Origin of the sequence: Noviherbaspirillum cavernae (assembly GCF_003590875.1) — a bacterium.
Classification (GTDB): Bacteria; Pseudomonadota; Gammaproteobacteria; order Burkholderiales; family Burkholderiaceae_D; genus Noviherbaspirillum; species Noviherbaspirillum cavernae.
Map to the genome: position 1 here is coordinate 1,375,603 of NZ_QYUN01000002.1, position 57,671 is coordinate 1,433,273.

The following is a 57,671-nucleotide window of genomic DNA, read 5'->3' on the forward strand; positions in this document are numbered from 1 at the left end:
GCATCCTGAAGGCGGGCTTCGTCTTCGGCGGCTCTGGCGGTTCGGGCGTGTTGCTGGTGCGCGGCGAAGGCGGACGCAGCTGGGCAGGTCCGGCGTTCTACCGGCTGGCCACCGCCAGCGTGGGCTTCCAGGCAGGCGTCGATTCGTCCGAGATGGTGGCGCTGGTCATGTCGGAGAAGGCATTGAACTCGCTGCTGTCCACCTCGTTCAAGCTCGGCGGTGAAGTGAGCGTGTCGGCCGGTCCGGTCGGCATGGGCGCGGGCGCACCGGTGAATGCCGACATGATCGTGTTTACCCGCTCGAAGGGACTGTACGGCGGCCTCAATGTCGATGGCACGGTGATCTCGATCGATACCGCGGGCAACGAGTCCTTCTACGGAAAACCTGTGACGCCGGTCGATATCCTCGTGAGGAAGAATGTCAGCAGCCCGAATGCGGCGTCGATACAAAGGACGCTGGCCGGTTCGGCAGGAAAGTGATTCCGGACATTGTCCGGTCAACAAGCGGGCCGCAACGATGCCCGCATGAACACAATCAAACAGGCGACGCGTTATCTTGCGCCGTGCAGCCGTCTCGGACAGGCCGCGCGGCGCAAGCGCGCATGATCGACAGGAGAGGGCGGCCATGAAAAAAAGGATGTGCGCAATTGCGGCAATCGGTGCCGCACTGGGCGGAGGACATTTCGCCGCCCATGCGACCGAAGGCGGTGTGGGACGTCCGATTACCGGCCAGCAGGTGTTTTCGAATGCGGGCATCGTGCCGCCCGAGCCGGGCTGGGTCGCGCAGTTCAGCAGCATCTACTACAAGGGCGACATGGGCGGCAACCGTGCCGTGCCGATCGTCGGTAACGTGGGCGCCGGTATCGACATGAAGGTGTCGTACAACATCGCAAATCTGACGCGCGTGTGGGGTACGGGGCCGGGCGGCTGGAGCTACGCGTCCGCGATCGGACTGCCGCTGCAATACACCAAGGTGCAGACGAGCCTCACCACGGTGCGCCGTGATATCGGCAACAGCGACGACTCGACGCAGTTTGCCGACATGCTGTTCACGCCGATTGCGGCGGGCTATCACTTCAGCAAGACGGAGCATCTGTCGCTGTCCCTGCCGATCTATGCGCCGACAGGTTCCTACGATCCCAATCGCCTCGCCAATGCGGGCCAGAATGTGTGGACCTTCATGCCGACCGTCGCCTATACCAGGCTCGACGGCAAGGGCGGCGAGTTCAGCGTGCTGAGCGCGCTGGAGTTCTACACGCGCAACAACGACACCGATTACAAGAGTGGCACGCTGTTCCGGATCGATGCCTTGTGGACGGTCGGCCTGAAGAACGGCTGGAGCGTCGGTGCGGTGGGCGGATGGATCGAGCAGATCAGTGACGACAGCAGCCCGCTGGCCGATCGGGTGGGCGGCTTTCGCGGCAGCGCGTTCGGCATCGGGCCGGTGGTGAACTGGGGCGGCAAGCTCGGCAACTTGCCGGGCAGCTTCAGCGCGCGCTGGGTGCCCGACTGGACCACGGACAACCGGCCCAAGGGCAACGGATTCAGCCTCAGCTTCGTGCTGCAGTTCTGATGTCGAACGTGGGGCGGTATTGCCGACGAGAGGACGATTGGAGGGAGAGCATCGATGAGGTTCACACCGGTGACGACATTCATGGCGATGGCGAAGCTGTTGCTGCTGCTCGCGCTTGCCGGATGTCAATCGGCTCCGCTGCAGGCGCAGAAAGACCCGCTGCCGTCCTGGAACGATGGTCCGACCAAGCAGACGATCCTGGGCTTCGTGCGCCGCGTGACGACCGAAGGCAGTGCGGATTTCGTCCCGATTGCGGACCGGATCGCGACCTTCGACAACGACGGCACGCTGTGGGCGGAGAAGCCGCTGCCGAACGAAGTGTATTTCGTGTTCGCCCGTGTGCACGAAATGGCGGCGCGCGACCCCAGCCTGCGCGAGAAACAACCGTTCAAGGCCGTTCTGGAAAACGATGTTGCCTATTTTCAGCAGCACGGTGCCAAGGCCATCGTGGAACTGCTCGTCGCCACGCATGGCAACCTGACGCAGGAACAGTTTGCAGCGGAAGTGCGTCGCTTCCTGGATACGCAGCACCATCCGAAACTGAATCGGCCATTCACCGCGACGGCCTATGCGCCGATGCTGGAGCTGCTCGCTTACCTGCGCGCCAACGGATTCCAGACATGGCTCTGCTCGGGCGGCACCATCGACTTCATGCGCGTGTTCTCCTATCAGACCTACGGCATTCGCCCCGATCAGGTGATCGGCACCGAACTCAAGCGTGAATCGAAGGTGATTGACGGCCGGCGCGTGATCTGGCGCCTGCCGGCGGTCGAGTCGATCAACGACAAGGAAACGAAGCCGGTCGGCATCGACCTCCATATCGGCAAGCGGCCCGTGATCGCAGGAGGCAACGTGTTGAGCGAAGGCGACATTGCGATGATGGAATATTCGAAGGGGCGTCAGGGACCTTCGCTGCAATTGCTGATCGATCATGACGATGCCGAGCGGGAATTCGCCTATCAGGAAAAGGACAATGTCTCGCTCAATGCGGCGCGGCAGCAGGGGTTCACTGTGGTCAGCGTGAAGCGCGACTGGCGGAATGTGTTCGGCGCGCAGCCTGGCGCGAAGCAGACTTCATCCGTGGAACCGGCACCAATGGACCGGCGCAGCATGGCAGTGCCGCAGTTTCTGCAGGTCGCCAGATGAAGATCGCAGAGTTAAATCTGATTACGGAGCACAGCATGGCAGTAGAGCAGATCACATCGAAGTCGAGCGCCGACGAGATATCCGTCGAGATGTCGGAGCGGCGCACGGGCATGTCGTTCCAGCGCACGCGCATGAGCGCGGACCGCACGCTGATGTCGGTGATCCGAACCTCCCTGTCGCTGATCAGCTTTGGCTTCACCATTGCGCAGTTCTTCTCGCATCTGCAGCAAACGAACATCCTGAAAGCCGGCGAGCATGCGCCGCGCAACTTCGGCCTTGCGCTGGTGATACTGGGAATCGGAATACTGCTGGTGGGCATCGTGTATCACGTGAATTTCATGCGTGAATTGCGTGCCGAACGAACAAGACTGATGGCGGCAGGACTCGTGCATGGTGAGAGCAGCTATCCGCTCTCTTTTACGCTGATGATCGCCATGGCGCTGCTGATACTCGGTTTTCTGGCGTTTGCCAGCATGGTGTGGAAGATCGGGCCGTTCTATTGAGGATAGAACAAGAGGGGAGTGCTGGACATGGAGGCCGTTCTGCATGTCGCTGTGGGATATGTCGCGTTCGGCCTCGATGCCGCCGCAGTGCTGATGGTTGCCATCGGCGGCATCGATGCGTTTGTGCGCATATTTCTGGTGATTGTGCACAGGCATGCGAGAGGCGTTCAGTATCGCGCGATCTTCATCGAATTTGCGCGCTGGCTGGTGGCGGCGCTCACCTTCCAGCTCGGCTCGGATATCGTGAATACGACGATTTCCCCCGGCTGGGATGATCTCGGTCGGTTGGCCGCAACAGCCGGCATTCGCACCTTCCTGACCTATTTCCTCGACCGCGACCTCGAGAAGGCGCGAGAAGCACAACACGAGCGACAGCGTGAAGGAGCGGAAGGAGAGCGCCATGTCGAGCCTACCTGACTCCGCTGAATCCGCCGGGATCAAGCCGCATGTTTCCGAGCAGCTTGCCAACGAAAGGACCTTTCTCGCGTGGCTGCGCACCTCGGTTTCCTTGATCAGCTTCGGCATCACGATCAACCGGTTCAGTCTCTACCTGATCCAGTCGCAAGAGATCGGCAGGCAGCGCGCGCCGCTGCATGACATCGAGTTGACCGGCATCGGCATGGTGATCGCCGGCATCCTGATGATCGGTTTTGCGGCGCTGCATTACTCGGCGGTCAGCAAGTCGATCGACCGGGGCGAATACCGTGTGTATCGCGGACCGGTCTACGTGACGAGCATTCTGGTGATGATCCTTGGGGCAGTGAGCCTGTACTGGCTGTTCAGGCGATGAGGAGGGCGACGATGGACGCACAGCGAGTATCCGGGAGCGCAAGCTGGTGGCTGGTGATGCTGCTTGCCTGCCTCCTCTCCGCATGCGCCGGTTTGCCGAAGGTCGAGCGGCAGGAATCGTACGTGGTCCGCGATACCGTGCAGACCCGGCTCGGACAGGCGGCTGCGCCGCAGCTGGAGGCGCATCCCGGGCAATCCGGTTTCTTTCCGCTGGTGCAGGGCATCGATGCATTCGCCGCACGCATGTCGCTTGCAAGAGCGGCGCAGCGAACGCTCGATCTGCAGTACTACATCTTCCATGACGATCAGACCGGACTGGCGCTGATCGGCGAACTGCTCGCGGCTGCCGAGCGCGGCGTGCGCGTGCGCGTGCTGGTGGATGACATTCATACCGAGGGGAAGGATCGTTCGCTTGCGATCGCCGATTCGCATCCGAATATCGAAGTGCGACTGTTCAATCCCTTCGCCCACCGCAATGCGCGCTGGCTCGATTTCGTCGGCGATTTCAGGCGCGTCAACCGGCGCATGCACAACAAGTCGATGACCGCCGACAACCAGGCCACCATCGTGGGCGGACGCAATATCGGCGACGAGTATTTCTCCGCCAAGACCGACGTGGACTTCAGCGACTTCGACATCCTTGCCCTGGGACCGGTGGTGACGGAAGTGTCGGCGCAGTTCGACGCCTACTGGAACAGTGCGCATGCCTATCCGGCCAGCGCCTTCAACACCGGCGCGCCGATCGGGCCTGACGACTACCGCGAGCTGCGCGCGCGCGTCGAGGAACGCGCCGCATCGTTGCGTAACACGGCGTACGCCAATGCCGTACAGGAAAACGAACTGACGCAGGACATCAAGCGCGGCGAGATGGAGGCTTACTGGGGTACTGCAACGGTCATCGCCGATCCGCCCGACAAGCTGCTGCTGTCGGCGGAAAGCAGTCCGGCATTGGCAATCACCAAGCTGGCAAAGGTGCTGGCGCAGGCGCAGCGCGAGCTGGTGTTGATGTCGCCTTATTTCGTGCCCGGGCCGCGCGGCGTGCAATGGCTGCAGGACATGATCCGGCGTGGCGTGCATGTCAAGATCATCACCAACTCGTTCGCCGCGACCGATGTGCAAGCCGTGCATGCGGGCTACACGACCTATCGCACGACCTTGCTGAAAGCCGGCGTCGAACTGTACGAGATGAAACCGACCGCCTACTCGGAAAGAGCGCGCCAGGGCAGGCAGCGCGGTTTGACGGGTTCTTCCAGAGCAAGCCTGCATGCGAAGACCTACATGACGGATCGGCGCACGCTGTTCGTCGGCTCGCTCAATCTCGACGGCCGATCCGCCATGCTGAACACCGAAATGGGGGTGGTCCTCGAAAACGAGGCCTTGTGCAAGATGCTGCACGACAATCTGACAGGCGACATCCTCGATGTCGCCTACCGCGTGCAATTGGTCACCGATGCGCAAACCGGCAACCAGCATCTGACATGGATCACGCGCGAGGACGGCAAGGAGGTGATCTACGACAGCGAGCCGGAAATGAGCGCGTTCCAGAAAGTGATTCAGGGCGTGCTGAAAATACTGCCGATCGAGGAACAGTTGTGAAGGCAGCGCGGCCCGCTGCGTCTCGAAACATGCCGCCGCGTTGACCGGCGCGACAGTTGTTCCTGCGCATGTTGTAAGACTAAAGTCCAATAGTTGGCTGCACGCCGGACGGCTATGATTTTCATTACCGCGCTCCGGCAAGGGACATGGGGGCGTTGCCCTGCTGCATCGTCGATTCAACAATCAATCATCGTTGCTTCCTGTTCTCCCACGCAGCGCAAGAAGCCTTCGCTTCGGTCGTTCCCGATGTTTTTCTTTGCAAGTTGCTCGCTATGAAGACATGGAAAAGTGTGGTGCTCTTGATTCTCTTCAGTTTCTCGCTGGGCATCGGAGCGGGCGCACATGCGCAGAGTGCAACAGGCCCCGAGACGCCGTGGCCGTATACCGTGAAGGCGGGCGATGCGACGCTGACCGTTTATCAGCCGCAACTGGATTCCTGGGATGGTTACCGTCTGATGGCGCGCGTGGCCGTGGCCGCTGCGCGGGGGCAGCCGCCGCGCAGCCAGTACGGCATCGTCACAGTGGAAGCGAGCACGCATACCGACAAGGGCACGCGCATGGTCACCATCGACCAGGCGAAAATCGTGCAGTCCGAATTTCCGTCCGCAACGTCGTCACAGGCGAGTGCGTGGAGCAGCGCGATCGCGCGCGAACTGACCGGCAAGTCACGCACGATCGCGCTCGACCGGCTCGAAGCCTCGCTTGGCGCGCTGGAGAAACAGCGGTCGTTCGAGCACAAGCCGCTGCGCAACGCCGCGCCGCAATTCATCTTTTCCACCGTCCCGGCGATCCTGATCTCCATCGATGGCGAGCCGATCTACAAGCCGGTAAGCGGCACGGCGCTTGAGCGTGTGATCAATACCCGGCCGCTGCTGCTGCGCGATAGGGACGGGGCGCACTACCTGAAGGTCTTCGACGGCTGGATGATGGCACCGTCGATCGACGCAAGCTGGTCCGTGCTGAGCATTCCCTCGGCCGATCTGCGGACGGCATTCAAGCAGGCGTCGGACGCGCATCTGATCGATCCGCTGACCGGCCAGACCACAGCCGACAGTCCTGCGCCGTCGCTCAAAAATGGCGCGCCGGCCATCCACGTCACATCGGTTCCGGCAGAGCTGATCGTGACCGACGGCGAGCCGCGCTACGTGCCGATCGCGGGAACGACGCTGCTCTATGTGGAAAACACGACCGGCAACGTCTTCAAGGACGCGACAGACAACAAAACCTATGTGCTGGCGAGCGGCCGCTGGTTCCGCGCAGCCGAAGGCGGCGGTCCGTGGGAATATGTCGCGGCCAATGCCTTGCCGGCCGACTTCGCCAGGATTCCCGACGACAGCGCGAAGGAAAACGTCAAGGCATCGGTAGCCGGCACGGCGCAGGCGCGCGAGGCCGCGATCGCCGCTTCGGTGCCACAGACAGCGGCGGTCAAGATCGCGGATGCCAGGCTCGCGCAGCCGCGCTTCGACGGTGATCCGGTGTTCAAGCCGATCGCAGGCACGCCGTTGCAGTATGTGGTGAACACGGCGACACCCATCATCCGTGTCGATGGCGGCAGCTTCTATGCGGTGCAGAACGGCGTCTGGTTCACGGCACGGTCGGTGAACGGTCCGTGGGCAGTGGCCACCTCCGTGCCTGCGGTGATCTACTCGATCCCGCCGGAATCGCCGCTGCACTACGTCACCTTCGTGCAAATCAATTCGGTGTCGAACGGCGTCGTCTACGTCGGCTACACGCCCGGCTATCAAGGCACGGTTGTCGATCCTGTCACCGGCGTCGTCGTGTACGGCACCGGCTACGTCTACGACCCGTGGATCGGCACGGTGTGGTATGGCGCACCCGTCACCTATGGATATGGCGCCACGGTCGCCTACACGCCGTGGAACGGTTGGGCCGTCGGTTTCGGCTTCGGATGGGCGTGGGGCGCGACAACTGCGGCGGCCGGCTGGGGCTGGGGCCCTTATCCGTATTGGGGCCCGTGGGCCTATCCGGCATGGGGCGGCGCGTATGCCTATGGTCCGGCCGGCGGGGCGGCTGCATGGGGACCGGGCGGCTGGGCCGGATACACCGGCAACATCTATACGCAATGGGGCAACCGCGCCACCGTGTCGCGTTCCGCCGGCGGCTATAACGCATGGACCGGCAATGCGTGGTCGACGCAAGTCGGTTCATCGTACAACTCGCGCACCGGCGTTTCCTCGGCAGGCCAGCGCGGCGCGGTGCAAAACGTCTATACCGGCAACTTCGCCGCAGGCGGACGCGGCGTTGCCACAGGACCCGGCGGCAATGTCGCCGCTGGCGAACGCGGCGTCGTCGGCAGTCCGAGCACGGGACAATATGCCGCCGGCGAACGCGGTGCTGTCACCAATCCAAACACCGGGCAGACCATCAGCGGCGGCAGGGGCGTCGCCGGCAACGTGAATACGGGACAGGCGACGACTTACGGTCGGGCCACCGGTCAAGAGGGCGGCACCGTTGCGCATGTGGGCGACGACGTCTATGCGGGCAAGGATGGCAACGTCTATCGTAATACCGGCAGCGGCTGGGAACAGCACACGACGAATGGCTGGCAGCCGACGGAAGGCGGCGCAGGCGCCACCTCCGCTGCAGGCGGTGCGACCGCGCGCAGCGAGCACATGCAGCAACTGGATGGCGAGCGCAATGCGCGCCAGTTCGGCGGGGAGCGCGCGCAGAATCTGAACCGCTCGTCGATGGGCATGCAGCGCTCGTTCGGCGGCGGACACATGGGAGGCGGCCGTCGCCGCTGAAATGAGTTCTATCTGATGAATAGCTTGCGAACAATGGTGATGGCTGCGTTGGTCTTGGTCGTGACGGCATGCGCTACACCGTCCGGCAATCTCGGCGGTACTTCCTGGCAGCTCGTGAAATTTCAGGGCGGTGATGATACGACGCTGATACCTGATGACAAGGCGAAATACACCGTCACCTTCGGCAGCGACGGTCGCGTGAGCGCGCGCATCGATTGCAACCGAGGGGTTGGAACGTGGGAGTCGGCGGGACCGAATCAACTCCAGTTCGGACCGCTCGCGCTTACGCGCGCGATGTGTGCGCCAGGTTCGCTGCATGATCGCATCGCGAAGGACTGGCCTTACGTTCGCTCGTACGTGATCAAGGATGGCCATCTTTTCTTGTCGCTGATGGCGGATGCAGGAATCTACGAATTCGAGCGCACGCAGAAATAATCATTGTTTTTCGATAGGTGCTTTGATCGTGCTCAGTCTTCAGAAGGGCGGTTCCGCAACCTTGTGTTCTCCTCTGCGTCAATGACATACGTTGGGAGTGTCAATGTCCACTGAGTTGGCAGGAGAGAGCCATGGAATCCTTATCGTGCAACATGTGTCGTGTCGAGAAGTCCTCAACGCTAACGCAGAGCGCCGTAGAAATAACGGGAAGCGGCCTATTGCGATTTTCTTCATGGAGAAAGTGGCTTGCGGGAAGATTCGTTGTTCCCGTCGCGGCCAGTCTTCTTTTCGCTGCTCCGGTCATGGCGCAAACATCGACTACGGTCGACGGCAACCTGTGGCTGAGTTCCTCAGCGGAAGTGCGCAGGGCGTTTCTTGTCGGTGCGACAAACATGATGTCCCTCGAAGCTGCCTACGCGAAGAAAAAAGGCACGCCGGCCCCGGTCGCCGGCGCCATGGCCGCCAAGGCGGTGGACCAAATGACGCTGGATGAGGTGTCGAACCGTATCACGCGTTGGTATGAGGCCAATCCCGGCCGCCGCAACATGCCGGTGATGGGCGTGATCTGGACCGATATCGTCGAGCCGAAGAAGTGAAGAACGGTCAGGCACTCTAAAGGTGAATTCCATGAAGCGCAAACTCTCCACCTTCATCGTTCTGGTCAGCATGTTCATACTGACTGCGTGCGCCACGGCTACCGGCACTGCCGTCGGTGCGGGGATCGGCAGCATTTCCGGTAATACCAAGGCAGGCGCAGCCATCGGGGGCGGCATAGGTTTGATGTACGACCTCTTCTGACCGGATGCCGTGCCGTTTCGATGGCATGGCGATGGGCTGCCAGCACATGCTTTGACTGCTGCATACCAGGGAGGCATGAACATGCGTTGGCTCCACACCATTGTGATGACCGCCTTCGTCGCGGTAGTGCTGATTTTCGCCTTGCAGAATCTTCAGACCGTCACGGTTTCCTTTCTGAATTTCAGGATCAGCGTACCGCTCGCGATTCTGGTCGCGATCATTTATCTGCTCGGCATGGCCACCGGCAGCAGCGCATGGGCGTTGGTGCGCTGGGCATGGCACGAGTCGAAGCAACGCAAGCAGCAGACGATGTGAGAACTTCGCCCACCATGAAGAACGGCAAGCTCTACAAGAACATGCTGTCGCCGTAAGCACGTTGCCGCTGCGTCCAAGTTGTGGCGGACCAGTCAATCGTGTCAAAAGGAGATATTCCATGAACTTTGGCCGTCGGATCACCTATCGCCTTGCCATGGCATGTGCGCTTGCCGCCAGCGCCGCCGCGACTGCCCAGACCAGCAACGTCTCTCCCGAACTGATGGCCAAGGTGAAGAGTGAAGTCAAAGCAGATTCAAACCGGCTGGTGACGATGTTCAAGGACATCCACCAGCACCCGGAGCTGGGTTTCATGGAGACGCGCACGGCGGCGATCGTCGCCAGGGAACTCAAGGCGCTGGGCTTCGACGTGCAGACCGGCATCGGCAAGACCGGCGTGGTCGGCGTGCTGCGTAATGGCGCAGGACCCACTGTGCTCTATCGCGCCGACATGGATGCCAACTCGGTGGAAGAGGCCACCGGTTTGCAGTATGCGAGCAAGGTGCGGGTCAAGCGCGACGACGGCACCGAGGTGCCGGTTGCGCACATGTGCGGCCATGACGCGCATGTGACGTGGATGCTCGGCATGGCCAAGGCCATGGTGGCGCTGAAGAACCAATGGAGTGGCACGCTGATCCTGCTGGGCCAGCCGGCGGAGGAGCCGATCCTGGGTGCCAGGGCCATGGTCGACGATGGCTTATGGACCAGGCACAAGCTGCCCACGCCCGATTACTTCATCGGCATGCACACCGCGCCGGGCCCGGTGGGCATGGTGGTGAGTTCGGGCGGGCCCAAAATGGCGGGCACCGACCAGATCGACATCCTGTTCAAGGGGGTGGGCGGTCATGGCTCGATGCCGCAGATGACCAAGGACCCGGTGCTGATGGCCGCGATGGCGGTCGTGCAGTACCAGGCCATCGTCAGCCGCACGATCGAGCCGCAGCAGACCGCGGTGCTGACGGTCGGCTCGATCCAGGCGGGCGTCGACAACAACGTGATCCCGGCCACGGCGCTGGTCAAGGCCAACTTGCGCTGGTACGACCCGAAAGTGCGCGACCAGCTGATCGCCGGCATCAAGAGCATCAGCAACGGCATTGCCCGCACCTACGGCATGCCCGAGGACCAGTTGCCCGAGGTCACGATGAAGGGCGGCTCCACGCCGCTGGTCAACGACGACGCCTTGGCCCGCCGCATGGCGGTGCCGCTGCGCGCGCTGCTGGGCGACAAGAACGTGGTGGACAACCTGCCGCCCGCGACCGGCTCCGAGGATGTGCACCTGCTCAAGGGTCCGCATGCCGACGTTCCGTTCAACTTCCTGATCGTCGGTGTCGCCGATCCTGCGGTGTTCGCCAAGGCGCAGAAGGAAGGCAAGCCCTTCCCGTACTCGGCCCACAACCCGAACTTCGTTGTCGACCTCAAGGCCATTCCGGTGGGTACCGAGGTCGCCACGGTCTCGATGCTCGAGTTGCTGGGCAAGCGCGCACCGTGATCCTGCTTCACGCATCCACTCACACCGTACTTGGCCGATGGTCGAGTGCAACGGAGATACCCATGAACAACTCCCTTCGGCGCACCATCTACCGCCTCGCCCTGACATGCGCGCTTGCCGCCAGCGGCGCCGCGACCACGGCGGCTGCACAGTCGACGCAACCGTCCGCGCCGGCCAAGCCGGTCACGCTGATCACCAACGCGCGGATCTTCGACGGCCGCTCGGACGCGCTGACCGCGCCGATGAGCGTGCTGGTCGACGGCAACGTCATCGCCCGGATCGCGCCACGCATCGACGCGCCGGCCGGCGCAACGGTCATCGATGCCGGCGGCCGCACGATGACGCCCGGCTTCATCGACGCGCATTACCACATGACGCTGCAGCTGAGCCCGCTGCTCGCCATCGGCAGCGACGAGTACTACCACGCCTTCAACGCGGTGCCGATGGCGCGCTCGACGCTGGCGCGCGGCTTCACCACGGTCCGCGACGTCTCCGGCAACACCTTCTCGCTGAAGCGCGCGATCGACCGCGGCCTGATCGTGGGCCCGCGCATCTATCCGTCCGGGCCGATGATCAGCCAGACCTCGGGGCACGCCGACGCACGCATGGCGAGCGAGCGCTCGCCGGCGCAGGGCGGACGCTACAGCCCGCTGATGGAGCTGGGCTACAACGCCGTGGCCGACGGCGTGCCGGAGGTGCTGAAGGCCACGCGCGAGAACCTGCGCCGCGGCGCCTCGCAGATCAAGATCGCGGTCGGCGGCGGCACCGGCAGCGAGTCCGACCCGCTCGACGTCTCCGAGTTCACGTCGGAGGAAATCCGGGCGGCCGTGCAGGCGGCCGGCGACTGGAACACCTATGTCACCGCCCACGTCTACACCATCAACGGCATCCGCCGGGCGATCGATAACGGGGTCAAGTGCATCGAACACGGCCAACTGATGGACGAGGCGACGATGCGGCTGATGAAGGACAAGGGCATCTGGTGGAGCCCGCAGGTCAGCATCTTCACTTTCATCCCCAAGGGCTACACCGCCGACCAGAAGCGCAAGCACGAGCAGGCCTTCAGCGGACTCGACGCGGCGTTCCGGACCGCGAAGAAGATCGGTTTTGACCGTATCGCCTTCGGCACCGACATCGTCACCGACCCGGACGCGTTCAATGCCGCGAACGAGGAGTTCGTGCACCGCCTGAAATGGTTCACACCGGCCGAGATCCTCAGGCAGGCCACGTACACCAACGCGCAGCTGTTGGCGATGTCGGGCCCGCGCAACCCCTTCCCCGGCAAGCTCGGCGTGATCGCGGAAGGCGCGATAGCCGACCTGCTGCTGATCAACGGCAACCCGCTGCAGGACATCTCGATCCTGATCGACTACCGCAAGAACATCGCGCTGATCATGAAGGACGGCGTGATCTACAAGGACCTGATCGGCGACAACGAGGTCAACCTGGGGTTGTGACCGCCGTCAACGGCCTGGTGGTACGCGATGCAAAGGGGCTGCCGGTGAAGCCGGAGCCTGATCCGCTCCTGGGTCGAAGCCACGGACCGTCTGGTCGCGACGGTCAACACTGATCCGAATTCAGGAGGATGCCGTGAAACTCCGCACGCTGTTGAACCTGCAGAGGTAGGGTGGGCACGGAGTGCCCACGCGGTTTGGACGCTTGGTTCAGCGTGGGCACAGGTGCCCACCCTGCGCGCTGCACACGTGTTTGGGGTCGTCCATCCCCTGTGGGGCTTCACGGAGGTTCCCGACCTGACGAAAAGGAACAACGACGGAGCACGTGCAGGATTGGACCAAAGGCCAATTGTGGACAGGAGAATGAGAGCGGTCGCGACGGTCAACACTGATCCGAATTCAGGAGGATGCCGTGAAACTCCGCACGCTGTTGAACCTGCAGAGGTAGGGTGGGCACGGAGTGCCCACGCGGTTATGGACGCTTGGTTCAGCGTGGGCACAGGTGCCCACCCTACGCGCTGCACACGTGTTTGGGGTCGTCCATCCCCTGTGGGGCTTCACGGAGGTTCCCGACCTGACGAAAAGGAACAACGACGGAGCACGTGCAGGATTGGACCAAAGGCCAATTGTGGACAGGCGAATGAGAGCGGAGACTGTAATGCATCAGGTGCGTGGCACGACGTTGCTGCCGTCTTGCGTTGCATTTCTTCAATCCTCATTACAGGAAACCACAATGGTGCTGACGGAGTACAAACCAGGCACTGCGTTTCCCGGTGAAACGGGACGCACCATGGAAGAATCGCAACCGGCATGGCCCGCTCCCGTGCGAGCGAAGAAAGGCGTGCCGAACGTGCTGTTCATCGTGCTGGACGATACCGGGTTCGGACAACTCGGATGCTACGGCTCGCCGATCAAAACACCCAACTTCCGGGTCGACCGTGTCCAGCAGATACGAAGCGCCGTTCGAATTCACCGGCACGATCTTCAAGGTGACGGTCGACGTGTCGGGCAAGATGACGCAGGACACCGAGGAAGAAAAGAAGGCGCAGGCGAAGGTGCAGATGGCGCGGCACCGGATATGGTATTCACGGCACAGGACGCGCCAACTCCTGAAAAATTCAGGTGATGTGAGATTTGTCATCCGACAGAAAAGCATGTGTCAAATGAGCCTTGCAAAAATGACGCATGCGATTCGTCATCGGATTGGGAGCACTCCATGCGACTCATTCTTCGGTACTTGCTGGCCTTCCTCGCCTTGTTATGCATCAGCACGGCAGGGATAGCGCAGGCCAAGCTCGACAACGCACAGCTCGACCAGATTCTCGCGCCGGTCGCGCTGTATCCGGACGCGCTGCTGTCGCAGCTGTTGATGGCATCCACCTATCCCGAGGATGTCGCCGAAGCGGCCAAGTGGTCGGCTGCCAACCCGAACCTGAGTGGTGACGCTGCCACCAAGGCGGTGCAGGGTGAGGAATGGGATCCGAGTGTGCAATCGCTGGCGGCGTTTCCCTCCGTGCTCGACCTGATGGGGCGGCAGCCCGATTGGGTGAAATCCGTCGGCGATGCGTTTCTCGACCAGCCTGAGGACGTGATGGCTTCTGTGCAACGCCTGCGCGCCAAAGCGCAGGCAGCAGGTACGCTCAAGACCACCGAGCAGCAGAAAGTCGTCACCTCGACGCAGGGGACGACCACGGTCGTGCAGATCGAGCCCGCCAATCCCCAGGTAGTCTACGTGCCGACGTACAACCCGACCGTGGTGTACGGCACCTGGGCCTATCCCGCGTACCCGCCGGTTTATTATCCGCCGCCGCCGGGCTCCGCTTTTGCTTCCGCCATGGTTGCCGGAATCGGCTTCGGACTCGGCGTGGCGGCCGTCAATTCCATGTGGGGCGGTTTCGATTGGGGCAGCAACGACGTGAACATCAACGTCAACCGCTACAACAATGTCAACGTCAACCGGCAGCTCAATGCCAGCCGGAACAACGTGAGCTGGCAGCATGATCCCGCGCGCCGCGGCAACACGCCTTATCGCGGCGCAGCCAGCCAGCAGCGTTTCGACTCCAACCGGCAGGCCGCTCTGGCCAATCGGCCTGCGAGGCCGACACCAACACGGACAGCGGATGCGGAGCGAGACGCGGCGCGGGCGCGTTCCGCACAATCCGTTCAGAGCCGGACCGGACAGACGATTCCCGGACATGCCGGCGCCGAGAAGCAAAAGGCAGATCGCGCTGCCGCAATCGACAAGTCACGCCAGGACAATCGCGACACCGCGTTGCGCGACGCAGGAAATGGCGAGCGCACGCGGCAGGAGATCAAGCAGGCCGAACAGCCGCGGGCTGCCGCGCCTGCACGGACAAGCACCCACCAGCAGCGCGCAACAAAACCGGCCGAAAAACCGGCAGCCGGTGCGGCCCCTGCACGCAGCGGCGGTGGCGCCCGTGCCGGAGGAGGCGGTGCCGGCGGCGCTCGCGGCGGTGGGCATGGTGGTGGCGGTGGACATGGTGGTGGCGGTGGACATGGCGGACGGAGATAAACATGAAACACACACCGATGTTGCTGATATGGCGTGGCGTGGCCGGATTGGCGATGGTTGTCGCGCTGAACATGGGAAGCGCCCATGCCCAGGCCGTGTTCGCCACGCCGGAAGCGGCCGCCGACGCCATGGTGGATGCGATCGCGCGCAACGACGACGACGCTGTGAAGCGTGTACTGGGACCGGAATTCCGCCGCTTCGTGCCTGCCGGCAGCGTGGCGCGCGAGGATGTGTACAGCTTCCTCGGCGCGTGGGCAAAGCGGCATGCGATCGAAACAAGTTCGCCGTCATCGGCGAATCTCGTGGTCGGCGACAGCGGCTGGGTGTTTCCCGTTCCGCTCGTGAGAACCGGCAAGGGCTGGCAATTCGATACGCGCGCGGGAATTGCAGAAATGCAGCGCCGCCGCATCGGGCGTAATGAACTCGCGGCAATCGACACCTTGCGCATGCTCTGCGATGCGCAGGAGCGTTACCGGGCGACGGCAGGCAACGGCAAACCCGCCGCGCGTCTGGTCAGCCGGCCCGGTCGGCAGGATGGCCTGTACTGGCCCGTTGCGGACGAAGCCAATGCGAGCCCGCTCGGCGCCGATGCGCTCGTGATGCAAGCCGATGTGCCTGCCGACGCGGCATTTCACGGCTATCGCTTCGCCGTGGCGCCAGCCAAAGACGATGGCTGTGCCTTCGTGGCATGGCCGGCAGTTTATGGAACAAGCGGTGTGCGCAGTTTTGCCATCGGATCCGATCGCCAAGTCATGGAACGCGATTTCGGTCGACGCACCAACGCGACGGATTATGGCAAGCCGAGGACCCGGGACGACGCTGGCTGGACACTCGTCTCTCGGTAAGGCGGGCACCGTGTCGATCGGAACAGGAACGCAATGCGTTGGCCGCGGGCCCCGCGGAATGACGGCCTGGCAGACGCGTTGCCATGGCCTTGCGAAGTCAACGCGGATCGCGACGTGCCGACTCCAGTCGAGGGAGCGATGAACGGCGATAGCGGATCACACCGGATACAGGCCGGAACTGCGACATTGGAGCCGTTTTCCCTGGTGCGCGGCGACCTGTTCTTCCGCTTGCAACGACGCCTAGGGTTGATCCCGGCCGATGGCAGCGGCATCCTGCGCCGTGCGGTGCTCTACAGCATGCTGTGCTGGCTGCCCTTGGTCGTATGGGCATGGGTCGCCGGCAGAATGCTGCCTGGCGACACGGCCGATCCATTGCTCGCGCACTACGACATCCATGTGCGCTGCCTGGTATCGGTGCCGCTGATGATTCTCGCGGAAGGCACGGCGCAGGCCATTGTTCCGACCGGCTTCTCGCAGTTTCTTCGCAGGGGGATCGTGGACGGCAACATGGAACCCGCGTTTCGCGACATTATTGCCAGTGGCATCCGGCTGCGTGATCGCGTCTACCCTTGGATCATGATCGCCGGGCTGGTCCTCGCCTGGACCACGGTGACTTTCATCCAGCCCGATCCCGATGAAATCTCATGGGCGAAGGAGGGTGCCGACGGGCGCAGTTTCGGTGCATGGTGGTTCCTGCTGGTGGTGCGGCCGGTGTTTTCGATATTGCTGCTGGTATGGTTCTGGCGCCTGATCCTGCTGGGGATCGTGCTGTTCCGCATCGCCCGGCTGCCGTTGCTCCTGGTGCCCAGCCACCCCGATCGACTGGGCGGACTGGGCTTTCTGTGCTGGTTTTCCCTGGTGTTCAGTCCGCTGGTGCTCGCGCTGTCTGCGGCCGTTGCCGCACATTGGGCGCATGCCGTGCTCCATCATGGCGTCCAGGTGTCGTCGCTGTATGTCGAAATGGCGACGCTGGCCGTCGTGCTGGTGCTGCTCACCATCGTGCCGCTTTTCTCCTTCACCCCCTTGCTTTCGCGAACGCGCAGGCAGGCTTTGGCTGACTACGGTGTGTTGCTGGCGCTGCATGGCCGCAAGGTGCGGCAACGCTGGATTCTCGGCGAGCGTGTCGAAGACGACGGCCTGCTGGGTGCTCCGGAACTGGGTCCGGTCGCCGACACCCAGACGCTCTATCAATCCGTGACCGCCATGCAAATCGTGCCGGCAAGCAAAGCGTCGCTCATCGCGGTCGCCGGGGCCGCAATCCTGCCCATGGCGATCGTGATCGCGATCCAGTGGCCGCTTCAAGAAATTCTGATCGGGCTCGTGAAGACATTGCTCTGAAGGGCGAGGCAATCCTTCGTGCTGCCCGCGGGCGTTTTGATGACATGCCGGAAATCAATGCAGGAGTGCAAGCCGCCGATGCTGTTGGACCAAAGGCCAATTGAGACGGCACGCGGCATCACGGACACTGAAGTACCGAAATGGGCCTGGCACATTGCGCTCAAGCGGACGAGGGGATTCGCGCCGATGCGTACCGATGTGTACGCGGGTGGCAACGGTGCACCCTGCAACACTCCCAAACATCCAACCACCTCAGGACTTCGTCATGACCAAACCGACGGCATCCAAGCCAAATAATTCCAAATCCAATGCAGCCGGCAACACTGCACCACACGAGGATTTTTCACGCAGCATCCTGCCGATTCCCGATCCCAGGCATGTCGGCCTGACGACCTACGACGCCAAGGATCCCGACACGAGCTATCCGCCGATCAGGGCGCTGCGGCCGCCGAAGGATGCGCCGAACGTGCTGATCGTGATGCTCGACGATGTCGGTTTCGGTGCCTCGTCCGCGTTCGGCGGTCCATGCCACACGCCGACCGCAGAACGGCTCGCCGCCAGCGGACTGAAGTACAACCGCTTCCACACCACCGCGCTGTGCTCCCCGACGCGCCAGGCCTTGCTGACCGGCCGCAATCATCACTCCGTCGGCATGGGCGCGATCACCGAGATGGCAACCTCGGCACCCGGCAACAGCAGTGTCCGGCCGAAGGACAAGGCCACGCTCGCGGAAATGCTGAAGCTGAACGGCTATTCCACCGCGCAGCTCGGCAAATGCCATGAAGTGCCGATCTGGGAAGTGTCGCCCATGGGCCCCTTCAACCAATGGCCGACCGGCTCGGGGTTTGAATATTTCTACGGCTTCCTCGGCGGCGAAGCGAACCAGTATTACCCCGGCCTCTACGAAGGCACGACCGCCGTCGAGCCGCCGAAGACGCCGGAAGAGGGCTACACCCTGACCGAGGACCTCGCCAACCGCGCCATCACCTGGATTCGCCAGCAGAAGGCGCTGCTGCCGGACAAACCCTTCTTCATGTACTTCGCGCCCGGCGCGACGCATGCGCCGCATCATGTACCGAAGGAATGGTCGGACAAATACAAGGGCAAGTTCGACGGCGGCTGGGACAAGCTGCGCGAGGAAATACTGGCGCGGCAGAAAAAGCTCGGCGTCATCCCGGAAGATGCTGTGCTGACGGCGCGCCACAAGGAGATTCCTGCGTGGGACGAGATGCCGGAGAAGCTGAAGCCGGTGCTGGCGAAGCAGATGGAAATCTACGCCGGCTTTTTTGAGCAGGTCGATCACCACGTCGGACGGCTGGTCGATACGCTCGAAGACCTGGAGATACTCGACGACACGCTGATCTATTTCATCATCGGCGACAACGGCGCTTCGGCCGAGGGAACGATCAACGGCTGCTTCAACGAGATGGCGGTGTTGAATGCCATGCCGGGGATCGAGACGGTCGATTTCCTGTTTTCCAAGATCGATGATTTCGGCACGCCAGAAGCCTACAACCACTACGCGGTCGGCTGGGCGCATGCGCTGTGCACGCCGTATCAGTGGACCAAGCAGATCGCCTCGCATTGGGGCGGGACACGCAACGGCTTGATCGTGCACTGGCCGAAAGGCGTCAAGGGCAAGGGCGAAATCCGCAGCCAGTTCCACCACGTCATCGATGTCGCCAAGACGGTGCTCGAAGCGGCCGGCCTGCCCGAACCGACCATCGTCAACAGCATCGCGCAGGCACCGCTCGAAGGCACGAGCATGCTGCCCACCTTCACCGAGCCAAAGGCGCCGGAGACGCATCTGGTGCAGTACTTCGAAATCATGGGCAACCGCGGCATCTACCACAACGGCTGGACCGCATGCACCCGGCACCGCACGCCATGGAAGGCCGACGAGCCGCCGCCTTTTGATGCGGATGTCTGGGAACTGTATTCACCGGACGACTGGACGCAGGCGAACGACCTCTCGAAGAAAGATCCGAAGAAGCTCGCCGAGCTGCAGCGGCTGTGGCTGATCGAGGCGGTGAAGTACAACGTCGTGCCGCTCGACGATCGCGGCTTCGAACGCATCAATCCGGACATCGCCGGACGGCCGCAACTCATCAAGGGCAATAGCCAGATGCTGTTCCAGGGCATGCGCGTGGCCGAAGGCTGCGTGCTGACCCTGAAGAACAAGTCGCATTCCGTCACGGCGGAAATCGTTGTACCGGAAAAGGGCGCGACGGGCGTGCTCGTCACGCAGGGCGGCTCGATGGGCGGCTGGACCCTGTACGTCAAGGACGGCAAGCTGAAGTATTGCTACAACTTCTTCGGCATCGAGCATTACTTCACAGAAGCTGACAAGCCCATCCCGGCTGGCAAGCACCAGGTGCGCATGGAATTCAAGTACGACGGCGGCGGCCTCGCCAAGGGTGGCGACATCACGCTCTACTACGACGGCAAGGCGGTCGGCAAGGGGCGTGTCGAGAAGTCCCAGCCGATGGGTTATTCCGCCGACGAAGCCTGCGATGTCGGCGGCGATACCGGCTCGCCCGCATCGCCCGACTACGGCCCGTCCGGCAACCTGTTCACCGGCGAGATCGCGTGGGTGCAGATCGACATCGGCGAGGACGATCACGACCACCTGATCACGGCGGAGGACCGCTTGCGTATCGCGATGGCGCGGCAGTGACTGACGGTAACTTCTGCAGCCTGGTAGGGTGGGCACACAGTGCCCACGCGGATATAGCAGGCTGACTCAGAGTCATTGCGTTCGTCATGACCGCGTGGGCACGATGTGCCCACCCTACCGGGCTACCAGACTACGAATGCATTGAAGCAATCGCTATCCGAAACCTCAATTGGAACGGAGATTTGACATGAATATGCAAACGCACACCGGCGGCGCGCAAGCCGCGAGCCCTTACCTGTTCCACGGTGGTTTCCCGACGCAGGAAACCGTGGAAACGGCCTATGACGACGCCGATCTGGATCGCGCCATCCAGGCCTACCGTTTCTTCTATCCGACGGTGTCCGGCGCCGCCATCCTCAAGGGCAATGCGGATATCGGCGTGTTGCCAAACAAGGTGTTCGGCATCCTCGACACCAAACCACGTCACGTCGGTTTCACGCTCAACTCCGACACGCCTTATGCGCCGATATTGCTGGACCTGAGCGTCGGTCCGTTCGTCATCGAGCTGCCGCCGGGGCCGCTGATCGTCGTGGCGATGGACGTCAACCAGCGCTGGGTTGCCGACATGGGCGTGCCCGGCCCTGATGCCGGCAACGGCGGCAAGCACCTGCTGTTGCCGCCGGATTACGAAGGGGCTGTGCCGGAGGGCTATCACGTCTGGCACACGACGACCAATCGATTGATCGTGGGGGTGCGTTCGCTACCCGTCGGCGGCGACCTGCAGGCGGCTTTCGATCGCATCAAAACCATCAAGGTGCATCCGCTCAATCCGACGGCCGGCTGGACCGATCCGCAGTGGCCCGACCTGACGCCGATGCCGCAGGACACCACTCCCTTGAAGTGGGAAGGCAGATTCCAGTATTGGGAAGTGCTGCACGACGTGATCGAACACGAGCCGGCCTTCGAGGGCTACCGCAGCTATTACGGCGAACTGGCGGCGCTGGGCATCGCCAAGGGGAAGCCGTTCAATCCCGATGCCCGCATGCGCGGCATTCTGGAGCGGGCGGCGCAGATCGGCCATGCGCAGATGTGTGCGCAATCCTTCGCCAACCGCCGGCCCGACCGCGTCGTGTGGGCAGACCGCAAATGGGAATGGGTCGGGCTGCGACCGGAGAACGGCGACTTCGACGCCACGTCCTATGTCGATGTCGATGCGCGTGAAGTGTGGTTCTACCAGGCCATCGGCGCATCGCCAGCGATGTTCCGCCGCTCGGCGGGTGCCGGCTCGCTCTACTGGCTGGGCTTGCGTGACGCCAGCGGTGCCTATCTCGATGGCGGCAACACCTACAGGCTGAGTGTGCCGCTGCCGGTTCCCGCCCAACTGTTCTGGTCGGTGACGGTCTACGACGCCGAGACGCGCAGCCAGATCCAGACCGATCAGGACAAGGCCGCACTGCGCTCGATGTTCGAGCTGAAGGATGTATCCGGGTCCGCCGCCGAACTCTACTTCGGTCCCGCCGCGCCGGCCGGCAAGGAAGGGCAGTGGATCAAGACCGTACCCGGCAAGGGATGGTTCGTGTATTTCCGCATCTACGGGCCGCAGCAGCCGGCATTCGACGGTAGCTGGAAGCCGGGAGACTTCGAGAAGGTCAAGTAAGGGCGCGCTCGTCCGCGTTTGATTTTCCAATTCTGCGAGGAGATAGCAATGGCATCACAATCCGACAAATCCGAATCAACGAATCCGCAGTACGACAATGCTGGTACGCCAAACGTGCTGCCGCGTCCCGATTTCCGTTTTCCCGGAGAGATCGGACGCACTTATCTCGAATCGGACCCGGCGCAGTTTCCGCAACCGGTACAGGCTCCCAAAGGCGCGCCGAATATCCTGCTGATCCTGATCGATGACTGCGGCTTCGGCCAGTACGGCACCTTTGGCGGCGGCATTCCGTCACCGACGATGGACAAGCTGGCCGCCGAGGGCCTGCGCTACAACCACTTCCATACGACCGCGCTGTGCAGCCCGACGCGCGCGGCGCTGATCACGGGCCGCAATCATCATTCGACGGCATTCGCGGGCATCACGGAGGCGGCCACCGGCTATGACGGCTACACGTGCATTCTGCCCAGGAGCTGCGGCACGGCTGGCGAGGTACTGCGGCAGAACGGCTACATGACGGCGTGGATCGGCAAGAACCACAACACGCCGCCGTGGGAGACGAGCGCGGTGGGTCCGTTCGATCGCTGGGCCAACGGCCTCGGCTTCGACTATTTCTACGGCTTCAACGCCGGCGATATGAATCACTGGGATCCGATCCTCTACGAAAACCGGGATCTGGTGTCGAGGTCCACTGACCCCAACTACCATCTCACTACCGATCTCGCCGACAAGGCGATCGCGTGGGCGCGGCAGGCGAAGAGCATCGCGCCTGACCGGCCTTATTTCCTGTATGTCGCCACCGGCGCCACCCATGCCCCGCACCAGACCCCGCAGGAATGGATAGACAAGTTCAAGGGCCAATTCGACGAAGGTTGGGACAAGTACCGCGAACAAACGCTGGAGCGCCAGAAGAAACTGGGCGTCGTGCCACCGGACACCAGGTTGACGGAGCGTTCCAGGGGCCTGCCGGCGTGGGATTCCCTGAACGCAGATCAAAAGCGCCTCTATGCCCGCATGATGGAAGTGTTCGCCGGTTACGGGGCGCAATGCGATTACGAACTCGGCCGCGTGGTGGATGCCTGCAAGCAGCTGCCCGATGCCGACAATACCCTCATCATCTACATCGCGGGCGATAACGGCGCGAGCGCCGAAGGCGGGCTGGAGGGTTCGCTGTGCGAAAACATGTTCTTCAACGGTTTCCTGGAAAAATGGGAAGACAACATCAAGGCCATCGATGAACTGGGCGGGCCGAAGCACTTCAATCACTTCCCGTCCGCGTGGGCGCATGCGATGAACACGCCGTTCCAGTGGACCAAGCAGGTCGCCAGCCATTTCGGCGGCACGCGCAATCCGATGATCATCTCGTGGCCGGCGCGCATCAAGGACAAGGGCGGCGTGCGCACGCAGTTCCTGCACACCATCGACATCGTGCCGACGCTCTACGAGCTGTGCGGCATCACCGCACCGACCGAGTTGAACGGCGTGCAGCAGAAGCCGATCGAAGGCGTCAGTTTTTCCTCCACCTTCGACGAGGCGAAGGCCGACAGCAAGCGCAAGACGCAGTACTTCGAGCTGGGTTGCAACCGCGGCCTCTATCACGATGGCTGGATGGCCTCATCGCCTTCCTTCGTGCCGTGGGACACGAACCGCCAGGAGTGGGACCCGGACAAGGCAGTGTGGGAGCTGTACAAGATCGACGAGGATTTCTCGCAGGCGAACGACCTCGCTGCCAAGTACCCGGAGAAGCTGCGTCAGTTGCAGGATCTCTGGTGGGTCGAAGCCGCAAGGTACAGCGTGCTGCCGCTCGACTGGCGTGCCACGATCCGCTTGAACGCCGAAGCGATGGGACGACCCAGCCTGATTGGGCACCGCACCGAGATGACCTACTACCCGGGCACGGTCGGACTGCCGGACGCGGCCTCGCCGCCGATGTGCAACAAGTCGTGGACGATCACCGCCGAGATCGACGTTCCCGACAACAAGGCCGAAGGCATGATCGTCACGCATGGCGGCCTTGAGGGCGGCTACGGACTGTACCTGCGCGATGGCAAGCCGACTTTCGTCTACAACTTCCTCAGTGTCGAACGCTCCACCTTCGCCGCGAATGAACCTCTGCCCAAGGGCAAGACCACGCTGGTCGTCGATTTCAAGTACGACGGCGGCGGCATGGGCAAGGGCGGGCAGATCAGCGTGAGCGCCAACGGCAAGCAGATTGCCGAGGGCCGGCTGGCGCGCACGATCCCGATCCAGTTTTCTCTCGGAGAAGGGCTCGACGTCGGCATGGATGTCGGCTCGCCGGTGGACTTCAGCTATCAGTTGCCGTTCACGTTCACCGGGAAGATCGAGAAGGTGACGATCGCGCTAGGGAAGCTGGATGTTTCGCCGGCCAAGGCGGCGCAGCAAGGGTAGGGTGCGTCCCACGCACCATTTTTTCTTCGTAGGCCGCGATGGCAGTGAGCGACGTGTGCGGGAGTGGTACGCGGAGCGCACCAAACGCACTGGTAATAACCCGATTAGGAGAAATTCATGGCAAAGAAAAATGAAAAGACAACACAGGCATCCAATGGAAATGCGCAGGAGATCCAGCGCACCGTGCTGCCGATTCCTGATATCAGGCGCTCCGGGCCGACGATCTACGATGCGAAGGATCCCGAAGCGAAGTTCCCGCCAATCCGGGAAGTGCTCCCGCCGAAGGGCGCGCCCAACGTGTTGATCATCATGCTCGACGATGTCGGCTTTGGTGCGTCGAGTGCTTTTGGTGGCCCGTGCCAGACTCCGACGGCCGAGCGCCTGGCCGCCGGCGGCCTGAAATACAACCGCTTTCATACCACGGCGCTTTGTTCGCCGACCCGACAGGCTCTGCTGACCGGCCGCAACCACCACTCGGTCGGCATGGGCGGGATCACCGAGATCGCCACAGGCGCGCCAGGCTATTGCTCGAAACTTCCCAATAATGCCTCGCCGCTTGCCCGGACCCTGAAACTGAACGGCTACGCCACCGCTCAGTTTGGCAAGTGTCACGAAGTACCGGTGTGGGAGACCAGTCCGGCCGGCCCGTTCGACGCCTGGCCGACTGGCGGCGGCGGGTTCGAATACTTCTACGGCTTCATTGGCGGCGAGGCCCACCAGTGGTACCCCTCGCTCTACGAAGGAACCACGCCGGTCGAACCGGAGAAGTCCCCGGAAGAGGGCTACCATTTCATGGCCGACATGACCGATAAGGCCATTTCCTGGATCGGTCAACAGAAGGCGCTGATCCCCGACAAGCCGTTCTTCGTTTACTTCGCGCCGGGCGCCACGCACGCTCCGCATCACGTTCCGAAGGAATGGGCCGATAAATACAAGGGCAAGTTTGACCAGGGCTGGGACAAGGTGCGTGAAGAGACTTTCCAGCGCCAGAAGAAGCTCGGCGTCATCCCTGCCGACTGCAAGCTGACGCCGCGCCACAAGGAGATCCCCGCGTGGGACGACATGTCGGAGGATCTGAAGCCGGTGCTCCGGCGGCAGATGGAAGTCTATGCGGGCTTCCTCGAGTACGCCGACCACCACGTGGGTCGTCTGCTCGATAACCTTGAGGAGCTCAACTTGCTCGGAGACACGCTGGTGTACTACATCATCGGCGACAACGGCGCCTCGGCCGAAGGGACGCTGAACGGTACCTTCAACGAGATGATCAACTTCAACGGGGCGGCGGCACTGGAGACACCGGAGTTCCTGAGGGAGCGGATCGATGAGCTAGGCGGGCCGACCTCGTACAACCACTACGCCGTAGGCTGGGCGCACGCCATGGACACGCCCTACCAGTGGACCAAACAGGTGGCTTCGCATTGGGGCGGCACCCGTAATGGCACGGTCGTGCACTGGCCAAAGGGCATCAAGCCAAAGGGCGAACACCGCATGCAGTTCCACCACGTGATCGACGTCGCTCCGACCATTCTGGAGGCGGCCGGGATCCCGGAGCCGATGATGGTCAATGGCGTGCAACAGATGCCGATTGAAGGCGTCAGCATGCTGTACTCCTTCAACGATGCACGCGCTGCCGACCGGCACGAGACGCAGTACTTCGAGATGTTCTGCAACCGCGGCATCTATCACAAGGGCTGGACTGCGGTGACCCGGCACAAGACACCGTGGATTCTGGTCGGAGAGAAGACGCCGGCCTTTGACGATGACGTCTGGGAGCTCTACGACACCTCGAAGGATTGGACGCAGGCCGACGACCTGGCCGCAAAGATGCCGGAGAAGCTGCACGAACTGCAGCGGCTGTGGCTGACCGAGGCGACCAGGTACAACGTGCTCCCGCTCGACGACCGGGGTGCCGAGCGGATCAACCCGGACCTGGCGGGGCGGCCGGTGCTGATCCGCGGCAACAGCCAGATCCTGTTCAGCGGCATGGGCCGACTGTCCGAAAACTCGGTGCTTAACATCAAGAACAAGTCCCATTCGGTGACGGCCCAGATCCTTGTGCCAGAGACAGGGGCAGAGGGAGTGATCATTGCCCAGGGCGGCAACATTGGCGGTTGGAGCCTCTACGCCAAGGGCGGCAAGCTCAAGTACTGCTACAACCTGATGGGGCTTCAATACTTCTACGTCGAGGCGGACAAGCCCTTGACTAGCGGCGAGCACCAGGTCCGCATGGAGTTTAGCTACGACGGCGGAGGGATTGGCAAGAGCGGGACCGCATCCCTGTATATCGACGGCAAGAAGGTCGGCGAGGGCCGGGTCGATGCCACCGCGTCGATGATCTTCTCGGCCGACGACGGCTTGGACGTGGGTCGTGACACCGGCGCCCCTGTTTCGCAGGACTACGGCCCGCATGGAAACGCTTTCACAGGCGTCGTCAAGGGTGCACAGCTCGCGATCGGGGAGGACGCCATGACCGCCGATCATTTGGTCAAACCGGAAGCGGCTGTCGCCTTGGCGATGGCCAGGCAGTAGACGGCTGCGCATCGCCGGCGAGCGCGTCTCTTCGCCGGCTGTTCCGAAAACATGAGTTGAAGCCTGGTAGGGTGGGCACACAGTGTCCACGCGGATATCGCAGGCTGACTCACTGTCATTGCGTTCGTCATGACTGGGTGGGCACGATGTGCCCACCCTACCAGTCTTGTAACTTTTTCTCAGCTAGTCTTGAAGTTCGTTGGGAGGAAAGTGTGGATTCTGCGGGCATTGCTCTCATTGCATTTGCATGTATCTTCGGCGGCGCGCTGCTTGGCACTTTCTGCCACCGACTGGTTGCACAGACGTTGAGCGCCGATGTGAGCGATGCCCTGAAGCAGATGATCAGCCTGATCGGCATGATGGCATCGCTGGCGCTTGGACTACTGGTGGCTTCGGCAAATGGTTCGTTCACCGCAAGAAACGAGGCGCTTGACCGCATTGCCGCAGACATTGTCCAGCTCGACCGTGTGCTGACTGGTTATGGAGCCGAAGCGCAAGGCGCGCGCACATCGCTGCGCGACATGCTGGCATCGACCATCGAGCGCCTGTGGCCTGAAGAGGGCTCCGGGCGCGTGCAGGTGGAAACCGGCGCAGTTCCTGCGAGAATTGAAAATATCCAGCGCAAATTATATGCACTGTCGCCTGAGAATGAGATGCAGAAAAGGTTGCAGTCGCGTGCGCTGACTCTCTTCGACGATCTGTTGCAAACGCGCGCGCTCGCGCTGGAGAAGGCCAGTCGTTCGGTTCCGATGCCATTCCTTGTCGTGATGGTGTTCTGGCTCAGCATGGTCTTCTTCGGCATCCACCTGTTTGTCGCGCCGAACAGAATCGTCATTGCGAGCATGTTTATCGGTGCGCTGTGCCTGTCGGCCGCGATTTTTCTGATTCTTCAATTGGACAGTCCGTTCGAGGGGATGATGCGGCTTTCAAGTGCGCCTCTGCGTAGGGCGCTCGGCATACTCGGGCAATAGTCCAGTGTCAGCAAAGGTGTGGAAAACGAGGTGAAGGGCTTCATCTACGCTGCAAGGTTTGACCGTCAGATGCACCGCGTGGGCACAGGTACCATCCCTGCGAAGCTGTTTCAAGATATCCGGCGAATGGAGTTTGTTCGTGCAGGAACATCTCCGTCTGTTTCCTTCTCTTAGTTCATGGATGGATTTCAAAAACCCTTGCCTTGCGCGCACCGATATTTAGAAGAATTGATTTGTGGAACGTGCCACGAGCGTGCCGCGTACGCTGTTTCACTCCTTCTCAGCTTCTCAGCGACATTATGTTTCCTTTGTCCCTCGAGTCTATTTTTAAAAGCTCGCCTATCGGCAGTTATCTTTTATCGCCGACGCCGGAAGCAATCATTCTCGATGTGAATGATTTTTTCCCGCATAAGGTTTCTTTTACGCGGGAAGACATGATTGGACGGAGTCTCTTTGATGTGTTTCCCGATGATCCCAAGGACTCCAAAGAAACCGGGGTGGAAGCATTGCGGCAATCCATTGCGCAAGCTGTTGCGACTGGAAAAAGGCAAATTTTACTGGCGCAACATTTGCCAATAAAAAAAACCTTGCCCAGCGGGGAAGTCATCCATGAAGAGCGGTTTTGGAACACCTCCAGTACCCCTGTCTTCGATCAGGAAGGAGGATTGACATGCGTTTTCCACGCCATGATGGACGTCACCAAGGAAGTACAAGCGGAAGCTGCCCTGCGCCAAAGTGAAGAACGGTTTCGGTCGCTTGTCATAGCAACCACCCAGACGGTATGGATTGCCGAACCTGATGGCAACATTGTTGTGGACTCGCCATCCTGGAGAGCTTTCACCGGACAGAGCTACGATGAGGGGATGGGATTTGGGTGGTTAAACGCGGTTCATCCGGCTGACCGTGAACGGATTAACCATTTATGGAGCGTTGCTACCAGTGAAAGCAATATTTACCAGACTGAGTATCGGGTACGGCACAAAGACGGCGGATATCGTTGGACCGCCGTAAGAGCGGTTTCCATCAAGAATGCGGATGGAACGGTTCGGGAATGGATTGGAACCAATACGGATATCGAAGACCAGAAAAGAGCGGAAGAGGAGCTGCAGATTGCCAACCACCGCTTGAAGCTGGCAATTGAAGGTGTCGGCGAAGGCGTATGGGAATGGGATGTGCAAAGAAACAAGATAAGTTACTCCATCCTGTTTGAAGAAATCGTCGGATGCGAACACGGCGAATTAAGCGATGACCCTGACGATTTGCTTTCATTGATACATCCGGAAGATTTATCCCGCGTCCAAGCGGAGAGGGATGCCTATTTGCAAGGCAAGACATCGTCGTCTTCATGCGAGTATCGGATTCGTCGCAAGGACGGTAGCTGGAAGTGGGTTCATACCCGGGGAGTTCTGGTCGAGAAATCCGCTACGGGGGAACCGTTGCGCGTCGCAGGCATCACCAGTGACATCACCGAGCGCAAAGAATCTGAAGAGCGCATCTGGCACCTTGCCAATTTCGATACGCTGACAGGCTTGCCGAACCGCCGGCTGTTTCGTGACAGGCTGACCCAGGAAGTCATGAATGCACATCGGCAGCAAACCAGGCAGCAAACCGCCATCGCATTGTTATTCATCGATCTGGACGGTTTCAAACAGGTCAACGATCTGTTCGGCCATGATGCCGGAGACATGCTGCTGTTCCATGCCGCGCAACGCATCAGGCAATGCGTCCGGGACACCGATACCGTCGCGCGCCTGGGCGGGGATGAATTCACCATTATCCTCAGCGGCTTGCACTCCACCGATCATGTCGAGCTTGTCGCACAAAAGGTGATTGACGCGCTTGCCTTGCCATTTGCGATCGGGAGCGAAAAAGCATTCGTGTCCGGCAGCATCGGCATTGCCGTTTATCCCGATGATGCGGATACCCCTGAGGAATTGATCCGCAAGGCCGACCAGGCGATGTATGCGGCCAAAAGCGCGGGAAAGAATCGGTTCAGCTATTTCACAAGAGAAATGGACGAAGAGGCACATATGCGTCTGCGCCTGATCCAGGAGTTGCGGCATGCAATCCAGCTCGACCAGATCCACGTGCATTATCAGCCGGTCGTCGAATTGCAAAGCGGCGGCATCTTGAAGGCGGAAGCATTGGCAAGATGGACGCATCCATTGTTCGGCAATGTCGAGCCCTCTCTATTTATTCCGCTGGCAGAGGAATCGGGCGTGATCAACGACATTGGCGATTATATCTTCAGGGAGGCGGCAGCGACGATCAAGCACTGGGATGCATTGCCTGGTCTGCCCCTGGAAATCAGCATCAACAAGTCTCCCATCCAGTTCGGGACGAAAGACCAGGATAAATGGCTGGACTATCTGCAGCAGCTGGAACTGCCCCCAGACCGGGTGACGGTGGAGATCACGGAAGGCGTGCTGCTCGATGTGTCGGAAAACGTATCCAGCAAACTTTTCGAATACAGGGATGCCGGCATTCAGGTAGCCATCGATGATTTCGGGACCGGATATTCATCAATGGCATACCTGCAAAAATTCGATATCGATTTTCTGAAAATTGACCAGTCCTTTATCAAGGATCTTGTCACCAACCACGGTAACAGGGCGATTGCCGAGTCGATCATTGCCATGGCCCATAAACTGGGGCTGAGAGTCATTGCCGAAGGCGTGGAAAACGGAGAGCAAATGGCACTGCTGAGAGACGCGGGATGCGATTACGGGCAGGGATACTATTTTTCGCGGCCTCTTTCAGCCAATGACTTTGAGAATATGCTGGTGAAGAGAAACGGCACCCATAGCGCGAGTTCTCTTCACTGACTTTCCCTGCGGAGCGAAATGTCCGCCAGGCTGCCGCCGCATGTGGCCGCATGTGGCCGCAGCGTCCGCGCCACAAGCCAAATCCTCACTTCACCGCAAAGCAGTACAGCAGTCCATCGCCACCCGTGCCGCGCAAGCCTTCGGGAGCGCAGCCGCGGACGGATGCGAGGAGTCCCACGAGCTGGCCCGCGAGGATGCGATCGGCCCCGCGCGACCGTGGTGTCCCGGCATCCCGGAGCCATCGGTCCCGCTCCTGGTCCGGTTGCGACAGGTCATGTTGGGAAACGGCGGGGCCGGAAAGGCCGTCCCATCCGGCCTGCATCATTATGCTGTCCATCGAATCTCCTTTCGGCTTTGCGGGCGCAATGGCGGTCCGGCCTCGTGCCTCAGGCGTCGCGTGGCAGCACTGTCAGAACTCGGGCGATGAAACCCTGCAGCTCGACCAGGTAGTTGCTCAGGAAGTTTTTCGTTCCGTCGTCGGTGACCTCGCCATCGGGCGTGATCAGCCCGGGTTTGAACTGGATGTAAGCCTCGACGGTGTTCATCAGCGGTGAGTTGCAGAAGCACAGCACGCCGCGCAGCTGGCTCTGCGCCACTGCGGTGCCGATCGCGCCCGGCGAGGTTCCGATGACGCCGGAGGGCTTGCGCGCGAAGGAGTTCTGGCCCCAGGGGCGGCTGGCCCAGTCAATGGCGTTCTTCAGGCCGCCCGGGATCGAGCGGTTGTACTCGGGCGTGACGAAGAGCAGGGCGTCGCAGTCGGCGATGGTCTGCTTGAAGGTCCGCGCAACCGGAGGGTAGTCGACGTCGTAGTCGGCGCTGTAGAGCGGCAAGTCCTTGATCGGAATCTCCACGAAGTGCAGTCCCGGCGGCGCCAGGCGCACCAACGCCTTGGCGAGCAGGCGGTTGATCGATGTCGAGGAAAGGCTGCCGACGAAATATCCGACTTTGTGGCTGGTCATGTGAGCTCCTTCATCGGGTTGGTGATATGGCGGCCTCGTTGGCATGCCGCGACACGGCTTCGTCTCTGTGGATCATGGCTCGTGGAAGCGCAATCCTCACTTCACCGCAAAGCAGTACAACAGTCCATCGCCGCCAGTGCTTTGCAATGCCGCGGAATTGCAGCCTCGCGACGGATGGGAGGAATTCCAGGACGTGGCCCAGGAAGCCTGGACTGGTCCCGCGCGATCATGATGCCCCACCATCGCCGAGCCATCGGTCCCGCTCTTGGTCCAGTTGCCGCAGGTCATATCGGGAGATGGCGAGCCCGGAAAGGCCGTGCCATCCGGCCGGGAGCCGGTCAGGATGTCATGCTTGTTGGGTTTCTCCGTGCGGCCATTGACGGGTTGCCCCTTCTCGTCCAGTGCCGTCTGTTTCGTCACATTGCTGTTGGCGGAATGCAAGTCGTCGACGTTCCGGGCGATCATGACGCCCTTGGCGTTGTGCCACGGACCGGAACCGATGCGGTCGCGTGCATTGACGAAATTCGGGTCGTTCAGCGCAGCTCCTTGGGTGCTCAGGTAGGCGCGCCAGGTGCGTTGACCTGCACCCGCGGCACCTGATGCTGTTGCGAGCGCCGCGCAGTGCCGATCCGCGCCTTCCAGTCCGCCCAGATCGGCTCCCTTGCCGGGCCCGACACTGCTCACAAAAAATGTCATGCCAGCGGCACTTGGCTGTGAAGACGTCGTCGGCTGTGACGACCCCGTCGGGCCTGCACATCCAGCCAGCATCATCACGCAACCTGCAACCGCCCCTGTCCAGCGCACCATGTTGTCCATCGCAGTCTCCTTTCGGCTTGGTATTCGATCCACAATAGTGTCGCCTTTCCCACGACTTCAGGCTTGTTCAGGATCATTCTTGCGTACGACTTCATCAATCGATAACCAGGCTGCGATAACCAGGCTGACCGACGTTCATCAGGTGAACATTTCTCTTGGGGAGATAACCGAAAGCCTTTCGCACCGGCCATGAGCGCCCATTGGTCCGGCATGTCCGTATTGCCGCAGAGGAGCTATCCCCCGATACGGATCGGAATCCGGCGACGTCCGAACTGCCCGCTGAACTGTTCGAACCGCCCCGCAATCGATGCATGGCAATCAGGGCATGTTCCCTCTTGCGTCAGGCGACAGGATTCAATTTCATGCCAGTCGCGCACGATGAGCGGTGCGTGACATGTCGGGCAGTATGTCGTGGCGCCATCGATGTCATGAACGTTACCCGTGTAGACGTATTGCAATCCTTCCGCAAGTGCGATCTTGCGCGCGCGGGCCAGCGTGGATGGCGGTGTCGGCGGCACATCGGTCATCTTGTAGTCGGGATGGAAGGCCGTGAAATGCAGCGGCACGTCGTTGCCTAATTCCTTCGCGATCCATCGGGACTCGGCGCGAATTTCGTCCTTGCTGTCGTTTCGGCCGGGAATGAGCAGCGTCGTGATTTCGAGCCAGACGCCGGTTTCATGCTTCAGATACTTGAGCGTCTCCAGTACCGGCTGCAGGCGGGCACCGGTGAGATTGAAATAAAAATCATCGGTGAATGCCTTCAGGTCGACGTTTGCCGCATCCATTTTTGCGTAGAAGTCTCGTCGTGCTTCCTCGCCGATATAGCCGGCGGTCACCGCCACCGTCTTGATGCCGCGCGCGTGGCAGGCATCGGCCACATCCATCGCGTATTCGGCGAAGATCACCGGGTCGTTGTAGGTGAAGGCGACGCTCTTGCAGCCATAGGCCGTTGCCGCGTTAGCGATTGCGTCTGGTGTGGCTGCGGCGGCGAGCTTGTCCATCTCGCGGGACTTGCTGATGTCCCAGTTCTGGCAAAACTTGCACGCCAGATTGCAACCGGCGGTGCCGAACGATAGAACGCTGCTGCCGGGATAGAAATGATTGAGCGGCTTTTTCTCGATCGGATCGATGCAGAAGCCCGATGAGCGGCCATAGGCGGTAAGGATCATCTGGTCATCGATCCGCTGGCGCACAAAACAGGCACCACGCTGGCCGGCGTGCAGGCGGCAGTTGCGCGGACACAGGTCGCACTGCATGCGTCCATCATGCAAGAGATGCCAGTAACGGCCGGGGTAGAGAGCTTCCTTCATGCAAGCGACAGCGCGGGTGGCTGCTCCGGAACGACTTGGGCGACGGAGGGTGCGCCAATGCGTACCGATAGGCGACCGGTGCGCACCCATGGCAACAGATTCATGTTCAATCATTGTCCATCGGATTGCCCCAATTTGCAGTGGCCAATTGACTTTGATCGTCAAGCACTGCATGCATTGCTTGACGACATGACGATCATATGCGGCTGTCGAATGTCATTGATCTTTATCACCCGAATACATCGACAATCTGATTAAGCTCGGCTGACATGTAGGCAAAACAGTCTTTTCGAGTAGGGAGGAAGCGATGGAAAATGCCACGCGTCGCGCAGGCATGACAGGCAGACTTCTGCCGATCACCGCAACAAGCCGGTTCGTTGCTGCATCGCTCGCGGGCTGTGCGGCTCTCTGCGCAGCGCCGGCGGTCCATGCCGCCGCAGCCGACGACGAGGAGTTGCAGAAGAAACTCGCCAACCCGGTGGCAGACCTGATCACGGTGCCGATCCAGTACAGTGCCAATCTCAATACCGGGCCGTTGGACAAGACGCAGCACACGCTGAACATCCAGCCGGTCTATCCGCTGAAGCTCAACCAGGAATGGTCGCTCATCAACCGTGCCATCGTGCCGATCCTGTCCAACCCCGCGCTCGCGTCGGGACAGGACCGCGAAAACGGCTTGGGCGACATCCTTTACCAGGGTTTCTTCTCGCCAACGGCGAAGCCAGGAGGGTTGATCTGGGGTGTCGGTCCGGCTCTCCAGTTGAAAACCGCCACTGACGAGCGGCTCGGCAGCGGCAAGTGGGCCATCGGCCCGACCGCCGTCGCCTTGAAACAGGAGGGGCCCTGGTCGATCGGCCTGCTTGCCACGCAGCTTTGGTCGTTCGCGGGCGACGGTGACCGGCAGAGCGTGAATCAACTGCAACTGCAACCGATCCTGAGTTATCGCCTCTCACCGAAAAATACCATCGGCTACGCAGGCATCGTCACGGCGAACTGGAAGGAAGACCGATCCAGCCAGCGCTGGACGGTGCCGCTTGGCGTCACTTATTCCATCCTCACGCGCCCCAAGGGCATGCAGCCGGTCAACTTCGTCTTTGGCGGCGGCTACAACGTGATCCGCCCCGATGATGCGTCCAACTGGTTTGTGCGCTTCCAGGTGAATTTCATCTTCCCAAAGTGACATGACCATATCGACCGTGCAGGCCGGGGAAAGGCGGTGCGCCTGTCTGTCAGGCCCTGCAAACGTGCATTGATACCCGCCTTGGCGTGTGGCCCTGGTAGGACCAAAGTCCAATGGTTGACGGCATTGCCTGCCACTATGCTCATGGTGCGAAGTCTGCTGTCATTCGCACGCGTTTGAGGAGACCCCACGGCATGCGATACGGACGCATCCATCGACGACATGCTGCGTCCGTGCGCCTGCGAGGAGGTCAAGCCAAGATGCCGTGCCAAGCATTTCAACCAAGGAGAAATCAAGATGATCAAGCATGTATTCGCATGGATTGCCGCGCTGCTGCTGACCGCCTGCGCACAGACGCCGACAGTGGGGGAAACGGAAGTGCGCTACGGCCGCGTCACACGCATCGACAACGTGCAGATCGACTCGTCTGCGCACATGGGGCTGGGTTCCATCATCGGCAGCGTGGCGGGAGGCGTGCTGGGTTACCAGATCGGCGGTGGCACAGGGCACGATGTGGCCGCCGTGGCGGGCGCTCTGGGCGGCGCGGCGCTGGGCACGGCGGCGCAGTCGCGCATGGAGAAGCAGTCCGGTCAGCACATTACCGTGGCACTGAACAATGGCGTGGTGGTGGGTATCACGCAGCCGGCGTCGAACCTGCGGGTTGGTGATCAGGTACGCATCGACGGCAGCGGCAACAGCGCGCGCGTGACGCGCTACTGACGCGGAGTAATCCATGACGTGGTCGAGGCGCTTGATGGCTGTCGCCGAAGCGGTTCTGGCTGCGTCGAGCATGAGCGCGGCCCTCGCGCAGGGTGTGCCGGAGCCGGTTGGGCGGCACGATGCCGCCGGCTCCGCAACGTCGGCCGCAAGCTCTGCACCTGCAGCGCAGCCGGGGACGAAACACTCGGGCATCCTTGATCAGAAGGACGGTAACCCGGACTTGTCAGAATGGCTGTTGACGAGGAAGGGCTTTTTGCCGGTGCCTATCATCATCACCGAACCTGCGGTCGGTTACGGCGGCGGGCTGGCGGCCCTGTTCTTCGGCCAGTCGATGAGCGAAGCGGCGTCGCAGGCGAAGAAGAGCGGACATGTGACGCCACCGGACATCTACGGCATCGCGCTGGCGGCCACCCAGAACGGCACCAAGGCCATCGGCGGCGGTGCCTTCCTGTCCTTTCTCGACGACCGCTGGCGCTATCGCGGCGTGGTCGGACGCACGGACGTCAATCTCGACTTCTATGGCGGCGGCGATGCCTTGGGCGATGACTTCAAGATCGGCTACAGCCTGAAAGGCTGGATGTCGTCGCAGCAGGCGCTATACCGGCTGGGCAGCAGCGACAACTTCATCGGACTGCGCTGGATCTACCTCGATCTCGACAACAGCTTCGACAGCGGTCGCGAGCCGCCATTGCTGCCGCCGCAATCCTTCGCCAGCAAGAGCTCCGGCCTCGGACTCTCCTTCGAGCACGATTCGCGCGACAACATCTTCACGCCATCGCGCGGCGTGATGGCGGCGTTGGACACGATGTTCTACACACCGGGACTCGGCAGCGACAACAGTTTCCAGACCTATCGCGCCCACGTGTTTGCCTACACGCCGATCGCGAAGTCGGTGGTGCTGGGCGGACGGCTGGACGGCCGTGCGGCGCGCGGCGATGTGCCGTTCTATCAGTTGCCCTTCATCGACATGCGCGGCGTCCCGGCGGCCCGCTATCAGGACGACAACGTGGCGGTGGCGGAAGTCGAGGCGCGCTGGAATGTCACCGATCGCTGGGGCGTGATCGGCTTCGCCGGCGTGGGACGCGCCTGGGGAAAAACGCAAGGCTTCGACGACGTCGGCAACAAGGTGTCGAAAGGCGCGGGGGTGCGCTACCAGATCGCGCGTGCGCTCGGCATGTGGGTGGGCATGGATTACGCATGGGGACCGGACGGCGAGCGGGCGTTCTACATTCAGATCGGCAATGCATGGCGATGACGGATGGCCTCGCGTCATACGGAGGGCAACATGGATCAGGACACGATCGCGCTCCAGCAATGGATTCAAGCGCAGACCGGAATAAAACGCAACGCCCCCGGACTCGCCGGGATCGCGGGACGGCTTCTTCTTCAGGTGAATGGGATGCAGGTCGCGGTCATGCAGATCGACGATGGTTTTCTCGAACTGACTAATGACAGCAGCGATGCCGATGCAGTCAGCAATTTCCTGGACGTCGTTTCGATTGTCGATTTTCTCACCGGCACGCTGAACCCGGCGGTGGCGATGTTGCAGGGAAAAATGGATGCCAACGGGGATCTTTATTTCACCGTGAAAACCTTGTTCGGCCTCCAGGTCGGGCAGCCCTTCGATCCGGTCGAATTCATGCGGGAGAACGGCGATGCCTAGCGATGTGGTCAGCATCCTCGACGGCAACACCTTCGTCGTCAGCGACCGACGCGGCGACCTTGATGCCACGCCGGCGGTGAATCACGGGCTGTTCATGAACGACACGCGCTTCCTGTCGCAATGGATTCTGACCATCGACGGCAAGCAACCCGCAGTACTGTCGTATGACGATCTGCACTATTTCCGCGCGCAATGTTTCATGGCGCTCACGTCGGGCACCATATATGTGGATTCCAAACTCTCGGTGCAGCGCCGCCGCACGGTCAACATGGGCTTCCGCGAGGATCTGACGCTGGACAATCACGCGCATGAGGCCGTTGAAGTCGAAGTCAGGCTGCAGGCCGCGGCTGACTTTGCAGATCTGTTCGAAGTGAAGGACAAGCTCGAGAAGAAGGGCGAGTTTTACCGGCAGATCGACAAGGATCGGCTGGTGCTCGGCTATCGACGGCAAACCTTCCGGCGAGAGACATGGATTTCCGCCACGCAGCCGGCGCAGATCGCCGATGACGGGTTGATGTTTCGCGTCAGGATTCCTGCCAAATCGCGATGGACAACGAGCATCGACGTCGTTGCCGTGATCCATTCCGCGCTGCGCGATGCGCAGGCATATGTCGATTACATGCTGGACAAGGACGGCCTGGAAAGCCGGATGGAAATGAGCGTGAACGACTGGATGGCAAGCGCTCCGCAACTCACCTGTTCACACGACGCCCTGGAGGCAACTTACCGCAAGAGCCTGGTCGATCTTGCCGCGCTGCGTTTTCGCAATCGTCTGGTGCCGGATCCGTTGCCGGCGGCCGGCTTGCCGTGGTTCATGACCATCTTCGGCCGCGACAGCCTGATCACGAGTTTTCAGGCATTGCCATTCGTGCCGCAACTGGCCCGCGCCACCTTGAAAACCTTGAGCCTGCTGCAGGCCAGACTCGATGATCCTTTCCGCGACGCGGAGCCGGGAAAGATTTTGCATGAGCTGCGCTTCGGGGAGATGACGGCCTTCGAGGAGCGTCCGCATTCGCCGTATTACGGCTCGGCGGATGCCACGCCGCTGTTCCTGGTGCTGCTTGAGGAATATGTGCGTTGGACCGGCGACAGGGAATTCGCCAAGGAGCTGGAGCGTGAGGCACGCGCCGCTGTCGATTGGATCGACCGTTACGGCGACCGCGATGGCGACGGTTATGTCGAGTACGAACGGCGCAACGTGGTCACCGGGCTGGTGAACCAGTGCTGGAAGGATTCGTGGGATTCCATTGCATTCGCCGATGGCACCATTGCGCCGACGCCGTGTGCTACCTGTGAAATTCAGGGATATGTGTACGACGCCAAGCGCAGAACCGCCGTGCTGGCGCGCGAGGTGTGGGGCGATCATGCATGGGCCGAGCGGCTTGACCGGGAAGCGGACGAGTTGAAGACGCGATTCAATCGCGACTTCTGGATCGCCGATCGCGGCTTCTTCGCGCTGGCGCTGGACGGCAGCAAGCGTCAGGTCGATTCACTCACCTCCAATATCGGCCATCTGCTGTGGAGCGGCATTGCAGACATCGACAAGGCGGCGCATTGCGTGCAGCACCTGATGAGTGATGCGCTGTTCTCCGGCTGGGGCGTGCGCACGATGGCGGAAACGGAAGCTTCCTACAACCCGATCGGCTATCACGTCGGCACGGTCTGGCCGCACGACACTTCGCTGATCGCATGGGGCTTGCGCCGCTACGGCTATCGCGCCGAGGCCGCGCGCTGCGCCTTTGCAATGCTGGAAGCGGCAGAGCTGTTTCATCACCGGCTGCCGGAGGCGTTCGCCGGCTATCCGCGCGCCATGACGAAATATCCGGTCGAGTATCCGACCGCGTGCAGTCCGCAGGCATGGGCCACGGGTGCGCCGCTGCTGTTGCTGCGGGTTTTGCTGGGGCTGGAGTCCGATGGTCGCCATCTGATCATCGATCCGGCGATTCCCGCGCAGATAGAGCGGCTGGAATTGCTGGATATCCACGGCTGCTGGGGTGTGATGGATGCATTCGGACGCGGGCGGATTGGGGGTTGCTGAACAGGGCCGCCTGTCACGGGTATTGGACCAAGGGCCAATTGTGAGACGGCGCACCAGGGTGGAGACTGAGGCATCCGCATGCCGGCGAATGCGTGTCGACTTGTCGCGGGGAATGCTGATATAGACGACCATCACGAAAGGAATGCCATGAAACAGAAAATGATTGCAATGTTGCTGGGCGTGTCCGTTGCCGCATGGCTGCCATCCCATGCCTGGGCGGCTGGTGAACCGACGGCAAGTGCGGTGGGGGAAATCATCCAGGACACGGTAACGGTGCAGTCGGTCGATGTGCCGAACCGGATGGTGACGGTGCAGGGGGCCAACGGCGTGACGCATACGCTGCATGTGCCGCCGGAGGTCCAGAACCTGCCGCAGCTCAAGGCGGGCGACCGCATCCGGGCGCGTTACAGCGTCGCATTGGCGGCGGAAATCCTGAAGCCGGGCGAGGTGTCGAAGATCCGGGAAACGACCGAGAGTGCGACAACCGCGCCGCCGGGGGCGAAGCCGGGCGGCATGGCGCAGCGCACTGTCAAATCGGTGATTACGGTCAAGGCCGTCGATCCGGCCAAACACACGCTCACCTTCGAAGGCCCGCAGGCAGGCACGCGCACGGTGACGGTAAAGGATCCGGCCATGCAGGACAAGCTCAAGCAATTGAAGCCGGGGGACAACGTCGAGGTCGTGTACCGCGAAGCGCTGGCCATCGATGTTCAGCCGGTCAAGCAGTAGCCTGATCTGTCGGAGCGCGTCGGCCGCATTTGCCGGTATGGTCCTGTTGGCGGGGTGCGCGTCGCCGCAGGCATTCCAGATCAAGCGCATCGAGCCCGGTTTGGCATCGACCTGTTCTGTGCCGATCCCGGAACGTGATGTGCTGGTCGGCGTGGCGCTCTCGGGCGGCGGCAGCCGGGCCGCGCTTTTCGGTGCGGCCGGGCTGGAAGCGCTCGGCCGTTTGCGGACTGCGGACGGCCGTTCGGTGCTGGAGCGCACGGACTACCTGTCGAGCGTTTCCGGCGGCAGCCTGGCCGCCACCTATTACGCCCTCCAGAAGCCGCCGCGCGACATGCGCGTGCTGACGCCCGGCGGCGAGTTGACACCACCCTGGACGGCATTCTTCGAGCAGTACAAGGGAATGATGAGCCAGAACATCGGCGGCCCGGTCGCTTTGCGTCAGTTTTCTTCATTCCGCTGGCTCAATTCCTCGCTGGGCGCGATTTCGCTGGCCGAGATCCTGCGCGAGAGGGTGCTTGGCGACGCGACCATGCGGGACGTCAACCGGCGCGAAGCGCTCGGCGACGCTCCCGGATTGATCGTCAACACCACGCTCTATAACAATGGCCGCCGGCTTGCCGTCACGGGCTTGCCGTCCGATGCCTTCCGCTACGATTTCATAGGAAGCCTGCAGCGTGAGCAGAAAGAGGAAGGCAAGAGGGCGGAGATTCCTCCCATCCTGGCCAGGCGCTGGGAACAGTTGCTGCCCATGACACCCGCCGATCTTCGCATGGACCAGTGCCATATGTTGGTGGCAGGCGCGGTAGCCGCTTCCGCGTCGTTTCCTCCGGTAATCGGCCCAACCACGTTTCAGGTGGAGGGGGACGACACCTATTGGCATGTCGGCGACGGCGGCCTCTATGAAAATCAGGGTGTCGAGCCGCTCGTCTTTCTGTTCGTGAAGCAGTTACAGCAGAAGAAAAGCCGGCGGGCATACATCATTGCGTTCGACAGTTCCTTTCCGTTTTCCGTCGATGAGCGCCGCTTGAACCGGCGGGCAGAGCCGTTCTCGCTGTTCACCTTCGACTTCAACCGCATCCCGGGGATCATGGAAGAGCGGGCCACGACCTATCAGGGGCTGTTTTTCCGCAGCATGCAGATCGAGGGCGTATTCCCGGATGAGCACACGATGTTTGGATTATCCCTCCGGCACATCGATGCACAGTGGCGCGAAGACTTGAGCGACGTGCCGCAGGCTTGCCTCAACGAGGCGAAGCCGATTCTGAGCCCTGCGGATGTAAGGGAGCGCCTGGCAGAGATCCCGACGCGGTTTCGCCTGTTCTCCGAATGCGACAGGCAACTGCTGATCACGGCCGCATCCAAGCTGGTCGAACAGCATCGACAGGAGATTCTCGATTTCATCGACGGCCGTCCGGTGCCCAAGGCGCAACCTTGATCGATGACAGCGTCATGCTGGCAGTGTTGGACCAAGGTCCAATAGATCGGCGCATGGTGCCGCTCTATGATTGACCATCGTCAGCATTGGCAGCATCGCCGAAAAGCAGCAGTGCTGCGGCGCATGCTGACACGCAGAACAGATTTTTCCCCGTCAACATTTCACGATTTCAAAAGAGGCTGCAATGGCGGAAACCGCAGTGGCATCGTATTCGGATTTGATGGAGCAATATCTCGCGGTATCGCCCGCACCGGGCAAACCGCCGCGACCGGACATGGTATGGATTCCGGGCGGCGCATTCACGATGGGGTCTGATGCGCACTATCCGGAGGAAGCGCCTGCGCATCGGGTCTCCGTATCTGCTTGCTGGATGGATCGCACGGCGGTCACGAATGAGCAGTTCGCGCGATTCGTGAATGCGACGGGCTATGTCACGCTGGCGGAACGCCCGCTCGATCCCGCGATGTATCCCGGTGCCTTGCCCGAGCTGCTCGTGCCTGGCGGGTTGGTCTTCACCAAGCCGCCGGGACGCGTGGACTTGCGCCACATCGGCAATTGGTGGGCGTATGTGCCCGGCGCGAGCTGGAGCAAGCCGCTGGGGCTCGACAGCAGCATCGAAGGGCTGGAAGACCATCCGGTGGTGCAGATTGCATACGAGGATGCCGAAGCCTATGCGAAGTGGGCCGGGGCCGAACTGCCGACGGAGGCGGAATGGGAATTCGCGGCGCGCGGCGGTCTGGAAGGCGCGGAGTTCGCATGGGGCGCGGAACTGATGCCCGACAACAAGCCGATGGCGAATTTCTGGCAGGGGGAATTTCCGTGGCAGAACCTGCGCCTCGACGGATACGAGCGTACCGCGCCGGTTGCGTCCTTCCCGCCGAATGGGTACGGCCTGTTCGAGATGGCGGGCAACGTCTGGGAGTGGACGTCCGACTGGTATCGCGAGCACAAGCTCGCGCCCGTTGCGCAGAAAGCATGCTGCGCACCGAAAAATCCGCGCGGCGGCTCGATCGATCAGAGCTATGACAAACGCCAGCCGGAAATCAAAATTCCGCGCAGGGTATTGAAAGGCGGCTCGCACCTGTGTGCACCGAATTACTGCAGACGCTACCGGCCTGCCGCGCGCTACCCGCAGCAGATCGATACCGCGACTTCGCATGTCGGATTTCGCTGCATTGTCAGGGCGGGGATGACGCAAATTTGACTGCGCCTGAAAAGGCGCTTCAAGATCAGAGATGGCGAATCCATGGCCATCGAGCAGCACCGGATATCAAACGAAACAAGAATGGCTTCTCCATCCATCCATCAAACAATGCATCGTCTGTCAGGGGGTATCGATTCAGGACTTTGAAGGAGTTTGCAAATGCAGCAGAAAGCCACGCAAAAGAAACCCAACATCCTGGTCCTCTGGGGCGATGACATCGGCTATTGGAACCCGAGTTGCTACCACCGGGGCATGATGGGTTACCAGACCCCCAACATCGACCGCATCGCGAACGAAGGCGCGCTGTTCACCGACTGGTACGGCCAGCAGAGCTGCACCGCCGGCCGCTCGTGCTTCATTACCGGCCAGAGCGGTTTCCGCACGGGCCTGCTCAAGGTCGGTCTGCCGGGTGCGAAGGAAGGCTTGAAAGCACGCGACGTCACGATTGCCGAGTTGCTCAAGGCGCAAGGCTACATGACCGCGCAGTTCGGCAAGAACCACCTCGGCGACGCCGACGACACGCTGCCCACCGCGCACGGCTTCGACGAGTTCTTCGGATCGCTCTACCATCTCAACGCGGAGCAGGAGCCCGAGAACCCCGATTACTTCAAGGATCCGGCGCTGAAGGAAAAATACGGCACGCGCGGCGTGATCCACTGCTGGGCCAACCCGGACGGCACGCAGAAGATCGAAAGTACCGGTCCGCTCAACATCAAGCGCATGGAGACGATAGACGAGGAAGTCACCAAGCTTTCGCTCGACTACCTGGAAAAGGCGAAGAAGGCCGACAAGCCGTTCTTCCTCTGGTGGAACTCCACCCGCATGCATATCTGGACGCACTTGAAAAAGGAGAACCAAGGCAAGACCGGCCTCGGCGTCTATCCCGACGGCATGGTCGAGCACGACGCCATGGTCGGTCAGATCCTCGACAAGCTCAAGGAACTCGGCCTCGACGACAACACCATCGTCATGTATTCCACCGACAACGGCGCGGAGAAAATGTCATGGCCCGATGGCGGCGCCTCGCCCTTCCGCGGTGAGAAAAACGAGAACTGGGAAGGCGGCTACCGCGTGCCCTGCGCCATCCGCTGGCCCGGCGTCATCAAGCCCGGCACCGTCAACAACGACATCTTCTCCCACGAAGACATGCTGCCCACGCTCCTGGCCGCCGCGGGCGACCCGGAGGTGAAGGAGAAGCTGCTCAAAGGCATGAAGGTCGGCGACAAGACCTTCAAGGTCCACCTGGACGGCTACAACATCACCGATACACTCGCCGGCAAGGCGGCCAACCCGCGCCACGAGTTCTTCTACTTCAATGACGACGGTTCCCTCGTGGGGCTGCGTTACGACAACTGGAAGATCGTCTTCGCGGAACAGCGCGCTCATGGCTTCGATGTCTGGCAGGAACCGTTCGTGCCGTTGCGCCTGCCCAAGCTCTTCAACCTCCGCACCGATCCGTTCGAGGAGGCCGACCACCTCGCCATCGATTACGACCGCTGGCGGATTGACCGCGTGTTTCTGCTCGTGCCAGCGCAGGAATACATCGGGAAATTCCTCGCCACGTTCAAGGAATTCCCGCCCAGCCAGAAGCCAGGCAGCTTCAGCCTCGACCAGGTGTTGGAGACCTTGCAGTCCCAAAGCACTTAGCAATGTCTACGGGTGATGGTGGCCGGCGCCGAAGCAGCGGCGCTGGCTCGTCCGATCTTCGCGATAGTGCTGTTGCTGATCGGCTTGCTGGCGATCGCCAACATGGTGTTCAAGGTCAGTCCGTTCCCTGACGGCAGGGAGGAACGGGTGGCTTGATTTTCGATAAAGACGAGTCTCCGCGATTCGTCCATTTCCAACCATACTCAGGAGTGCACGATGGCAACAAAGAACGCTTCAACGCAGAAAAAACCCAACATCCTCGTCATCTGGGGCGACGATATCGGCATCAGCAACCTGAGTTGCTACAGCGATGGCTTGATGGGATATCGCACGCCCAACATCGACCGCATCGCCAAGGAAGGCATGCGCTTCACCGATTCCTACGGCGAGCAGTCGTGTACTGCGGGCCGTGCGTCCTTCATCACCGGGCAGAGCGGCTTTCGCACCGGTCTGACCAAGGTCGGGCTTCCTGGCGCACCCGTGGGCCTGCAGGCCGAGGACCCGACTATCGCGGAACTGCTCAAGCCGCTTGGCTATGCGACCGCCCAATTCGGCAAGAATCACCTGGGCGACCAGAACAAATTTTTGCCGACCGCCCACGGCTTCGACGAGTTTTTCGGCAACCTCTATCACCTCAACGCGGAAGAGGATCCGGAAGATCCGGACTACCCGAAGGACCCCAGGTTCAAGGAACAATTCGGACCGCGCGGCGTGATGCACTGCTGGGCGACCGACCAGGACGATGGGGCCGAGGAACCGCGCTGGGGACGGGTAGGCAAGCAGAAGATCGAGGATACCGGTCCGCTCAACAGGAAGCGGATGGAAACCTGCGACGACGAGTTCGTCGAAGCCGCCAGCGGCTGGATCAAGCGGCAGCATGCGGCAGGGGAGCCGTTCTTTTGCTGGGTCAATACGACCCACATGCACTTTCGCACGCATACGAAGCCGGAGAGTATCGGCCAGGCAGGACCATCGCAATCGACTTATCACGACACCATGATCGACCACGACAAGAACGTGGGACAGTTGCTGGACCTGATCGATGAGCTGGGCATCGCAGACGACACCATCGTGATGTACAGCACGGACAATGGGCCGCACATGAATAGCTGGCCCGATGGTGCGATGACGCCTTTCCGCAGCGAGAAGAATACGAACTGGGAAGGTGCCTTCCGGATTCCGCTGGTAGTGCGCTGGCCGGGCAAGATTCCGGCGGGCGAGGTGTCGAATGAAATCGTCCAGCACCACGACTGGCTGCCCACGTTCCTGGCGGCGGCCGGCGAGCCGGAGATCGTGGAGAAGTTGAAGAAAGGACACAAGGCTGGCGACAAGACATTCAAGGTCCATATCGATGGCTATAACCTGCTGCCGTATCTGACGGGGAAGGAGAAGAGCAGTCCGCGCCCGGGCCTCATCTACTTCTCTGACGATGGCGATATGGTCGCCCTGCGCTACGGTAACTGGAAGATGGTCTTCATGGAACAGCGCTGCCGCGGAACGCTGCAAGTGTGGGCGGAGCCTTTCACGGTATTGCGGGTTCCAAAGCTCTTCAACCTGCGTACCGACCCGTACGAGCGCGCCGATACGACCTCGAACACGTACTGGGACTGGTACATGACCAAGGGGTACATGATCATGGGGGCGCAGGCCCTCGCCGGGCAGTTCCTGGCGACATTCAAGGAGTTCCCGCCACGCCAGAAGGCGGCAAGCTTCACGATTGACCAGGCGATGGAGAAAATGGCGAGCTCCATCAGCGGGGCGTGACATCAGGAAAGGTCGCCCGATTCACGGTGCCGGAAGCGTAACTTCCGGCATCGCGCATTCGGCCAGCGAAACACAAATCGACCGGCGGATCGATCTCTGATCCGTCGATGCTCAACTCACTGCGAAGGAGTACCTGATGGCAACGAAAAGCACCGGCAATCAGAAGAAACCCAACATCCTCGTCATCTGGGGTGACGACATCGGCATCGCCAACCTGAGCTGCTACTCGCATGGCGTGATGGGCTACAAGACGCCTAACATCGACCGCTTGGCGAGGGAAGGGATGATGTTTACCGACAGCTACGGCGAGCAGTCATGCACGGCCGGCCGCTCGTCATTCATCACCGGCCAGAGCGTCTATCGCACGGGGCTGTCAAAGGTGGGCCGTCCGGGCGGGCGCGAAGGCTTGCAGGCCGAGACGGTGACGATCGCCGATTTGCTGAAGAACCACGGCTACGCGACCGGACAGTTCGGCAAGAACCACCTCGGCGATCTCAACGAGTACCTGCCGACGGTACATGGTTTCGACGAATTCTTCGGCAACCTGTACCACCTCAATGCCGAGGAAGAGCCGGAGATGGTCGACTACTTCCCGGACAAGGACTTCCCGAATTTCCGCAAGAACAACGGCCCGCGCGGTGTAATCCATTCGTGGGCGCAGGACAAGGACGATGCGACAGAGGAGCCGCGCTGGGGCAAGGTCGGCAAGCAGAAGGTGACAGACACCGGTCCGTTGAACAAGAAGCGCATGGAAACCTGCGACGACGAGTTCGTCGCCGCCGCCAAGGGCTTTATCAAGAAGCAGAACGATGACGACAAGCCGTTCTTCGTGTGGCTGAACACGACGCACATGCATCTGTTCACGCATCCGAAGCCGGAAAGTATCGGGCAGGCGGGGCGTTGGCAGTCGCCGTACCACGACACCATGATCGATCACGACAGGCTCGTCGGCGACGTGCTGAACTACCTCGATGAACTGGGCATCGCCGACGATACCTTGGTCATGTATTCCACCGACAACGGACCTCACATGAACACCTGGCCCGACGGCGGCATGACACCTTTCCGCAGCGAAAAAAACACGAACTGGGAGGGCGCCTTCCGCATACCGCTGATCGTGCGCTGGCCAGGAAAGATCCCGGCGGGTGAGGTGTCGAACGAAATTGTGCAGCATCATGACTGGCTGCCCACTTTCCTCGCGATGGCTGGCGAGCCCGATGTGGTCGACAAAGTGAAGAAAGGGCATCAGGCCAACGGCAAGACCTTCAAGAACCATATCGATGGCTTCAATCTGCTGCCTTACCTGACCGGCGAGCAGAAGGAAAGCCCGCGCAAGTTCTTCTTCTACTTCAGCGACGACGGTGACGTGCTGGGCTGCCGCTACGACCACTGGAAGATTGTGTTCATGGAACAGCGCTGTCAGGGAACGATGCGCCTCTGGGCCGAGCCGTTCACGACCCTGCGGCTGCCCAAGCTCTTCAATCTGCGCACCGACCCCTACGAGCGGGCCGACATCACGTCGAACACCTACTACGATTGGTTCCTGTACCACGACTACATCCTGTTCGGCGCGTACGGGCTGGCCGACAAGTTCGTCGCGACCTTCAAGGAGTTCCCGCGCGTGCAGAAACCGGGTAGTTTCACGATCGGCGATGCGCTGGAAAAACTGTCGGAGGCCGGCAGCAGTGCAGGGCATTAGCAACTCGGGGTCGCGCGGGGAGTGGGGTTCCCGGCGCGGCGGCGAAACTTCGAATGGAAGGAGCAGGAGCGATGTCTGACACCCTTGCGAGCTGGAACGACGGCGGCGCCAGAAGCGCCATCATCGGCTTTGTCGATCGGATAACGAAGGCAGGGACAAGCGATTTTGTGCCGTCGCAAGAGCGCATCGCCGTCTTCGACAACGACGGCACGCTGTGGTGCGAGAAGCCACTGCCGATCCAGGCGGATTTCCTGTTCCGCCGGCTGGCGCAGATGGTTGAAAAAGATCCATCGTTGGGAACGCGCCAGCCATGGAAGGCGGTTGTCGAAAAGGACTATGTGTGGCTGGGCGCGGCCATCGAAAAGCATTACCGGGGCGACGACAGCGCCCTCAAAATGATGATCGGCGGGCTGCTGCAATGCTATCAGGGCGTCAGCATCGAGGAATTCGAAACAACGGCTGGCGACTTCCTGCGCAGCGCGCAACATCCGGTTCTGAAACGCCCATATCTTGAGTGCACCTACCGACCGATGATCGAGCTGCTGCGTTATCTGGAAGCGAACGGTTTTACCTGCTACATCGCCAGCGGCGGCAGCCGGGATTTCATGCGGCCGGTGACACAGGGGCTGTACGGCATTCCGCCCGAGCGCGTGATAGGCAGCACGGTCGCGCTGGAGTACCAGGAAGATGCAAGTGGCGGTTGCATTGTTCACAAACCCGAGCTGGACATCTTTGATGACGGGCCCGCCAAGCCGGTGCGCATCTGGAGCCGCATTGGCCGGCGTCCGATCTTCGCGGCGGGAAATTCGAACGGCGACATTCAAATGCTGCATTACTGCTCAGATCCCGCCAGACCGTCATTCAAGTTGCTGGTCAATCACGATGACAAGGAGCGCGAGTTCGATTACGTGGCCGGGGCGGAAGAATCACTCAAGCTGGCGCAACAGGAAGGCTGGACCGTGGCGAGCATCAGGACAGATTGGCGCACCGTATTTTCCGACACATCTTTGCAAGGATGAAAAGATCACGTGCGTGCGTTTCGGCATGACTTTCGTGATACCGGAGCGCGGCGCGAAGCAATGAGGACGGAGAATCAGCGACCGCGCAGATTCACCATCACCACACCGATCAGCACGAGTGCCGCGCCGACGATAAAGCGCATGCTGAGCGGATCGTTCAGCAGCAGCACGCCGAAGGCGACGCCGAACATGGGCGTGAGGAAGGAGAATGCCGACAGGCGCGAAGCGAGATACTTGCGCAGCATCCAGAACCAGATCAGGTAGCTGATGAATGCCACGATCACGGACTGGAAGAACAGGCTGGTCCAGACGATGCCTGTCATCGAGATACTGCTGGCTTGTCCCATCAGCGCAGCGAGCGCGATCAGGAGGATGCCCGAACTGCCGAGCTGATACAGCAGCGTGGTGGCGGGCGGCGCTTCGGACAGGGCCGAGCGTCTGATCAGCACGGTCGTGGCGGCCCACAAGGCGCCGCCTGCAACACCGAGCATGTCGCCAATCAATACATGGACCCAGTCGCGCGAGGGTTCGGAAAAGCCGTTGGAGAACGCCACGCCGATGCCGGCGAAGGCAATCAGCACGCCGATCCACTGTGAAAATTTCAGCCGCTCTCCCGGCACGATCCAGTGCAGTCCCAGCACGGTGAAGATCGGCGCGGTGTAGAGAAACACCGACATGTGCGAGGCGGTCGTGAATTGCAGGCCGAACGCCACGCAGAAAAATTCCAGGGAGAACAGCAAGCCGACGGCCATGCCCGGCCAGAACGTGCCGTCGCGCATCGACACCGTGCCGCCGCGCACAAAGATCAGCGCATACACGCACAGCGCCGCCACCAGCGAGCGCACGCCGATCTGCATCACCGGCAGCATGCCGCCGGCGGCAACCTTGACCGCGACCTGCTGCATGCCCCACAGCAGGCACAGCATGATCATCAATGCAATTGCAAATGCGTCAAGCGGCTGGCGGCTTGTTGTCATTTTGCTGCTTCCCTGAGTTGTATAGACAAGTGCGTATTGTAAACGCGCAACTCATTCGATGCAGCGACATTGCGGGATGGCTGCGGGAATGCGGGAGCGTCCCGCAGCATCGATTTGTTTATTGCCGAAAGAACTAGCCTCTGGCCGGGTGGATGGCCGTTTGCGAACGTCGTGCCGCGATGCGATTGAACATCGCACGGAACGGGTCTTCGATGAACCGGTAAGTCCAGCCCGACACGACCACGAGCGTGAGCACGTAGAGCAGCAGCACAAGTGTGCTCGGGATGACACCGTCGACGCGCTTTGCCGCGTTCTCGAAAAACAGCACCAGCGGCATGTGCATCATGTAAATCGAATAGGAACGTTCGCCCAGCACCTGGCACGGCCGGGTTTTCAGGATGGCGGCCAGCCAGCCGCTGTCTTTGCATACCGCCAGAATCAGCAAGGCGAAGATGAAGGGGAAGGCGAATGCCACTGCGTGGTCCGCATCCACCGCCATCAAGGTCGCAGCCAGCGCGGCAAAGCCGATCGTCTGCAGCGCATTGGCATGGACGCTGACGCGGCGGCTGAGATGCCAGGTCAGGGCACCCATGAAGAAGGAAAACACGGTTCTCGGAAAGCCGTAGTCGAAGGTCAGCGACAGGCAGCCGCCCGTCTCGATGCAGTTGTGGACGTTGATCGACGCGGCCACGCTGACGGCGAAGCCGATGCAGGCCAGCATTGCAAACGCCACAAGGCGCAGCCATCCACGCAGCACGAAGCAGAGCGCGGCAAACAGCAGATAAGCATAGAACTCGGTGCTGATGCTCCAGCTCGGTGTATTCAGGATCAGCGTGTCGAACACACCCAGCCCGTGCGTCATCGTCAGGGTCGAGACGATTTCCAGCGAATTGGGAATCAGGTAGTCGAGCGCGCCGGGATTGTTGAGCGAAGCACCGAATCCGTGCGCGATCGCCATGCGCTTGGCGAACACGATGATGTTTGCCGCCGCCACGTAGAACACCGTCGAAAACACCAGCAGCGGAAACAGGCGGCCGAAACGGCGGATCAGAAAGGATTGGCAATCGGTGAGCGTCCGCAATCTTTGCGAGTACGCAGCGCAGATGACGAATCCGCTCAACACGAAGAACAGATCGACAAAGATATAACCGTTGCGGATCGTGGAGAAATGGTCGATGCCGATCTTCAGGTGATACAGAGCGACGATCAACGCTGCAATGCCACGGCCGCCCTCGAGAGATTTAATCATGCACGGTACGCCTGTCGGTTGGCGAAACTGTCAAAGCAATTTCCACTTGTTTCCGAAACGCCGCGGCGGGATGTCGCGCCATGGTGCGCCGGCATGTCCGTTGCGGTTTCTGTCCTGGTAGTGAATCTAGCGCGTTGTCATTTGGTCACGCTTGCGATGACTCAATCGCTGGTGTGGGAGCGCAATTCGCCATTGCGTCACATCAAGTTGCCGTGATTCAAATGTCGTTCGCCCACATGCATGCCGGCAATGCTTTGAACTTATGTCAAGAAACTGTGCAATTGGATAACAAATGCGTGAACTCTTTCGAACTCTGGAAGCGCTTCCATCTCCAAGAAGTTGTTCAATGCAAATTGATCCGATGCACAACTTATTCGCTGCGGAAAGCGGTGTTGTTTCTTGTGCAGCCTTACGCAAGCTCAATCAGCCCGCATAGAGACAATGACAAGATCCTCAAGGTACCTCTTGCTTGACAGCGAAGGCGCGGCGCAGCTTCTCAATCTCGTTTTGGAGTCCCGTTTGATGCGAATCACTTACCCTTCACTTCTTTTCCTCTCTCTGGTGCTCGCGTCCTGCGGTGGTGGAGGAGGGGGAACGACAACGCCCGCAGCGCAGAACACGAACACCACGCCGCCGACGACAACTCCGGGCGGTACCACCACCACGCCGCCGACGACAACTCCGGGCGGTACCACTACGCCGCCGCCGACGACGACACCGAACAACACGCCCCGCGTCGTCGAATACTATGGAGATTCGACGATACGCGGATGCAAAACGGATACGAATTGCCAGCAACAAGCGGCGAAACCGGCGCCGCAGGCTTTCGATGAGACGTTGCCGGCCACGCCCAATCACACCGTGAGCAACAAAGGCGTGGACAGTACGTATGCCTGTCAGCTACTTAATGGCGGCAACCGGGATCAGGACGGCGTGACCGTCCTCGGATCATGGCAGCAGAGAATGGCCGCATCGAGGGCCACGCATGTGATCGTGAATTACGGGATCAATGATCGGCTGCAGTATGACGTGAATACGTACAAGCAGTGCCTGTTCTCGATCGCGCGAGTCGCCAAGCAAAGCGGAAAGCAAATCATCTTCGAGACGCCCAATCCGATCACCGCCGGCGATGTCGGCCCCTATGCGCAGGCGATGCGGGAAGTCGCCGCGCAAACCGATATCCAGGCTCCGGTCATCGATCAATTCACCTACCTGTCGAACAAGTACCAGGGGCGCATCACGGAAATCGTGCCCGACGGACTGCATCCAACCGATGCGGTCTATGTCGAGAAAGGGCAATTCGCGGCGCAGGAGTTTCAGAAGAAGTGCGGCAACTTCACTTGCACGCTGAATTGAGTTGAAGCGGTTCGTCGCATTGCGCGGATGCGGAACATGGCCATGCCGCAGCAGGGCATGGCGTGTGCGGCGCGTGTACAGGGCGGCTCGGTGCATCTGGCGAGCCGTCTGGCATGATCACCCCTTGAGAAACTTCTTCACGCCATTCTTCTTCAATACGTCGCCCCACGATTCGATCCGGTAGACTTCGCCGAGCTTGGGCAGCACCACGCCGTACTGTTCGCGCAGCTTCTGTACTTCGTCATCGATCGATTCCTTGTCGTGGCCGGTGAGGTCTGCGATGGCGGAGGCGGTCGGGCGTTCCAGCAGGTCGATCGCCGACAGCAGGACGAATAACCGGCGCGCATCGGTGTCGGGATATTGCGGCACGCCGAACTGGTTCTTCGTGTGGGTCATGTTGTTTCTCCTTGTTCTGACAGCCTGCTGACACGCTTGTGTCATGTCGTCGGAAGAACTCCCGGTCCTAGGCGCTCCGCTTCTTCGAATCGCGCGCCTGCAGCTTGAACGCCTCCGTTTTTTCCGTTCCCGTCTTGCGGTCCATCACGCCGAGACTGACGAGCATCGCAATCGCACCTTCGGCCCGGCCGACCCCGCGTTCCTCCCCGAGTCTGTCCACGGCACTGCCAGTGCGCTCGACCAGATCGCGGCAGGCTTCATGCAGCGCGCCGTAGGCACGGTTGGTGACGCCGACGCGGCCGAGGTCGGCAATTTCCTTTGCGCTCTTTGCGTAGTACTCGATCAATTCCTCGATGCGCTTGCGCTGCTGCGATGGCAGGTTCAGATCGCCGACAAGGCTTTCGCTCAACTCCCGCGCCGCGTCGGGAAGCGATGCATCGTTCTTGGCGAGATGGGCGAGGCCGAAGCCGTGCTGCGCGAGGCGCGTGATCAGCTTCTCGATCGCGGTGAAGGTGCGCACGTCGTCAAGGGCCGCTCTGGGAAGCGCTTCGACCTCACCGCCGATGGCGCGCGCGGCGAGCCATTCGTCGAAGCCGGGCGGCAATGCGGCGCGCCCAGGGCGCGGCCATGCGATCGCCATTTTTCTGTATTCGTCCTGCAGCGCGTTGTACGCGTCGTCATTTAATGTGATGTTGATCACCGGCATGGTGTCGTCAATCCTCAATGCTGAATGGGTGCTTGTTCATTTGCCATGACCGCCAGGGGAGGCCGCATCATCGGTGCGCGGCATCGCTCTCGGCAATCGGGCGCACCAGCGCGGGCGCGTCGTTGGCGACCCGGTTGACCGCGTGCGACACACCCCACGCCTGCATTTTATCGGCTTCAAACGGCTTTACCAATGCCGCCAGGCGTTCTGTGTTGTTGAATCCAGGATCGAGCCATGTGTCCCAGTCAGCGCGTTCGAGGATGAGCGGCATGCGATGGTGGATCGGCTCGAGAATGTGGTTCGCGCCGGTTGTGATGATGGTGCAGGTGTCGAGCGGTTCGCCGTCGGCGGTGCGGCTGCTTTCCCACAGACCGGCAAAGGACATGGGCGTATCGTCCTTGAACGAGATGTAAAACGGCTGCTTCGATTTCTGTCCTGGCACGGCCTTCCATTCGTAGAACCCGGATGCCGCGATCAGGCAGCGGCGCTTGCGAAACGCCTGCCGGAACATCGGCTTGTCGGCCACGGTCTCGCCGCGCGCATTGTGCAGCAGCGGCAGCGAGGCGGCGTCCCTTGCCCACGACGGGATCAAGCCCCAGCGCATCAGAGACCCGGCGCGCCCTTGCGGCGTGTCGCGTATCACGACGATGCCGGTGGTCGGCGCGATGTTGTAACGCGCCTCGAAGTCGGGCAGGTCATCGGCCTGATACCACTCCTGCAGAGTGGCCGGTTTGTGTTTGAGTACAAAGCGTCCGCACATGGAATGGAATTGTAAGACCGAATACCGGCAGGCGCATGGTGGGCATGATGGGCATCTGTGCTGTCTTCGTGCAAAAAGGCGCATGCATCCGGTAAAAATTTCAGCGCAAGCTGCCACAGTACGCATGCTGCGGCCCGTGTTATCAAGCGGGCATGATTTTCGCTGATTGTGCAGTTCGCGAAAGGAGTTCCTTGATGAAAATCCGGCTGAAGAAACTTTCCGATCAAATCGTCGTCATCACCGGCGCGACCAGCGGCATCGGCTTGACCACTGCGCGCCGCGCCGCGCAGCGCGGCGCGAAGCTCGTGCTGGCGGCGCGCAACGAAGATGCGCTCAAGCAGCTTTCCTACGAACTGGCCAGGCGGGGAGCGCAAACAGCCTATGCGGTTGCCGATGTCGGCATCGAAGACGATGTGCGCCGCATCGCACAGGTGGCGATCGATCGCTTCGGCGGTTTCGATACCTGGATCAACAATGCAGGCATTTCGATTTTCGGCCGCAGCGAGGACGTGTCGCTGGAAGATCAGCGACGCCTGTTTCAGACCAACTTCTGGGGCGTGGTGCATGGTTCGCTGATTGCGGTGGAGCATCTGAAGAAACGCGGCGGCGCATTGATCAATCTGGGCAGCGAAGTGTCGGATCGCGCCGTGCCGCTGCAAGGCATCTATTCGGCATCCAAGCATGCGGTGAAGGGATTCACCGATTCGCTGCGGCTGGAGCTGGAAGCGGAAAACGCGCCAGTGTCGGTCACGTTGATCAAGCCGGCCGGCATCGACACCATGCTCGTCGAGCATGCCAAGAATTATCTCGACGTCGAGCCGAGGTTGCCGCCGCCGATCTATGCACCGGAAGTCGCAGCCGATGCGATTCTTCATGCGGCGGAGCATTCCCGACGCGATATCTTTGTCGGCGGTGCCGCAAAATTCATTTCATCCGGCGGACATTACGCGCCCAGATTGCTGGACGGCTACATGAAGCGTTTTGTGTTCAAACAGCAAAAGTCCGGCATGCCGGCGCGCGACCGCAGCCAGAACGGTTTGTATTCGCCGGGCAAGGCCTTGTACGAGCGTCAGGGCTATCAAGGACACGTGTTCGAGTCCAGCCTGTACACGAAGGCGGCGATGCATCCGAAGGCGGTAATGGCACTCTGGGTGGGCGTTGGCCTCGCCCTGGCTGCCTTGTGGCGTGCGCGTCAGCATCCCGTCTGAATATTGTTCCAAGGCTCTTAATTTAAGCCAAACCGCAATGCCCGCATCGCAGTAATATAAGCGGAAGGGGCTGTGTTCGACGTTCTACTTTCGGGAAGACGTGTCATGGGAAATCTGACTCAGAAGCAACTCGCGCATCTGACACAATTGCTGAACGAGCGGGAGAAGGCATTGCGTGCGGATCTGCAACGCGAGACCGAGCAGCAGGATGACTACGTGGATCTCGCCACCGAAGCGCCGGACCCCGGCGATTCCTCGTTTGCCAATCTTGCGGTCGATCTCGGCAATGCAGCGGTCACGCGCGATGTGACGGAGTTGCGCGCCATCGGTGCGGCGCGCCAACGCATCGAGAACGGCAGCTACGGGCAATGCATCAATTGTGAAACTGACATCCCCTACGGCAGGATGGAGGCGCAGCCCACTGCCGAACGTTGCGCGCCGTGTCAGGATATGTATGAGAAGACGCATATGGACGCGCTGCGAGGGTCGACGCTATAGCATCGTGCAAGCGGTTCCAGCAGGCGCGCATGTCCGTGAAGCAGGATCACCTTGTCATGCCCGCGCACGCCGGGATGACCGCTTTGCGTCTCTGCGTGATATTTCTTGCGGGTGTCGGTGCGCCAGCAATGCCTTCACTTCCTCCCTGTTTTTGCAAGATGTGGTTAAGGCCGTAAAATGGCGCGATGATCCCGCAGGCCATGGCGCATGCTCCGCATGCTCCGCGTGGTCCGGATATGCGGGACGCAAGCATGCATTTCAGCGGCTTTGCTTCCAGTTCTCTATCCGGACTCGCTGCCCGATGCACGCCAGTCTGCCGGCAATGTGAACCAGGGAGCGATTACATGACGGACAACATCCACACCATCCTGCGGCAGATGCCCAAGGCCGAGCTGCACATCCATATCGAAGGTTCGCTGGAGCCGGAACTGATTTTCGCGCTCGCCGAGCGCAATCGTGTCGAACTCAAGTACGCGTCGGTGGAGGAATTGCGGCGCGCCTATGCGTTCACCGATCTGCAATCCTTTCTCGACATTTACTATGCAGGCGCGAGCGTGCTGCTGACCGAGCAGGATTTTTACGACATGACGCGGGCATATCTGCAGCGCGCGCATGCCGACAAGGTGCGGCACGCGGAAATCTTCTTCGATCCGCAAACGCATACCGAGCGCGGTGTTGAGTTCGCCACATGCATCAACGGCATCCACCGCGCGCTGGAGGATGCGAAAGCGCAGTGGGACATGAGCGGCGCATTGATCATGTGCTTTCTGCGCCATCTGTCGGAGGAAGAGGCATTCGCGACGCTGGAGCTGGCCTTGCCGTACCGGGACAAGTTCATCGGCATCGGCCTGGATTCTTCCGAGCGCGGCCATCCGCCGGAGAAGTTTGCGCGGGTCTTCGCACAATGCCGGGAACTGGGTTTTCACCTCGTGGCGCATGCGGGCGAGGAGGGGCCGCCGGCATACATTTCGACCGCGCTGGATGTGCTGCATGTCGAGCGCATCGATCACGGCGTGCGCTGCCTCGACGATGCGGCGCTCACGCAGCGGCTGGCGCGCGAGAAGATTGCGCTGACCGTTTGTCCGCTCTCCAACATCAAGCTGCGCGTGTTCGACTGCATGCCCGAGCACAATTTCGCGAAGCTGCTCGACGCCGGCGTGACGCTGACCGTGAATTCGGACGATCCGGCGTATTTCGGCGGGTACATCAATGACAATTTCCTCGCGCTGTTCGATGCCCTGTCATTGACGCAGGAACATGCGCGGCAGCTGGCGCGCAACAGTTTTGCCGCCGCGTTCATCGACACGGCGGCAAAGCAGAAATATCTGGACGAGGTGGATGCGTTTTTTGACGGGGATCAGGCCGGACGTTGAGCGTTGCCTTGCTCATGGCAATCGCGATGCGCGATCTTGTCATTCCGAATGCAATGAGGACTCTCCACTATCGGCACGCGACAAGCGATTCCTCGCTTCATCTGCGGTCGGGACGACAACGTAACAAAGTGACAAGGTGACAAAGGGAACATGATGAAAGACGCCGCGTTGCCCATCGTGCTCATCGTCCTCGGTGCGGTCTGGCTGCTCGACAGCCTGAACTGGCTGCCGAGCGTGCAGTGGGTGTGGATACTCGGCCTGGCTGGCGCGGGCGCGGCGATCCTGATGCTGGATGGCATCACGAAGTCGTCGATCGTCGCCGGTCCGCTGCTGATCCTTGCCGGCGCGCTGTCTTTCTTCCGCCAGTTTTACGGGCTCGGAT

The 57,671-nt window shown here is 61.1% G+C and carries 50 protein-coding genes (2 of these 50 only partly in view); 42 read left to right on the forward strand and 8 right to left on the reverse strand.

Features of this window, described 5'->3' with window-relative positions:
* The 24 genes from D3870_RS06510 to D3870_RS06620 all read left to right on the forward strand — a co-directional run.
* Nucleotides 1–479: the 3' portion of a lipid-binding SYLF domain-containing protein gene (locus D3870_RS06510; protein ID WP_158590393.1), read on the forward strand. 208 nt of this gene lie to the left of the window's left edge; the window shows 479 of its 687 coding nt (coding positions 209–687); the start codon falls outside the window, past its left edge; the stop codon is at nt 477–479.
* A 145-nt stretch (nt 480–624) separates the two neighbouring features.
* The gene (locus tag D3870_RS06515; protein WP_242489885.1) at nt 625–1,572 is read left to right on the forward strand and encodes a SphA family protein; all 948 of its coding nucleotides are present in this window, start codon (nt 625–627) and stop codon (nt 1,570–1,572) included.
* Between the two features lie 54 nt (nt 1,573–1,626).
* Nucleotides 1,627–2,718: an HAD family hydrolase gene (locus D3870_RS06520; protein WP_199710538.1), complete on the forward strand. Its 1,092-nt coding sequence runs from the start codon at nt 1,627–1,629 to the stop codon at nt 2,716–2,718.
* 35 nt (nt 2,719–2,753) lie between these two features.
* Entirely contained in the window at nt 2,754–3,221 is a 468-nt protein-coding gene (locus tag D3870_RS06525) for a YidH family protein (RefSeq protein WP_199710540.1), read from the forward strand.
* 27 nt (nt 3,222–3,248) lie between these two features.
* A complete protein-coding gene (locus tag D3870_RS06530; RefSeq protein WP_119737651.1) occupies nt 3,249–3,638 on the forward strand; it encodes a DUF1622 domain-containing protein in 390 nt (129 codons plus the stop codon).
* Nucleotides 3,622–4,011, forward strand: coding sequence for a YidH family protein (locus D3870_RS06535; protein ID WP_119737653.1), 390 nt, complete (start codon nt 3,622–3,624; stop codon nt 4,009–4,011). Before D3870_RS06530 ends, D3870_RS06535 begins: the two co-directional genes overlap by 17 nt.
* A gap of 11 nt (nt 4,012–4,022) precedes the next feature.
* Nucleotides 4,023–5,606, forward strand: a complete 1,584-nt coding sequence (locus D3870_RS06540) for a phospholipase D family protein (RefSeq protein WP_119741767.1) — start codon at nt 4,023–4,025, stop codon at nt 5,604–5,606.
* A gap of 293 nt (nt 5,607–5,899) precedes the next feature.
* Entirely contained in the window at nt 5,900–8,371 is a 2,472-nt protein-coding gene (locus D3870_RS06545; protein WP_199710542.1) for an autotransporter, read from the forward strand.
* A gap of 15 nt (nt 8,372–8,386) precedes the next feature.
* A complete protein-coding gene (locus tag D3870_RS06550; protein WP_119737657.1) occupies nt 8,387–8,806 on the forward strand; it encodes an META domain-containing protein in 420 nt (139 codons plus the stop codon).
* Nucleotides 8,807–8,937: 131 nt separating this feature from the next.
* The gene (locus tag D3870_RS21975; protein ID WP_147375722.1) at nt 8,938–9,402 is read left to right on the forward strand and encodes a hypothetical protein; all 465 of its coding nucleotides are present in this window, start codon (nt 8,938–8,940) and stop codon (nt 9,400–9,402) included.
* Nucleotides 9,403–9,433: 31 nt separating this feature from the next.
* The gene (locus D3870_RS22495) at nt 9,434–9,604 is read left to right on the forward strand and encodes a hypothetical protein (RefSeq protein ID WP_199710544.1); all 171 of its coding nucleotides are present in this window, start codon (nt 9,434–9,436) and stop codon (nt 9,602–9,604) included.
* An 81-nt stretch (nt 9,605–9,685) separates the two neighbouring features.
* Nucleotides 9,686–9,919, forward strand: a complete 234-nt coding sequence (locus D3870_RS06560) for a LapA family protein (protein WP_119741769.1) — start codon at nt 9,686–9,688, stop codon at nt 9,917–9,919.
* 118 nt (nt 9,920–10,037) lie between these two features.
* A complete protein-coding gene (locus tag D3870_RS06565; protein ID WP_119737661.1) occupies nt 10,038–11,405 on the forward strand; it encodes an amidohydrolase in 1,368 nt (455 codons plus the stop codon).
* 62 nt (nt 11,406–11,467) lie between these two features.
* Entirely contained in the window at nt 11,468–12,862 is a 1,395-nt protein-coding gene (locus D3870_RS06570; RefSeq protein ID WP_119737663.1) for a metal-dependent hydrolase family protein, read from the forward strand.
* Nucleotides 12,863–13,517: 655 nt separating this feature from the next.
* Entirely contained in the window at nt 13,518–13,985 is a 468-nt protein-coding gene (locus D3870_RS22500) for a hypothetical protein (RefSeq protein ID WP_199710546.1), read from the forward strand.
* A 90-nt stretch (nt 13,986–14,075) separates the two neighbouring features.
* Nucleotides 14,076–15,392, forward strand: a complete 1,317-nt coding sequence (locus D3870_RS06580) for a DUF3300 domain-containing protein (protein ID WP_119737665.1) — start codon at nt 14,076–14,078, stop codon at nt 15,390–15,392.
* Between the two features lie 2 nt (nt 15,393–15,394).
* Nucleotides 15,395–16,237, forward strand: coding sequence for a DUF2950 family protein (locus D3870_RS06585; RefSeq protein WP_119737667.1), 843 nt, complete (start codon nt 15,395–15,397; stop codon nt 16,235–16,237).
* Nucleotides 16,238–16,351: 114 nt separating this feature from the next.
* On the forward strand, nt 16,352–17,575 hold the full coding sequence (locus D3870_RS06590; protein ID WP_242489886.1) for a hypothetical protein: 1,224 nt from the start codon (nt 16,352–16,354) through the stop codon (nt 17,573–17,575).
* A 265-nt stretch (nt 17,576–17,840) separates the two neighbouring features.
* Nucleotides 17,841–20,252: an arylsulfatase gene (locus D3870_RS06595; RefSeq protein WP_119737669.1), complete on the forward strand. Its 2,412-nt coding sequence runs from the start codon at nt 17,841–17,843 to the stop codon at nt 20,250–20,252.
* A gap of 187 nt (nt 20,253–20,439) precedes the next feature.
* Complete coding sequence (locus D3870_RS06600; protein ID WP_119737670.1) at nt 20,440–21,849, forward strand: DUF1254 domain-containing protein; 1,410 nt, start codon at nt 20,440–20,442, stop codon at nt 21,847–21,849.
* Between the two features lie 48 nt (nt 21,850–21,897).
* Nucleotides 21,898–24,258: an arylsulfatase gene (locus D3870_RS06605; RefSeq protein WP_119737672.1), complete on the forward strand. Its 2,361-nt coding sequence runs from the start codon at nt 21,898–21,900 to the stop codon at nt 24,256–24,258.
* A 117-nt stretch (nt 24,259–24,375) separates the two neighbouring features.
* Nucleotides 24,376–26,787, forward strand: coding sequence for an arylsulfatase (locus tag D3870_RS06610; protein WP_119737674.1), 2,412 nt, complete (start codon nt 24,376–24,378; stop codon nt 26,785–26,787).
* Nucleotides 26,788–26,933: 146 nt separating this feature from the next.
* The gene (locus tag D3870_RS06615) at nt 26,934–27,758 is read left to right on the forward strand and encodes a bestrophin-like domain (protein ID WP_119737676.1); all 825 of its coding nucleotides are present in this window, start codon (nt 26,934–26,936) and stop codon (nt 27,756–27,758) included.
* A 299-nt stretch (nt 27,759–28,057) separates the two neighbouring features.
* Nucleotides 28,058–30,583, forward strand: a complete 2,526-nt coding sequence (locus tag D3870_RS06620) for a sensor domain-containing protein (RefSeq protein WP_119737678.1) — start codon at nt 28,058–28,060, stop codon at nt 30,581–30,583.
* A gap of 386 nt (nt 30,584–30,969) precedes the next feature.
* Here the strand turns inward: D3870_RS06620 and D3870_RS06630 are convergent, their stop codons facing one another.
* The 3 genes from D3870_RS06630 to amrS all read right to left on the reverse strand — a co-directional run bounded on the left by D3870_RS06630 (nt 30,970) and on the right by amrS (nt 33,668).
* Nucleotides 30,970–31,542: an NADPH-dependent FMN reductase gene (locus D3870_RS06630; RefSeq protein WP_119737682.1), complete on the reverse strand. Its 573-nt coding sequence runs from the start codon at nt 31,540–31,542 to the stop codon at nt 30,970–30,972.
* A gap of 96 nt (nt 31,543–31,638) precedes the next feature.
* Nucleotides 31,639–32,358 carry a hypothetical protein gene (locus tag D3870_RS06635; RefSeq protein ID WP_119737683.1) on the reverse strand — a complete coding sequence of 240 codons (720 nt, stop codon included), beginning with the start codon at nt 32,356–32,358 and terminating at the stop codon, nt 31,639–31,641.
* A gap of 233 nt (nt 32,359–32,591) precedes the next feature.
* On the reverse strand, nt 32,592–33,668 hold the full coding sequence (gene amrS, locus D3870_RS06640) for an AmmeMemoRadiSam system radical SAM enzyme (protein ID WP_119737685.1): 1,077 nt from the start codon (nt 33,666–33,668) through the stop codon (nt 32,592–32,594).
* A 307-nt stretch (nt 33,669–33,975) separates the two neighbouring features.
* Between amrS and D3870_RS06645 the strand changes: the two genes are divergently transcribed.
* From D3870_RS06645 to D3870_RS06700, 13 genes are all read left to right on the forward strand, one after another.
* On the forward strand, nt 33,976–34,848 hold the full coding sequence (locus tag D3870_RS06645; RefSeq protein ID WP_119737687.1) for a transporter family protein: 873 nt from the start codon (nt 33,976–33,978) through the stop codon (nt 34,846–34,848).
* Nucleotides 34,849–35,145: 297 nt separating this feature from the next.
* On the forward strand, nt 35,146–35,568 hold the full coding sequence (locus tag D3870_RS06650; RefSeq protein WP_147375723.1) for an outer membrane lipoprotein: 423 nt from the start codon (nt 35,146–35,148) through the stop codon (nt 35,566–35,568).
* Nucleotides 35,569–35,581: 13 nt separating this feature from the next.
* A complete protein-coding gene (locus D3870_RS06655) occupies nt 35,582–36,823 on the forward strand; it encodes a BamA/TamA family outer membrane protein (RefSeq protein WP_119737691.1) in 1,242 nt (413 codons plus the stop codon).
* 30 nt (nt 36,824–36,853) lie between these two features.
* Nucleotides 36,854–37,231 (forward strand): hypothetical protein, encoded by a 378-nt coding sequence (locus D3870_RS06660; RefSeq protein ID WP_147375724.1) that lies wholly within the window; start codon nt 36,854–36,856, stop codon nt 37,229–37,231.
* Nucleotides 37,224–39,269, forward strand: a complete 2,046-nt coding sequence (locus D3870_RS06665) for an amylo-alpha-1,6-glucosidase (protein ID WP_119737695.1) — start codon at nt 37,224–37,226, stop codon at nt 39,267–39,269. Before D3870_RS06660 ends, D3870_RS06665 begins: the two co-directional genes overlap by 8 nt.
* A gap of 147 nt (nt 39,270–39,416) precedes the next feature.
* Nucleotides 39,417–39,998 carry a hypothetical protein gene (locus D3870_RS06670; RefSeq protein ID WP_119737697.1) on the forward strand — a complete coding sequence of 194 codons (582 nt, stop codon included), beginning with the start codon at nt 39,417–39,419 and terminating at the stop codon, nt 39,996–39,998.
* Between the two features lie 37 nt (nt 39,999–40,035).
* Nucleotides 40,036–41,433 carry a patatin-like phospholipase family protein gene (locus tag D3870_RS06675; protein WP_158590394.1) on the forward strand — a complete coding sequence of 466 codons (1,398 nt, stop codon included), beginning with the start codon at nt 40,036–40,038 and terminating at the stop codon, nt 41,431–41,433.
* A gap of 184 nt (nt 41,434–41,617) precedes the next feature.
* Nucleotides 41,618–42,637, forward strand: a complete 1,020-nt coding sequence (locus D3870_RS06680) for a formylglycine-generating enzyme family protein (protein ID WP_242489888.1) — start codon at nt 41,618–41,620, stop codon at nt 42,635–42,637.
* A 159-nt stretch (nt 42,638–42,796) separates the two neighbouring features.
* Nucleotides 42,797–44,284, forward strand: coding sequence for an arylsulfatase (locus D3870_RS06685; RefSeq protein ID WP_119737700.1), 1,488 nt, complete (start codon nt 42,797–42,799; stop codon nt 44,282–44,284).
* A gap of 15 nt (nt 44,285–44,299) precedes the next feature.
* Nucleotides 44,300–44,440: a hypothetical protein gene (locus D3870_RS22270; RefSeq protein WP_158590395.1), complete on the forward strand. Its 141-nt coding sequence runs from the start codon at nt 44,300–44,302 to the stop codon at nt 44,438–44,440.
* Between the two features lie 60 nt (nt 44,441–44,500).
* Complete coding sequence (locus tag D3870_RS06690) at nt 44,501–46,048, forward strand: arylsulfatase (protein WP_119737702.1); 1,548 nt, start codon at nt 44,501–44,503, stop codon at nt 46,046–46,048.
* Nucleotides 46,049–46,184: 136 nt separating this feature from the next.
* Nucleotides 46,185–47,747, forward strand: coding sequence for an arylsulfatase (locus D3870_RS06695; RefSeq protein ID WP_119737703.1), 1,563 nt, complete (start codon nt 46,185–46,187; stop codon nt 47,745–47,747).
* Nucleotides 47,748–47,818: 71 nt separating this feature from the next.
* Nucleotides 47,819–48,766, forward strand: a complete 948-nt coding sequence (locus D3870_RS06700) for an HAD family hydrolase (RefSeq protein ID WP_119737705.1) — start codon at nt 47,819–47,821, stop codon at nt 48,764–48,766.
* Between the two features lie 74 nt (nt 48,767–48,840).
* Here D3870_RS06700 and D3870_RS06705 read toward each other — a convergent pair whose 3' ends face one another.
* Both D3870_RS06705 and D3870_RS06710 read right to left on the reverse strand, forming a co-directional pair.
* Nucleotides 48,841–49,743 (reverse strand): DMT family transporter, encoded by a 903-nt coding sequence (locus D3870_RS06705; protein ID WP_119737707.1) that lies wholly within the window; start codon nt 49,741–49,743, stop codon nt 48,841–48,843.
* Nucleotides 49,744–49,876: 133 nt separating this feature from the next.
* Entirely contained in the window at nt 49,877–50,992 is a 1,116-nt protein-coding gene (locus D3870_RS06710; RefSeq protein ID WP_119737709.1) for an acyltransferase family protein, read from the reverse strand.
* Between the two features lie 522 nt (nt 50,993–51,514).
* On the opposite strand from D3870_RS06710, the gene D3870_RS06715 reads away from it, so the two are divergent.
* The gene (locus tag D3870_RS06715) at nt 51,515–52,348 is read left to right on the forward strand and encodes an SGNH/GDSL hydrolase family protein (protein ID WP_158590396.1); all 834 of its coding nucleotides are present in this window, start codon (nt 51,515–51,517) and stop codon (nt 52,346–52,348) included.
* Between the two features lie 117 nt (nt 52,349–52,465).
* On the opposite strand, the gene D3870_RS06720 is transcribed toward D3870_RS06715, so the two are convergent.
* The 3 genes from D3870_RS06720 to D3870_RS06730 all read right to left on the reverse strand — a co-directional run bounded on the left by D3870_RS06720 (nt 52,466) and on the right by D3870_RS06730 (nt 54,210).
* The gene (locus tag D3870_RS06720; protein WP_119737713.1) at nt 52,466–52,744 is read right to left on the reverse strand and encodes a hypothetical protein; all 279 of its coding nucleotides are present in this window, start codon (nt 52,742–52,744) and stop codon (nt 52,466–52,468) included.
* Nucleotides 52,745–52,811: 67 nt separating this feature from the next.
* Nucleotides 52,812–53,450: a hypothetical protein gene (locus D3870_RS06725; protein ID WP_119737715.1), complete on the reverse strand. Its 639-nt coding sequence runs from the start codon at nt 53,448–53,450 to the stop codon at nt 52,812–52,814.
* 67 nt (nt 53,451–53,517) lie between these two features.
* A complete protein-coding gene (locus D3870_RS06730; protein ID WP_119737717.1) occupies nt 53,518–54,210 on the reverse strand; it encodes an SOS response-associated peptidase in 693 nt (230 codons plus the stop codon).
* 194 nt (nt 54,211–54,404) lie between these two features.
* Here D3870_RS06730 and D3870_RS06735 point away from each other — a divergent pair, with 194 nt between their 5' ends.
* The 4 genes from D3870_RS06735 to D3870_RS06750 form a co-directional block, all read left to right on the forward strand.
* On the forward strand, nt 54,405–55,418 hold the full coding sequence (locus D3870_RS06735; RefSeq protein WP_119737719.1) for an SDR family oxidoreductase: 1,014 nt from the start codon (nt 54,405–54,407) through the stop codon (nt 55,416–55,418).
* A gap of 105 nt (nt 55,419–55,523) precedes the next feature.
* Nucleotides 55,524–55,916 carry a TraR/DksA family transcriptional regulator gene (locus D3870_RS06740; RefSeq protein ID WP_119737721.1) on the forward strand — a complete coding sequence of 131 codons (393 nt, stop codon included), beginning with the start codon at nt 55,524–55,526 and terminating at the stop codon, nt 55,914–55,916.
* Nucleotides 55,917–56,260: 344 nt separating this feature from the next.
* On the forward strand, nt 56,261–57,289 hold the full coding sequence (locus D3870_RS06745; protein ID WP_119737722.1) for an adenosine deaminase: 1,029 nt from the start codon (nt 56,261–56,263) through the stop codon (nt 57,287–57,289).
* 150 nt (nt 57,290–57,439) lie between these two features.
* On the forward strand, nt 57,440–57,671 hold the 5' portion of the coding sequence (locus tag D3870_RS06750; RefSeq protein ID WP_119737724.1) for a hypothetical protein. It continues 137 nt past the right edge of the window; the window shows 232 of its 369 coding nt (coding positions 1–232); its start codon is at nt 57,440–57,442; its stop codon lies beyond the right edge, outside the window.

Excerpts from the sequence above, each read along its gene's own strand:
- D3870_RS06550 (WP_119737657.1), top strand. The coding sequence starts at position 8,387 with ATGAATAGCTTGCGAACAATGGTGATGGCTGCGTTGGTCTTGGTCGTG.
- D3870_RS06525 (WP_199710540.1), top strand. The coding sequence starts at position 2,754 with ATGGCAGTAGAGCAGATCACATCGAAGTCGAGCGCCGACGAGATATCC.
- D3870_RS06745 (WP_119737722.1), top strand. The coding sequence starts at position 56,261 with ATGACGGACAACATCCACACCATCCTGCGGCAGATGCCCAAGGCCGAG.
- D3870_RS06565 (WP_119737661.1), top strand. The coding sequence starts at position 10,038 with ATGAACTTTGGCCGTCGGATCACCTATCGCCTTGCCATGGCATGTGCG.
- D3870_RS06660 (WP_147375724.1), top strand. The coding sequence starts at position 36,854 with ATGGATCAGGACACGATCGCGCTCCAGCAATGGATTCAAGCGCAGACC.
- D3870_RS06530 (WP_119737651.1), top strand. The coding sequence starts at position 3,249 with ATGGAGGCCGTTCTGCATGTCGCTGTGGGATATGTCGCGTTCGGCCTC.
- D3870_RS06725 (WP_119737715.1), bottom strand. The coding sequence starts at position 53,450 with ATGCCGGTGATCAACATCACATTAAATGACGACGCGTACAACGCGCTG.
- D3870_RS06620 (WP_119737678.1), top strand. The coding sequence starts at position 28,058 with ATGTTTCCTTTGTCCCTCGAGTCTATTTTTAAAAGCTCGCCTATCGGC.
- D3870_RS06705 (WP_119737707.1), bottom strand. The coding sequence starts at position 49,743 with ATGACAACAAGCCGCCAGCCGCTTGACGCATTTGCAATTGCATTGATG.
- D3870_RS06680 (WP_242489888.1), top strand. The coding sequence starts at position 41,618 with ATGGCGGAAACCGCAGTGGCATCGTATTCGGATTTGATGGAGCAATAT.
- D3870_RS06715 (WP_158590396.1), top strand. The coding sequence starts at position 51,515 with ATGCGAATCACTTACCCTTCACTTCTTTTCCTCTCTCTGGTGCTCGCG.
- D3870_RS06515 (WP_242489885.1), top strand. The coding sequence starts at position 625 with ATGAAAAAAAGGATGTGCGCAATTGCGGCAATCGGTGCCGCACTGGGC.
- D3870_RS06635 (WP_119737683.1), bottom strand. The coding sequence starts at position 32,358 with ATGGACAACATGGTGCGCTGGACAGGGGCGGTTGCAGGTTGCGTGATG.
- D3870_RS06570 (WP_119737663.1), top strand. The coding sequence starts at position 11,468 with ATGAACAACTCCCTTCGGCGCACCATCTACCGCCTCGCCCTGACATGC.
- D3870_RS06720 (WP_119737713.1), bottom strand. The coding sequence starts at position 52,744 with ATGACCCACACGAAGAACCAGTTCGGCGTGCCGCAATATCCCGACACC.
- D3870_RS22500 (WP_199710546.1), top strand. The coding sequence starts at position 13,518 with ATGCATCAGGTGCGTGGCACGACGTTGCTGCCGTCTTGCGTTGCATTT.
- D3870_RS06685 (WP_119737700.1), top strand. The coding sequence starts at position 42,797 with ATGCAGCAGAAAGCCACGCAAAAGAAACCCAACATCCTGGTCCTCTGG.
- D3870_RS06595 (WP_119737669.1), top strand. The coding sequence starts at position 17,841 with ATGACCAAACCGACGGCATCCAAGCCAAATAATTCCAAATCCAATGCA.
- D3870_RS21975 (WP_147375722.1), top strand. The coding sequence starts at position 8,938 with ATGGAATCCTTATCGTGCAACATGTGTCGTGTCGAGAAGTCCTCAACG.
- D3870_RS06605 (WP_119737672.1), top strand. The coding sequence starts at position 21,898 with ATGGCATCACAATCCGACAAATCCGAATCAACGAATCCGCAGTACGAC.
- D3870_RS06700 (WP_119737705.1), top strand. The coding sequence starts at position 47,819 with ATGTCTGACACCCTTGCGAGCTGGAACGACGGCGGCGCCAGAAGCGCC.
- D3870_RS06520 (WP_199710538.1), top strand. The coding sequence starts at position 1,627 with ATGAGGTTCACACCGGTGACGACATTCATGGCGATGGCGAAGCTGTTG.
- D3870_RS06670 (WP_119737697.1), top strand. The coding sequence starts at position 39,417 with ATGAAACAGAAAATGATTGCAATGTTGCTGGGCGTGTCCGTTGCCGCA.
- D3870_RS06585 (WP_119737667.1), top strand. The coding sequence starts at position 15,395 with ATGAAACACACACCGATGTTGCTGATATGGCGTGGCGTGGCCGGATTG.
- D3870_RS06610 (WP_119737674.1), top strand. The coding sequence starts at position 24,376 with ATGGCAAAGAAAAATGAAAAGACAACACAGGCATCCAATGGAAATGCG.
- D3870_RS06580 (WP_119737665.1), top strand. The coding sequence starts at position 14,076 with ATGCGACTCATTCTTCGGTACTTGCTGGCCTTCCTCGCCTTGTTATGC.
- D3870_RS06540 (WP_119741767.1), top strand. The coding sequence starts at position 4,023 with ATGGACGCACAGCGAGTATCCGGGAGCGCAAGCTGGTGGCTGGTGATG.
- D3870_RS06650 (WP_147375723.1), top strand. The coding sequence starts at position 35,146 with ATGATCAAGCATGTATTCGCATGGATTGCCGCGCTGCTGCTGACCGCC.
- D3870_RS06655 (WP_119737691.1), top strand. The coding sequence starts at position 35,582 with ATGACGTGGTCGAGGCGCTTGATGGCTGTCGCCGAAGCGGTTCTGGCT.
- D3870_RS06665 (WP_119737695.1), top strand. The coding sequence starts at position 37,224 with ATGCCTAGCGATGTGGTCAGCATCCTCGACGGCAACACCTTCGTCGTC.
- D3870_RS22495 (WP_199710544.1), top strand. The coding sequence starts at position 9,434 with ATGAAGCGCAAACTCTCCACCTTCATCGTTCTGGTCAGCATGTTCATA.
- D3870_RS06710 (WP_119737709.1), bottom strand. The coding sequence starts at position 50,992 with ATGATTAAATCTCTCGAGGGCGGCCGTGGCATTGCAGCGTTGATCGTC.
- amrS (WP_119737685.1), bottom strand. The coding sequence starts at position 33,668 with ATGAAGGAAGCTCTCTACCCCGGCCGTTACTGGCATCTCTTGCATGAT.
- D3870_RS06695 (WP_119737703.1), top strand. The coding sequence starts at position 46,185 with ATGGCAACGAAAAGCACCGGCAATCAGAAGAAACCCAACATCCTCGTC.
- D3870_RS06560 (WP_119741769.1), top strand. The coding sequence starts at position 9,686 with ATGCGTTGGCTCCACACCATTGTGATGACCGCCTTCGTCGCGGTAGTG.
- D3870_RS06600 (WP_119737670.1), top strand. The coding sequence starts at position 20,440 with ATGAATATGCAAACGCACACCGGCGGCGCGCAAGCCGCGAGCCCTTAC.
- D3870_RS06630 (WP_119737682.1), bottom strand. The coding sequence starts at position 31,542 with ATGACCAGCCACAAAGTCGGATATTTCGTCGGCAGCCTTTCCTCGACA.
- D3870_RS06690 (WP_119737702.1), top strand. The coding sequence starts at position 44,501 with ATGGCAACAAAGAACGCTTCAACGCAGAAAAAACCCAACATCCTCGTC.
- D3870_RS06535 (WP_119737653.1), top strand. The coding sequence starts at position 3,622 with ATGTCGAGCCTACCTGACTCCGCTGAATCCGCCGGGATCAAGCCGCAT.
- D3870_RS06740 (WP_119737721.1), top strand. The coding sequence starts at position 55,524 with ATGGGAAATCTGACTCAGAAGCAACTCGCGCATCTGACACAATTGCTG.
- D3870_RS06675 (WP_158590394.1), top strand. The coding sequence starts at position 40,036 with ATGGTCCTGTTGGCGGGGTGCGCGTCGCCGCAGGCATTCCAGATCAAG.
- D3870_RS06730 (WP_119737717.1), bottom strand. The coding sequence starts at position 54,210 with ATGTGCGGACGCTTTGTACTCAAACACAAACCGGCCACTCTGCAGGAG.
- D3870_RS06645 (WP_119737687.1), top strand. The coding sequence starts at position 33,976 with ATGGAAAATGCCACGCGTCGCGCAGGCATGACAGGCAGACTTCTGCCG.
- D3870_RS06615 (WP_119737676.1), top strand. The coding sequence starts at position 26,934 with ATGTGCCCACCCTACCAGTCTTGTAACTTTTTCTCAGCTAGTCTTGAA.
- D3870_RS22270 (WP_158590395.1), top strand. The coding sequence starts at position 44,300 with ATGGTGGCCGGCGCCGAAGCAGCGGCGCTGGCTCGTCCGATCTTCGCG.
- D3870_RS06735 (WP_119737719.1), top strand. The coding sequence starts at position 54,405 with ATGAAAATCCGGCTGAAGAAACTTTCCGATCAAATCGTCGTCATCACC.